Origin of the sequence: Haloarcula amylolytica JCM 13557 (assembly GCF_000336615.1) — an archaeon.
GTDB classification, from domain to species: domain Archaea; phylum Halobacteriota; class Halobacteria; order Halobacteriales; family Haloarculaceae; genus Haloarcula; species Haloarcula amylolytica.
In genome coordinates this window covers 331891-379859 of sequence record NZ_AOLW01000006.1, presented here as the reverse complement: position 1 = coordinate 379859, position 47969 = coordinate 331891, and the positions used below count along the sequence as shown (strand labels likewise).

General features: G+C 64.3%; 54 protein-coding genes, 3 tRNA genes and 1 pseudogene (1 of these 58 running past the window's edge). 29 read left to right on the top strand and 29 right to left on the bottom strand.

Going from position 1 to position 47969, the window contains the following annotated elements; translation table 11 throughout:
• The 3 genes from C442_RS02230 to C442_RS02220 form a co-directional block, all read right to left on the bottom strand.
• Positions 1-690, bottom strand: a 690-nt coding sequence (locus tag C442_RS02230; RefSeq protein WP_008307460.1) for a glycerophosphoryl diester phosphodiesterase membrane domain-containing protein, incomplete at its 3' end; no start/stop codon positions are given.
• A 62-nt stretch (positions 691-752) separates the two neighbouring features.
• Entirely contained in the window at positions 753-1100 is a 348-nt protein-coding gene (locus C442_RS02225) for a thioredoxin family protein (RefSeq protein ID WP_049942774.1), read from the bottom strand.
• A gap of 98 nt (positions 1101-1198) precedes the next feature.
• Positions 1199-1759 carry a sugar O-acetyltransferase gene (locus tag C442_RS02220; protein WP_008307456.1) on the bottom strand — a complete coding sequence of 187 codons (561 nt, stop codon included), beginning with the start codon at positions 1757-1759 and terminating at the stop codon, positions 1199-1201.
• A 244-nt stretch (positions 1760-2003) separates the two neighbouring features.
• On the opposite strand from C442_RS02220, the gene C442_RS02215 reads away from it, so the two are divergent.
• Positions 2004-3980, top strand: coding sequence for a DUF460 domain-containing protein (locus C442_RS02215; protein ID WP_008307455.1), 1977 nt, complete (start codon positions 2004-2006; stop codon positions 3978-3980).
• A 116-nt stretch (positions 3981-4096) separates the two neighbouring features.
• On the top strand, positions 4097-5143 hold the full coding sequence (locus C442_RS02210; RefSeq protein ID WP_008307454.1) for a sensor histidine kinase: 1047 nt from the start codon (positions 4097-4099) through the stop codon (positions 5141-5143).
• Positions 5144-5154: 11 nt separating this feature from the next.
• Here the strand turns inward: C442_RS02210 and C442_RS02205 are convergent, their stop codons facing one another.
• From C442_RS02205 to C442_RS02170, 8 genes are all read right to left on the bottom strand, one after another.
• Positions 5155-5400 carry a DUF7470 family protein gene (locus C442_RS02205; RefSeq protein WP_004590621.1) on the bottom strand — a complete coding sequence of 82 codons (246 nt, stop codon included), beginning with the start codon at positions 5398-5400 and terminating at the stop codon, positions 5155-5157.
• Between the two features lie 38 nt (positions 5401-5438).
• Entirely contained in the window at positions 5439-5849 is a 411-nt protein-coding gene (locus tag C442_RS02200; RefSeq protein WP_008307451.1) for an SCP2 sterol-binding domain-containing protein, read from the bottom strand.
• 46 nt (positions 5850-5895) lie between these two features.
• The gene (locus tag C442_RS02195) at positions 5896-6789 is read right to left on the bottom strand and encodes a DMT family transporter (RefSeq protein WP_008307450.1); all 894 of its coding nucleotides are present in this window, start codon (positions 6787-6789) and stop codon (positions 5896-5898) included.
• A gap of 91 nt (positions 6790-6880) precedes the next feature.
• On the bottom strand, positions 6881-7603 hold the full coding sequence (locus C442_RS02190; RefSeq protein WP_008307449.1) for an ABC transporter ATP-binding protein: 723 nt from the start codon (positions 7601-7603) through the stop codon (positions 6881-6883).
• Positions 7600-8412, bottom strand: a complete 813-nt coding sequence (locus C442_RS02185) for an ABC transporter ATP-binding protein (RefSeq protein ID WP_008307448.1) — start codon at positions 8410-8412, stop codon at positions 7600-7602. The genes C442_RS02190 and C442_RS02185 overlap by 4 nt, the downstream gene beginning before the upstream one ends.
• A complete protein-coding gene (locus C442_RS02180) occupies positions 8405-9514 on the bottom strand; it encodes a branched-chain amino acid ABC transporter permease (RefSeq protein ID WP_008307446.1) in 1110 nt (369 codons plus the stop codon). The genes C442_RS02185 and C442_RS02180 overlap by 8 nt, the downstream gene beginning before the upstream one ends.
• Positions 9511-10428 carry a branched-chain amino acid ABC transporter permease gene (locus tag C442_RS02175; RefSeq protein WP_008307444.1) on the bottom strand — a complete coding sequence of 306 codons (918 nt, stop codon included), beginning with the start codon at positions 10426-10428 and terminating at the stop codon, positions 9511-9513. The genes C442_RS02180 and C442_RS02175 overlap by 4 nt, the downstream gene beginning before the upstream one ends.
• 30 nt (positions 10429-10458) lie before the next feature.
• Positions 10459-11763: an ABC transporter substrate-binding protein gene (locus tag C442_RS02170; protein WP_008307442.1), complete on the bottom strand. Its 1305-nt coding sequence runs from the start codon at positions 11761-11763 to the stop codon at positions 10459-10461.
• A gap of 140 nt (positions 11764-11903) precedes the next feature.
• Here C442_RS02170 and C442_RS02165 point away from each other — a divergent pair, with 140 nt between their 5' ends.
• Positions 11904-12875 (top strand): proline racemase family protein, encoded by a 972-nt coding sequence (locus C442_RS02165; RefSeq protein WP_008307441.1) that lies wholly within the window; start codon positions 11904-11906, stop codon positions 12873-12875.
• A 71-nt stretch (positions 12876-12946) separates the two neighbouring features.
• The gene (locus C442_RS02160; RefSeq protein ID WP_008307440.1) at positions 12947-13783 is read left to right on the top strand and encodes a proline dehydrogenase family protein; all 837 of its coding nucleotides are present in this window, start codon (positions 12947-12949) and stop codon (positions 13781-13783) included.
• On the opposite strand, the gene C442_RS02155 is transcribed toward C442_RS02160, so the two are convergent.
• Positions 13780-14253, bottom strand: a complete 474-nt coding sequence (locus C442_RS02155) for a hypothetical protein (protein ID WP_049942766.1) — start codon at positions 14251-14253, stop codon at positions 13780-13782. The two genes, C442_RS02160 and C442_RS02155, sit on opposite strands and share 4 nt — an antisense overlap.
• 309 nt (positions 14254-14562) lie before the next feature.
• Between C442_RS02155 and C442_RS02150 the strand changes: the two genes are divergently transcribed.
• Positions 14563-15600, top strand: a complete 1038-nt coding sequence (locus tag C442_RS02150; protein ID WP_008307438.1) for an RNA-guided endonuclease InsQ/TnpB family protein — start codon at positions 14563-14565, stop codon at positions 15598-15600.
• Between the two features lie 32 nt (positions 15601-15632).
• Here C442_RS02150 and C442_RS02145 read toward each other — a convergent pair whose 3' ends face one another.
• Positions 15633-16349 (bottom strand): helix-turn-helix domain-containing protein, encoded by a 717-nt coding sequence (locus C442_RS02145; RefSeq protein ID WP_008307437.1) that lies wholly within the window; start codon positions 16347-16349, stop codon positions 15633-15635.
• Positions 16350-16538: 189 nt separating this feature from the next.
• On the opposite strand from C442_RS02145, the gene C442_RS02140 reads away from it, so the two are divergent.
• The 7 genes from C442_RS02140 (at position 16539) to C442_RS02115 (ending at position 22108) form a co-directional block, all read left to right on the top strand.
• A complete protein-coding gene (locus C442_RS02140; RefSeq protein ID WP_008307436.1) occupies positions 16539-18062 on the top strand; it encodes an aldehyde dehydrogenase family protein in 1524 nt (507 codons plus the stop codon).
• Positions 18055-18183, top strand: a complete 129-nt coding sequence (locus tag C442_RS22815; protein WP_275039401.1) for a hypothetical protein — start codon at positions 18055-18057, stop codon at positions 18181-18183. The genes C442_RS02140 and C442_RS22815 overlap by 8 nt, the downstream gene beginning before the upstream one ends.
• Positions 18184-18305: 122 nt before the next feature.
• Entirely contained in the window at positions 18306-18593 is a 288-nt protein-coding gene (gene eif1A / locus C442_RS02135) for a translation initiation factor eIF-1A (protein WP_004516096.1), read from the top strand.
• A gap of 41 nt (positions 18594-18634) precedes the next feature.
• Positions 18635-19570 (top strand): serine/threonine-protein kinase Rio1, encoded by a 936-nt coding sequence (gene rio1, locus C442_RS02130; RefSeq protein ID WP_008307435.1) that lies wholly within the window; start codon positions 18635-18637, stop codon positions 19568-19570.
• A gap of 276 nt (positions 19571-19846) precedes the next feature.
• Positions 19847-20896 carry a two-component system sensor histidine kinase NtrB gene (locus C442_RS02125; RefSeq protein ID WP_049942773.1) on the top strand — a complete coding sequence of 350 codons (1050 nt, stop codon included), beginning with the start codon at positions 19847-19849 and terminating at the stop codon, positions 20894-20896.
• A gap of 95 nt (positions 20897-20991) precedes the next feature.
• Complete coding sequence (locus C442_RS02120) at positions 20992-21540, top strand: KH domain-containing protein (RefSeq protein ID WP_004590591.1); 549 nt, start codon at positions 20992-20994, stop codon at positions 21538-21540.
• Between the two features lie 127 nt (positions 21541-21667).
• Positions 21668-22108 carry an acyl-CoA thioesterase gene (locus tag C442_RS02115; protein WP_008307433.1) on the top strand — a complete coding sequence of 147 codons (441 nt, stop codon included), beginning with the start codon at positions 21668-21670 and terminating at the stop codon, positions 22106-22108.
• A 56-nt stretch (positions 22109-22164) separates the two neighbouring features.
• On the opposite strand, the gene C442_RS02110 is transcribed toward C442_RS02115, so the two are convergent.
• From C442_RS02110 to C442_RS02075, 7 genes are all read right to left on the bottom strand, one after another.
• Entirely contained in the window at positions 22165-22440 is a 276-nt protein-coding gene (locus C442_RS02110; RefSeq protein ID WP_008307432.1) for a hypothetical protein, read from the bottom strand.
• Positions 22437-22676, bottom strand: coding sequence for a hypothetical protein (locus tag C442_RS02105; protein ID WP_008307430.1), 240 nt, complete (start codon positions 22674-22676; stop codon positions 22437-22439). Before C442_RS02105 ends, C442_RS02110 begins: the two co-directional genes overlap by 4 nt.
• 78 nt (positions 22677-22754) lie before the next feature.
• Complete coding sequence (locus C442_RS02100) at positions 22755-22994, bottom strand: hypothetical protein (protein ID WP_008307427.1); 240 nt, start codon at positions 22992-22994, stop codon at positions 22755-22757.
• 889 nt (positions 22995-23883) lie between these two features.
• Positions 23884-24168, bottom strand: coding sequence for a type II toxin-antitoxin system RelE family toxin (locus C442_RS02090; protein ID WP_008307425.1), 285 nt, complete (start codon positions 24166-24168; stop codon positions 23884-23886).
• Positions 24161-24442: a ribbon-helix-helix domain-containing protein gene (locus C442_RS02085; protein WP_008307424.1), complete on the bottom strand. Its 282-nt coding sequence runs from the start codon at positions 24440-24442 to the stop codon at positions 24161-24163. The genes C442_RS02090 and C442_RS02085 overlap by 8 nt, the downstream gene beginning before the upstream one ends.
• Before the next feature lie 357 nt (positions 24443-24799).
• Positions 24800-24871 (bottom strand) — tRNA-Thr (locus C442_RS02080).
• Between the two features lie 67 nt (positions 24872-24938).
• The gene (locus tag C442_RS02075) at positions 24939-25595 is read right to left on the bottom strand and encodes a DUF7114 family protein (protein WP_008307423.1); all 657 of its coding nucleotides are present in this window, start codon (positions 25593-25595) and stop codon (positions 24939-24941) included.
• 60 nt (positions 25596-25655) lie between these two features.
• Here C442_RS02075 and C442_RS02070 point away from each other — a divergent pair, with 60 nt between their 5' ends.
• Both C442_RS02070 and C442_RS02065 read left to right on the top strand, forming a co-directional pair.
• Positions 25656-26330 carry an enoyl-CoA hydratase/isomerase family protein gene (locus C442_RS02070; RefSeq protein WP_008307422.1) on the top strand — a complete coding sequence of 225 codons (675 nt, stop codon included), beginning with the start codon at positions 25656-25658 and terminating at the stop codon, positions 26328-26330.
• Positions 26331-26368: 38 nt separating this feature from the next.
• Positions 26369-27139, top strand: coding sequence for a DUF3105 domain-containing protein (locus C442_RS02065; protein ID WP_008307420.1), 771 nt, complete (start codon positions 26369-26371; stop codon positions 27137-27139).
• A gap of 23 nt (positions 27140-27162) precedes the next feature.
• Here C442_RS02065 and C442_RS02060 read toward each other — a convergent pair whose 3' ends face one another.
• Positions 27163-27996 carry an NAD+ synthase gene (locus tag C442_RS02060; protein ID WP_008307418.1) on the bottom strand — a complete coding sequence of 278 codons (834 nt, stop codon included), beginning with the start codon at positions 27994-27996 and terminating at the stop codon, positions 27163-27165.
• A 219-nt stretch (positions 27997-28215) separates the two neighbouring features.
• On the opposite strand from C442_RS02060, the gene C442_RS02055 reads away from it, so the two are divergent.
• The 10 genes from C442_RS02055 to C442_RS02015 all read left to right on the top strand — a co-directional run bounded on the left by C442_RS02055 (position 28216) and on the right by C442_RS02015 (position 35822).
• Positions 28216-28286: transfer RNA gene (locus C442_RS02055), tRNA-Gly, on the top strand.
• A gap of 257 nt (positions 28287-28543) precedes the next feature.
• Positions 28544-29551, top strand: coding sequence for an AAA family ATPase (locus tag C442_RS02050; protein ID WP_008307416.1), 1008 nt, complete (start codon positions 28544-28546; stop codon positions 29549-29551).
• 195 nt (positions 29552-29746) lie between these two features.
• On the top strand, positions 29747-30055 hold the full coding sequence (locus C442_RS02045) for a 30S ribosomal protein S24e (protein ID WP_004516108.1): 309 nt from the start codon (positions 29747-29749) through the stop codon (positions 30053-30055).
• A complete protein-coding gene (locus C442_RS02040) occupies positions 30056-30190 on the top strand; it encodes a 30S ribosomal protein S27ae (protein WP_004590578.1) in 135 nt (44 codons plus the stop codon).
• A 9-nt stretch (positions 30191-30199) separates the two neighbouring features.
• Positions 30200-31861 carry a bifunctional N(6)-L-threonylcarbamoyladenine synthase/serine/threonine protein kinase gene (locus C442_RS02035; protein WP_008307410.1) on the top strand — a complete coding sequence of 554 codons (1662 nt, stop codon included), beginning with the start codon at positions 30200-30202 and terminating at the stop codon, positions 31859-31861.
• A 214-nt stretch (positions 31862-32075) separates the two neighbouring features.
• Positions 32076-32351, top strand: a complete 276-nt coding sequence (locus C442_RS02030) for a DUF5808 domain-containing protein (protein WP_004590574.1) — start codon at positions 32076-32078, stop codon at positions 32349-32351.
• A 65-nt stretch (positions 32352-32416) separates the two neighbouring features.
• Entirely contained in the window at positions 32417-33088 is a 672-nt protein-coding gene (locus C442_RS02025; RefSeq protein WP_008307408.1) for a non-canonical purine NTP pyrophosphatase, read from the top strand.
• Positions 33078-33200, top strand: coding sequence for a hypothetical protein (locus C442_RS22810; protein WP_275039400.1), 123 nt, complete (start codon positions 33078-33080; stop codon positions 33198-33200). The genes C442_RS02025 and C442_RS22810 overlap by 11 nt, the downstream gene beginning before the upstream one ends.
• Positions 33190-33987: an SDR family NAD(P)-dependent oxidoreductase gene (locus C442_RS02020; RefSeq protein ID WP_008307406.1), complete on the top strand. Its 798-nt coding sequence runs from the start codon at positions 33190-33192 to the stop codon at positions 33985-33987. Before C442_RS22810 ends, C442_RS02020 begins: the two co-directional genes overlap by 11 nt.
• A 131-nt stretch (positions 33988-34118) precedes the next feature.
• Positions 34119-35822, top strand: a complete 1704-nt coding sequence (locus C442_RS02015) for a methyl-accepting chemotaxis protein (protein WP_008307405.1) — start codon at positions 34119-34121, stop codon at positions 35820-35822.
• A gap of 16 nt (positions 35823-35838) precedes the next feature.
• On the opposite strand, the gene C442_RS02010 is transcribed toward C442_RS02015, so the two are convergent.
• From C442_RS02010 to C442_RS02000, 3 genes are all read right to left on the bottom strand, one after another.
• Positions 35839-36315, bottom strand: coding sequence for a PIN domain-containing protein (locus C442_RS02010; RefSeq protein ID WP_008307403.1), 477 nt, complete (start codon positions 36313-36315; stop codon positions 35839-35841).
• Positions 36316-36696: 381 nt separating this feature from the next.
• Positions 36697-37362: a potassium channel family protein gene (locus C442_RS02005; RefSeq protein ID WP_008307399.1), complete on the bottom strand. Its 666-nt coding sequence runs from the start codon at positions 37360-37362 to the stop codon at positions 36697-36699.
• 57 nt (positions 37363-37419) lie between these two features.
• Positions 37420-38622 carry a ribonuclease E domain-containing protein gene (locus tag C442_RS02000; RefSeq protein ID WP_008307397.1) on the bottom strand — a complete coding sequence of 401 codons (1203 nt, stop codon included), beginning with the start codon at positions 38620-38622 and terminating at the stop codon, positions 37420-37422.
• Positions 38623-38991: 369 nt separating this feature from the next.
• Here C442_RS02000 and rnz point away from each other — a divergent pair, with 369 nt between their 5' ends.
• Together rnz and C442_RS01990 are read left to right on the top strand one after the other, a co-directional pair.
• Complete coding sequence (gene rnz / locus C442_RS01995; RefSeq protein ID WP_008307395.1) at positions 38992-39927, top strand: ribonuclease Z; 936 nt, start codon at positions 38992-38994, stop codon at positions 39925-39927.
• A 42-nt stretch (positions 39928-39969) separates the two neighbouring features.
• Positions 39970-41043: a Gfo/Idh/MocA family protein gene (locus C442_RS01990; protein WP_008307393.1), complete on the top strand. Its 1074-nt coding sequence runs from the start codon at positions 39970-39972 to the stop codon at positions 41041-41043.
• A 9-nt stretch (positions 41044-41052) separates the two neighbouring features.
• On the opposite strand, the gene C442_RS01985 is transcribed toward C442_RS01990, so the two are convergent.
• Positions 41053-41781, bottom strand: a complete 729-nt coding sequence (locus C442_RS01985) for a DJ-1/PfpI family protein (RefSeq protein ID WP_008307392.1) — start codon at positions 41779-41781, stop codon at positions 41053-41055.
• On the opposite strand from C442_RS01985, the pseudogene C442_RS01980 reads away from it, so the two are divergent.
• Together C442_RS01980 and C442_RS01975 are read left to right on the top strand one after the other, a co-directional pair.
• A pseudogene (locus C442_RS01980) lies at positions 41773-42661 on the top strand (PhzF family phenazine biosynthesis protein). The gene C442_RS01985 and the pseudogene C442_RS01980 sit on opposite strands and share 9 nt — an antisense overlap.
• 59 nt (positions 42662-42720) lie before the next feature.
• Positions 42721-43092, top strand: a complete 372-nt coding sequence (locus C442_RS01975) for a VOC family protein (protein ID WP_008307390.1) — start codon at positions 42721-42723, stop codon at positions 43090-43092.
• Positions 43093-43122: 30 nt separating this feature from the next.
• On the opposite strand, the gene C442_RS01970 is transcribed toward C442_RS01975, so the two are convergent.
• From C442_RS01970 to ilvA, 4 genes are all read right to left on the bottom strand, one after another.
• On the bottom strand, positions 43123-44601 hold the full coding sequence (locus C442_RS01970) for a polysaccharide biosynthesis protein (protein ID WP_008307389.1): 1479 nt from the start codon (positions 44599-44601) through the stop codon (positions 43123-43125).
• Between the two features lie 344 nt (positions 44602-44945).
• A tRNA-Ser gene (locus C442_RS01965) sits at positions 44946-45027 on the bottom strand.
• 29 nt (positions 45028-45056) lie between these two features.
• Positions 45057-45260: a hypothetical protein gene (locus C442_RS01960; protein ID WP_008307388.1), complete on the bottom strand. Its 204-nt coding sequence runs from the start codon at positions 45258-45260 to the stop codon at positions 45057-45059.
• A gap of 150 nt (positions 45261-45410) precedes the next feature.
• On the bottom strand, positions 45411-46622 hold the full coding sequence (ilvA, locus tag C442_RS01955; protein ID WP_008307386.1) for a threonine ammonia-lyase: 1212 nt from the start codon (positions 46620-46622) through the stop codon (positions 45411-45413).
• A gap of 286 nt (positions 46623-46908) precedes the next feature.
• On the opposite strand from ilvA, the gene C442_RS01950 reads away from it, so the two are divergent.
• A protein-coding gene (locus tag C442_RS01950) for a potassium channel family protein (RefSeq protein ID WP_008307384.1) crosses the window boundary here: on the top strand, positions 46909-47969 show its 5' portion. The gene runs 574 nt beyond the window's last position; the window shows 1061 of its 1635 coding nt (coding positions 1-1061); its start codon is at positions 46909-46911; its stop codon lies off the right edge, out of view.

Genomic DNA, 47969 nt, shown 5'->3' with positions numbered 1-47969 from the left:
ATCAGAGATGTGTATAAGAGACAGGTACAGCGACACCAGGGGTTGGATGACGACGGTCGGCAACTGCGCGGCCGGCTGTGGGAGCGCCAGCGCGCCGACGAGCCCAACGATACCGCCGACGAGCGCCGCGGCGGCAATAACGATGAACAGCAGTCCGAACAGCGTCAGTCGGTCGCCCTCGGTGAGCCGGTAGCTCTCCTTGAGCGCCGCGACGAAGTGCCGGTCTTCGACGATGACGTACGGCATCATGAAGATGAACGCGACGTAGGCGAAGATGCCAGGGATGAGGAGCAGGACCGACCCGACGAACACCAGTAGGCCGTAGACGATCCCGCCAACAAGCACGTTCACCATCGCTAGCGGCACGTTCCGCGTGAACGCTCCCTCGGGGAAACTGTCGCGTGTTCCGGTAGCGAACGTCCGGAAGGACACGATGGTGAGATACAGTGAGACCACAGAGCCAATGGCGATACCGGCACCAGCGACATTGAGCGAGATGTCGAGGGTCAGCGGCAGGGCTGCGGCAATCTCACCGTATCCCATTCTGGCGTAGGTCGTCGCCAGGATTGTGTTGAACAGTGCTTGAAAGCTAGCCATCAGGGCAAAAAACGCTACGAGTAGTATCGCGCCGGTACGACTGAACAGCCGATACCCCGCCTCTTCGAGGACGGAGCCGATTTGGAGGGCCATCAGGGGAGCGCTTCGACAAGCGGGGGCATAAGTGTTGTCTCAGTGTGAGAAAGCCACTCGGTTCACGCGTCCGATTCCGACCCGCTTTCGACGAACTCGATTAGCTCCTCGGCCGGGACGAACCCGTCGGCACGGCGGTCGATAAGCTCCCCGTCGGCAAACAGCAGGAGCGTCGGGACGCTCCGGACGTCGAACGCGTCGACGGCATCGAGGTCGCGTTCGGGATTGAATACGACTACTGTCGCGTCGGTGGCCTTCGCGGCGATGTCGAGTATCGGCTCCATCGACTTGCAGATTGTACAGCCGCTTGTCCGAACCATCGCCAGTACGCGGTCGGCCGTCGCCAGCACGTCGTCGAGTTCGTCCCGCGTTTCGACCGTCCGAACGCCGTGTTCCGTTGTCGTGTCCATATCTTCGGTCGTGGTGTCCATACAGTCAGTACGTGCCACAGCGCGAAGAACCCCGCGACGGGTCACAGCCGCTCAGCCGCGGTTGCTGTGCGTGGCCGTCAGTCCTCGATCTCCCGCACGACCGACGCGGGGTTCCCCTGAACGACGACGCCAGCGGGAACGTCGTCAGTGACGACAGCGCCGGACCCGATGACGGCGTCGTCGCCGACAGTGACGCCCGGATTGATGACTGCCCGGCCGCCGACCCAGACGTTATCACCGATAGACACCGGCTTCCCGTACTCGACGCCGCTACGTCGTTCGGCCGGGGCAAGCGGGTGCGTCGCGGTGTAGATGTGGACGCCCGGCCCGAGCAGGCAGTCGTCGCCGATATCGACCCGGCACACGTCCAGCACGACGCAGTCGAAGTTCGCGTAAAAGCCGTCGCCGACGTGGATGTTGTCGCCGTAGTCACACCGGAACGGCGGTTCGACGTGGCAGTCCGCGCCGACGGAGCCGAACAGGTCCTCGACGAGCGCCTGTCTGGTGTCGGCCGCCGACGGGTCAGTCCGGTTGTACTCCCGGGTGAGTTCGTTCGCCCGCTCGCGGGCGGCGACGAGTTCCGGGTCGCTCGCGTCGTAGCGCTCGCCCGCGAGCATCTTCTCCTTCTCAGAGGACATGGCGACCAGCCTCCGAAGTGTCACTCACTGCGTAGCGAGGGATACTCATAGTGGGCCGTCGGAGCGCCCTGATAAGAGGTGTTGGGGTTGGCAATCCCGAACAATAACCCCCTCCGCAAGCCAGTTGAACAATCCACGCGGGGTGGGGCTTTCTGGCTGTTCGAAGTCTCACTCACGTACCGAAACAGTGCCCATACTGCTAGCCCGGAACGGATTTATAGTCGACCGTCGCCTACCATGGTTCGTGAACCGCACGGCAGCGCTCGACGCAGTCGTCTTCGGTGTCGACATCCAGAGCGGCGACGTGCGCGGTGACGCGCCGTCGTACGCGCTGGTGGTCTTCGACGGGGAATCAGTCGAGCGAGACGTGGTCTCGCGGCGGAAGCTCCGCCGGCGCATCGACGACGAGGAGCCGGCTATCGTCGCGACGGACAACATGTACGAACTCGCCGAGGACAAGGACGCCCTGATCCACGTCCTCGGGTCGCTCCCCGACGAGACGAAACTGGTGCAGGTGACCGGCGACGAGCGGCCGGAACCGCTCTCGCGGGTCGCCAAGCGCCACGGCGTCCCCTACGGCAAGGACCCGATGGAGGAAGCCGAAGCCGCAGCCAGACTGGCCGCTGCCAACGTCGGTCAGGAAGTGTCGGCGTTCACCGACACGACGGAGGTGAAGGTCTCGCGGGGCCGCTCGACCGGGAAAGGCGGGTGGTCCGAGGACCGCTACACGCGGCGCATCCACGGCGCAGTCCGGAAGCGCGCCCGTGAAATCGAGTCCGAACTCGACGCGGCCGGTCTGGAGTACGAACGGGACGTGACCGAGAAGTACGGCGGCTTCTCCAACGCCGTGTTTCAGGTGTCGGCCCGACCGCAGGAGATCCCCGTATCGAGAGCGCGTTCGGGCGATACGCGCGTCGAAATCGAGCGCCAGCGGCGGGACGGCATCGAGTTCAAGCCGCTGGCGAAGCGGCGCGACCACGTCGTCGTCGGCGTCGACCCCGGGACGACGACGGCTGTCGCCATCGTTTCCCTCGACGGCACTGTACTGGACGTGTACTCTTCGCGCACCGACGACGCCGCCGCGACGACGGAGTGGATCATCGAACGCGGGCGCCCCGTGGTCGTCGCCGCCGACGTGACGCCGATGCCCGAAACCGTCGAGAAGCTCCGGCGCTCGTTTAGCGCCGCGGGCTGGGAGCCCGACACGGACCTCCCGGTCGACGAGAAGAAACACCGGACCCGCGAGGAGGCCTACGACAACGACCACGAGCGGGACGCGATGGCCGCCGCGCTCTACGCCTTCGACCACCACGCCGACCAGTTCGAGCGCGTCGCGAGCAAGGTGCCGCCACAGCACGACGTGGGGCCGGTCATCGACCGCGTCGTCGCCGGCGAGGAGAGCGTCGAAACGGTGTTGCGGGACCTCGAAGACGACGACAGCGAGGACGAGGACGGCACGGCCCACGAACCGCGGGAACTCACCGACGACGAGAAGGAAATCAAGCGGCTGAACGCCCGCATCGAACGGCTCGAATCACACGTCGACGACCTCAAAGAGACGATCAAGCGCAAGGACGACCAGCTCGCCGAGAAGGACAAACAGCTGGAGAAGGCCCGCAGCGAGGGCCGGCGCGAAGTCAGGAAAGACCGCGAGGTGACGCGGCTACAGCGACGCAACGAGGCCCTCGAACGGAAAGTCGAGGAAGAGGAGGAAAAACGCGAGGCGCTTTCCGACAAGCTCGACCGGCTGAAGGCGCTGTGGAAGCTCGACCACTCGAACTTCGCCGACGTGTCGGAGAAACAGGAGGGACTGACCCCGGTCAAGGTGGTCGAGCAGTTCACCAGGGACGCCATCGCGGACGCCGACGAGCGGTTCGGCCTCGTCGAGGACGACATCATCATGTTCCGGGACGCCTCGGGCGCGGGCCGGTCGACGGCGCAGCAGTTGGCCGACATCGACCCGGAAATCGTCCTCCGGAACGGCAATCTCTCCGATATCGCCGATCAGGTCCTGTTCGACAACGACATCCCCGTCGCGCCGGCGGAGATGGTCACCGTGCAGGAAGTCGACGAACTGGCCGTCGCCCGCGAGGGCGAAATCGAGGCCGCAATCGAGGACTGGGAGGAACGCGCCGCCGACCGCCGGAAGGAACAGAACGCGGAGATGGTCGACCAGATCATCAGCGAACACCGGGCCGACCGGCCGACAAGCGAGAACTAGGCGCTGTCCGGGCTGTCGGCGGACAGTAGCTGTATGGAACCCGTTCGGCGTGTCACTGACTCGCCGACGAGCCGTCTGTACTGAGTGGTTATATCCTTCGGGTACCTCTCTCTCGCATGGATGACCAGTGTCGTGTTCTGGCGGCCGCACTCGAAACGCTCGGCGATGTCTTCTACGTCTACGACGCGGACGGCCGGCTTGCCTACTGGAACGCCCGACTGAACGAACTGTTTGGCCTGACGGACAGCGAACTGTCGGGAACGGACCCGACCGAGTTCTTCGTCGCTGACGACCGTCCAGCCGTTGAAGCAGCCATCGAGGAGGTGTTCGACTCGGGGCAAGCAACCGTCGAAGCGCGAGCCGAGACGACGGAGGGAGTGGTGACGTTCGAACTCAGCGGTCGGCTTCTCACGGCGGACGACGGCACAGTTCAGGGATTCAGCGGTGTGGGTCGCGATATCACTGACCGGCGTGAACGTGAGTGGCATCTCAAGCGACAGAACGAACGGCTCACCGAGTTCGCCGACCTCCTGGCACACGACCTCCGGACGCCGCTTGCCGTCACCAGCGGCCACCTCGAACTCGCAGCCCGGGAGCTGTCGCCTGATCGTATCGAAGCCGCCAGAGACGGGCTGGGACGGTTAGAAGCGATTATCGACGACATGCGGACCGCGACCAAGGAGGGGACGCTGGCGGCCGACAAGCGGACTATCAATATCGCCGACGTGGCAACGACGGCGTGGGCCCACGTCGAGACCGACAGCGCGGTGCTTGAACCGCCGCCGTCGGTACTGGTCGAGGCCGACGCAAAGCGACTACTTCGGCTGTTCGAGAACGTCTTCGCCAACGCCGTCACACACGGCCCAGAACGCGACGAACGCGCGTCTGGCGAGGAACGCGACGGTGACGCGACCGGCATAACAGTTCGTGTCGTGCCGACGCCCGACGGCTTCGCGGTCGAGGACGACGGTCGGGGCATCGACCCCGACGATCGGGAGTGGGTGTTCGAGCCGGGCGCGTCACGGGCGGCTGACGGGACCGGCTTCGGCCTCTATATCGTCAGGACAATCGCCGAGGCCCACGGCTGGACAGTACGTGCCACAGCGGGAGAACACGACGGCGCGCGGTTCGAGTTCGACGTCGATGCGGACACCGCCTGTTAGTCGCGCTCGCGTCAGGGCATACCGTCGCCGCCCATGCCGCCACCGCCCATGCCGCCGCCACCCATCCCGCCCATCCCGCCGCCGAGTCCGAACGCGCCGAGCAGGCTCGTGACGAGACCGTAGACGACCAGCCCGAGACCACCGACGACTAGGGCGATGCCGACGGCGACGATGGGTGCCTTCCACGCGACCAGACCGATGCCGGCGAGCAACACGACGATGCCGCCGATACCAACCGCACCGAGTTTATCCAACATACCCGTGTAGGCCAAGCGGGCGGACAAAAGCCCGTCGGTCAGTACTCGAACTCGGTGTCGACGTTCTGTGCCGCCGCGACCATCTCGGCAATAGTGTCCTGACGGCGCAGCAGCCGCATCGTGTCGCCCTCGACGTCGAAGGTTCCGTCCATCGCGGCGGCGGAGATGTCGAGGTCGCCCTGCAGCATCGTGACCCACTCGCTGTAGGGGCCACGGAACGCGAAGTCGTACTCGGGGTCTGCGACCGTTCCGGCGGCGGTACAGACACCGTCCTTGATCACAACGACGAACTGTATCGGTTCACCGGTGTAGGCGTTGTCGGCGCGGATTTCGAAACAGAATACAGCGGTGAAGTCGTCGGCGCTGTCGGCGAACTCGGACCGGTCGTTTATCCGGTCGCGCCACGCGGCAGCCCAGTCATCGGCCTCGGTCGGCAGCGTCACAGTCATTGGCAGGCGGTATGCAAGGGGGGCTTTTCTGTGTTGTCCTCCGCCACTACGCCCGCGCCCGGCCGACGACCACGACGGCGGCGAGCAATAGACTGCCCCCGACCAGAAACCATGGGCCGACCCGCTCGCCGAGCAGGGCCGCGCCGAGCGCGGTCCCGACCAGTGGCTGGGCGACAAACAGCACCGAGACGGTGCCGGCGTCGACGTATTCCAGCCCCTTGTACCAGAGGTACCACGCCGCCGCGGTAGCGAACACGCCGAGATATGCGACCGCGCCGAGTACTGCCGGGTCCGTCGGCAGCGAACTGATCGGGCGGCCAAGTAGCCACAGTTCGCCGGCCGACAGGACCGCGAGCATCGGCGTCGCCGTGACGGTGGCGTAGGTAGCGGTCTCCAGGGCCGAGAACCGCGCCACGAGCGGTTTGCCCCAGACGGTGTAGGCGGCCCACGCGACGCCAGCACCGAGCAGCGCGAGGACGCCCGCCGGGTCGAGCGTTCCGTCGAGACCGCTGTCCACGACGACGAGCACCGTGCCCGCGATTGCGAGGCCGACACCGATGGCTTTCGCACGGGTGAGTCGCTCGTCGACGACGACGGCGGCCAGCAAGAGTGCGGCGACCGGCGTTGCGACGGTGAGAAGCGACCCCTGGCTGGCGGTCGTCAGGTCGGTCCCAACGAACTGCGTGACGATGGTCGCGGTCACCAGCGCGCCGAGACCGACGAACCCACGCCAGTCGGCTCGGGTCAGCGAGCGAGTGGCCACCGTGGATTTGACGACGGCGACCAGTAGTACTGCCCCGATAGCGACGCGGAGAAACCCCAGCGTGACGGGCGGAATCGCCCCGAACCCCCACTTGCTGACGACGTACATGCCGCCCCAGAGGACCGCGGCCAGAAGCGGCGCAAGCACGCCAATCGTTCGGTCCAGCCGGCTCATCATATTCGGCCAGTCGCAACTGGGCGACAGGAGAGAGATGGCATCAGATGCATAGGTAGTGTGTCGTTGGTTCGAAACTGGAACGGTGGTGGTATCAGCGGCGCGATTCGCCGCCGAGATACAGCCGGGAGACTTCGGGGTCATCGAGCAGCGAGTCCGCCTCGCCCTCGAACTTGACCGTCCCCTGATCGAGGACGAACCCGCGGTCGGAGATGCCCAGCCCCTCCCGAGCGTTCTGTTCGACCATCAGAATAGACGTGCCCAGTTCGTTGACCGTCTCCACGTCGTCGAACACCTCCTTGGCGGTGTTCGGTGCCAGCCCGGCGCTCGGCTCGTCGATGAGGAGCACATCCGGTTCCATCACGAGCGCGCGGGCGAAGGCCAGCACCTGCCGCTGGCCGCCAGACAGCGTCTTCGCGTTCGCGGTACGCTTGTCGTCGAGGATGGGGAACCGGTCGTACAGTTCGGCCACGACCTCGTCGAGGCCGCCGTCGCGGGCGACCCCGCCCATCCGGAGGTTCTCGTCGATGGTCAGCGAGCCGAACACGTTCTCGGTCTGTGGGACGTAGCCGACGCCGATGCGGACGATGTCTTCGGGAGCCATCCCGCCGATTTCGCGGTCGCCGAGACGGACCGAGCCAGTCCAGGGCTCCAGCATCCCGAACACCGTCTTGAGGACGGTGGACTTGCCGGCTCCGTTCGGGCCGACGAGGCAGGCAATCTCCCCCTCGCCGAGCGTCAGCGAGAGGTCGTCGAGCACCTGGACCTCGCCGTAGCCGCTGTCGACGCCGTCGACGGTGAGGATCGGGTCGGTCATTCCGACGGCCCTCCCAGATAGGCGTCGATGACGCGCTCGTCGCTCCGGACCGCCTCGGGCGGCCCCTCGACGAGGACACTCCCCTGATTGAGGACGATAATCGGGTCGGCCAGCCGCATGATGAAGTTCATGTCGTGTTCGATGATGAGGAAGGTGATGCCCTCCTCGTTGAGTTCCTCGATGAACCCCGCCAGTTTGTCGGCCAGCACGGGGTTGACGCCGGCGACGGGCTCGTCGAGCAGGAGCAGGTCGGGTTCGGCCATCATCCCGCGGGCCAGTTCGACCAGTTTCATCTGCCCGCCCGAGAGGTCCGTCGCGGGCTGGGTGGCCAGGTCACCGATCTCGAACCGTTCGAGCATCTGTTGGGCCTGTTCCAGCGAGCGCCGTTCCTCCTGTTCGACGGTGTCAGGCGAGGTGAACAGCGGAATAATCGACTCCCCGGTCTGGTTGTGCGGTCCCACCAACAGCGCCTCCCGGACGGTCATTCCCTCCGGTTTGCGTGGCGTCTGGAACGTCCGGATCATCCCCTGATCGGCGATCTGGTGAGGCTTCTTTCCGGTCACGTCGACGCCGTTGACCGCGACGGAGCCCGCATCGGGCTCGTAGAAGCCCGACACGAGGTTGAACAGCGTCGATTTGCCGGCACCGTTCGGACCGATGAGGCCCGTTATGGTGCCGCGTTCGACCTCGATGGACGCGTCGTCCGTCGCCACGAGGCCGCCGAAGCGTTTCTCCAGGCCCTCGGCACGGAGGACGGGGTCCTCCTTCCCGAGAATCGGGCCGTCGGAGACGAGTGACTGCTCACTCATTGCGACCACCGCCCAGCGAGTCGGGCCAGATGAGTTCGCGCTCCGGCGGGAGAATCCCCTCCGGGCGGAGCCTGACGATAAAGATGATGAGCAGGCCGACCAGCATGAGCCGGAGCGGTGCCGCGCCGATGGGCAGCGCGCCGGTGTCGGTCATGAATCGGGTCCCCTGCTGGATAGCGACGATAGTGAACCCGCCCAGCATCGCACCGCGGTCGCTGCCGGTGCCGCCGAGGATGACGGCGACCCAGACGTAGAACGTCGTGATCGGCTGGAGGTCCTGCGGGCTGACGAACAACACGAGGTGGGAGTAGAACACGCCCGCGAGCGCCATGATGAGGCTCCCGATAACGAAGGCCTGCATCTTGAACGCGAACGTGTTCTTGCCCAGCGTCTCCGCGAGGTCCTCGTCGGTCCGGATGGTTCGCAGGACGCGGCCCCACGGCGACTGGTGGATGCGCCGGAGGAACAGGTAGACGGCCGCGACGATCACCGTGACCAGCACGACGTTCAGCGCGCTGGTGACGACCGACTGGCTCATGTAGAACAGCGAGGTCCCGCCCACGTTGAACACGTAGGGGTAGGTCAGGTCGCCGAGTACGGGCCAGTCGGAGAAAAACAGCGGGATGCCGGTCAGCCCGGCGCTGCCCGCCGTCCACTGGGATTCGTTGAGGATGAAGATACGGACGACCTCCGCGAGCCCCAGCGACGCGATTGCGAGGTAGTCGTCGCGGAGTTTCAGCGTCGGATAGCCGATGATGACTGCGAGCACCGCGGCGAGACCGAGACCGCCGAACAGCGCGACAATGGGGCTGACACCGCCGGATATCGGCGAGCCGGACGCCGTCAGCAACGCGGTCCCGTACGCGCCGAGGCCGAAGAAGGCCGCGACGCTGAAGTTGATCATGCCACCGTACCCCCACTGGACGTTCAGCCCCATCGAGAGGAGCATATACATCGCCGACAGCCCGACGAGATACAGCAGGTACGCCGGGGCGAGGAAGCCGGTGATGACCGCAAGGAGCAGGAGCGCGGCGAGCGCGCCGAGCAGCCCCGCGACGCCTTTCTCCCGGGGCGAATACCCACCGACATCGAGCGTGCTCATGTCATATCACCCGCGATGCCGCGGGGCCTAACAAGCAGGACTGCGACCATGATGACGAACGCGACAGCCGGCGCGTAGGCGTTGCTGATCGGGAGGCCGATATCACCGAGCAGCGGCGTCAGTTCGTGGAGCATCCCGATGAGCAGCCCGCCGAGCATCGCACCGTACACCGAGCCGATGCCGCCGAGGATGACCGCGGCGAACACGACCAGCAGGATGTTGAACCCGATGCGCGGGTCGAGCTGGCTGTACAGCGCGAGGAAGACGCCACCGGCGGCGGCCAGGGCGCTGCCGACGACCCACATGACGAGGATGACGCGGTCGGTTCGAATGCCGCTCACGCGTGCGAGGTCGGGGTTGTCGGCCGTCGCACGCATCTTCCGGCCCAGCGTCGTCCGCTGGAGCAAGAGGTGCAGAGCGACGACGAGTACCGCCGCGCTGACGATGATTGCGACGTCGCGCTGTGTCACTGCGACGTCGAGCGTGTCCAGCAACACCGGAATCGGCCCGCTGCGGCGGATATCGTACTGCAGGAAGTCCGTCCCGAAAGACGCCTGTAGCACTGCGCGGTAGACGAACGCCACGCCGATGCTCGTGATGAGCAACCCAATCGAATCCGTATCGAGGGGCTTGTACACGAGAATATGGGTGAGGACAGCGACGACGGCCGCTAGCGCCATTCCGACTGCCAGGGCGATGAAGAACCCGATCGGGAGACCGAGAACGGTGCCGCCGAGACCGCCGAACACGCCGAACGCGACGAGTGCCCCGTAGGCACCCAGCGTCATCGTATCGCCGTGTGCGAAGTTCGCGAAGTCGGCGATGCTGTAGACCAGCGAGAGCCCGATACTCCCGAGGATGATGATACTACTGAAAACGAGCCCGTTTGCCAGGTACTGTAATATCTGCGCCATTGGTGAAAATGGGAAAGAGTCGTGGCCGCCTTAGCCCTCGATGAAGCCGGCGGATTCGTACGCGTGGTCAACGACCTCGAACACCTGTAGCAACCCGACAGGGTCGCCGTTCTCGTCGAGGTCGATCGGGCCGCTCACGCCGGTGTAGTCCACGTCCGACGGCGAGCCGCCGTTCGCCAGAATCTCGTGCGCGTCCGCGTACGTGGTCGCCTCCTCGCCCTCGGGACGGGTCACGTCCCGGACGACTTCACTGAGTGCCGCGCCCGTGAACTCGTCGGCGGCTTCGATAGCGAGTGCGCTGACGACCACCGCGTCGTAGGCGTACGCCGACCACGACGTTGGTTCCTCGCCGAAGCGCTCTTCGAACTCCGAGACGAACCCCTGGTAGTTCTCGGCGTCCTGTGGGACGCTCGGAACCACTGCTTTCATTCCATTGAGACTTCCCTCGGGAGCGGATTCGAGGACCTTCGGCCCTTTGACGCTGTCGCCGCCGTACCAGGCGGCCTGGTCGGTGACGCCCAGGTCGAACGCCTCCTGAGACATCGTCGCGAACTCCGGCTGGTAGGTGATGAACACCCACGCGTCGGCGTCGGTGTCAGCCATCGAGGAGATGGTGCTGCTGTAGGAGGACTGCCCCTGGTCGTGGGGTTCGTTGTAGACGATCTCCCCGTCGAAGGCATCGACGAAGGCCTCGCCGACAGACTGCCCGTAATCGTTGTTAATCCAGGCCAGCGCGGCGGACTCGTTGTCGTCCTCGTCGAGGAGCGTCGAGATCGCCTCCGCCTGTGCCTTGCCGGCCGGCGGCATCCGGAGCAGGTCCGGGAAGTTCGTCAGGTTCGGGCTGGTGCTGTTCTGACTGATCTGGACGACGTCCGTGTTCTGGACGACGCTCTCGTGGATGGCCGTGCTGACACCGCTCCCGACGGTCCCGATGAGCAGCGGGACCTCCTCCTGATTGACGAGCGTCTGGGCCGCGCTGACCCCGCCCTGACTCGTGCTCTGGTCGTCCTCCTGTGAGATAGCCAGTTCGCCGCCACCGACGCCGACCGAGTTGATGTCGTCGAGCGCGATCTCCTTGCCGCGCTGGTTCCGCTGGCCGAACGCGGACAGCGACCCGGAGAGGCTGTCGACCATCCCGATGGTGTAGGTTTCGGAACTGGAGTCCGTCGAGGAGTCCGTCGACTCGCCGTCACCGCCGTCACCGCCGTCGCCGTCACCCCCATCACCGTCCTCGGGAGCACCGCCGGAACAACCGGCGAGGCCGACGAGTCCGGCACTGGCAGCGGCTTTGATTACGCTTCGCCTGTCGATCGAGCGCTTGTCATGGTCGTTCATGGTATACTGATATCCTTTTTCGTAAGTCCCTGTATAACCCTGTCACCGTCCATGGTAGGCACCCTGTTCTGGACGGCGTACGGAAAGCCGTCAATTAATACTTCTGGAACGCCTTTCCCGCATAGAGTATCGCTACGGCTATGGAACGAACGGAGTTTATCACGGTAGACACGCATACGGGCGGAGAGCCGACGCGCATCGTACTCGACGGCATCGAGGCCGACACACTCGCCGGAGAGACCGTCCGGGAGAGACGCGACCGGTTCGCAGCCACAGCAGACGGCGTCCGAAAACTCCTCATGCAGGAGCCCCGCGGACACGCGGATATGTTCGGGGCGGTCCCGGTGCCAACCGACCGGGCCGACCTCGGGGTCTTCTTCATGGACACTGACGGCTATCTGGACATGTGTGGCCACGGCCTCATCGGGGTCGTGACCGCACTCGTCGAACGGGGCGAACTCCCCGAAACGCGGGAAATGACCGTCGAAACCCCGGCCGGGCTGGTCGACGTGACGGTCGAGATAGCTGACGGCGTCGTCCGCCGCGTCGCGTTCGAGAACGTCGACAGTTACGTCTGTGAGACGGTCTCCGTCGAACAGGACGGTGTCCCGGTCGAGGCTCGTATCGTCTATTCCGGGAACTACTTCGCCGTCGTCGACGCTGAGAGCCTGGGTGTCACGCTCGACGGCGAGGATGCCACGCAGTGTATCGAGCCCGCACTGGCACTCCGCCGAGCAGTCAACGACGTCGCACCCGAAGACCCGGTCACCGGTTCGTCAGTGACCGTCTCGGCAGTCGAACTCACCGCCGGAGGCGACAGCAGCCGGAGCTGTGTGGTGTTCGCCGACGGGTCTATCGACCGCTCTCCCTGTGGGACGGGGACGTGTGCGCGGTTGACGCTTCACCACGTCGACGGTGACCTCGCTGTTGGCGAGCGTGTCGAAGTGACCGGCCCGGCGGGGTCGGCGTTCGAGGGGTATATCAGCGAGACAAACGTCGACGGCGGTGTCACCGTGACCAGCCCGGTCGTTTCGGGTACAGCGCATATCACGGGCGAGCACACGTTTTACCGGGACGACGACGATACGCTCGGCAGTTTCACACTCACTTAATTTCAGGTCTTGAGATGGGATTTTTTTGGTAGGGGGTGCGTTTAGGCCTATATAGTGGCGTAGTTTCGATAATGATTCCGCCGATAGCGAACAACTTCGTCGCCGGGGAGACAGCCCCGGGGGCGCTCGACCACGTCGCTTCGCTCAACGACGACGGCGTCAAGGGCATCCTAAATCTGTTAGGCGAACACTACGACGAGCGCCAGCCCGCCGACGAGGACGCAGACCAGTACATCGAGTTAGTCAAAGAAATTGACAGGAGCGGCCTCGACTGCGCTATCTCGGTCAAGCCCTCGCAGATCGGCCTCGACGTTGGCGACGACGTGTTCGTCGAGAACCTCGAACGGATCGTTGCGGCGGGCGACGACCACGGCGTCTTCGTCTGGGTCGACATGGAGGACTACACGACGACCGACGTGACCCTCGACGCGTACGAGCGACTCGTCACGGACCATGAGGGCGGCGTCGGCGTCTGTACGCAAGCGAACCTCAAGCGGACGCCCGAGGACCTCGAACGGCTCGCGCCTCTTCCCGGGAAGGTCCGGCTGGTCAAGGGGGCCTACTCCGAGCCGGAGAGTGTTTCCTACAAGAAAAAAGAGCGCGTCAACGAAGCCTACCGCGACTGTCTCGAACTGATGTTCGAGGAGTTCGATGGCGGCATCGGCGTCGGCAGCCACGATCCGGCGATGATAGACTACGCGAAGGACCTCCACGACGAGTACGGCACTGACTACGAGGTGCAGATGCTGATGGGCGTCCGCGACGACGCCCAGCGTGACCTCGCCGCGGAGGGCGTCCCGATGTGGCAGTACATCCCCTACGGCGACAAGTGGTTCTCCTACTTCTACCGGCGCGTCCGCGAGCGCAAGGAGAACGCGCTGTTCGCTGTCCGGGCCGTGCTGAGCTAGAGTAACTTCGACGGTGTACGGCCCTCCCCCTCGAAACAGGCAACCGGGTTCCCGTTCTCCCAGGGGTCGGGGTCCAGCGCGTCGGCCCCATCGAAATCGTTTCGCGTCGTTCTGGCCCGGACAACTCGCGTCGAACTGATATAGTACGTGACGTACTGGGTTATATAGTCGAAGTTCGTACCGGGGTGAATCGTCCCGGAACCGACGTACTGCAGTCGGACGACGGCCGAATTAGCGGGCCCCGAGGCGACCCAGAAATCCTGGACAGAGATGTCGAACTGGGTCAGGTAGCTGTCGGACTGGCCGTCAGTCGTCATGTCCCTGTTCGCTAGCATCTCGGCGTTCTGCCGGTAGGCCAGTTCGAACGCAGTGGCGTACTCCACCGCACCCTCGCCTGCCGGCTCCGATGGCGGCCGCCCGGGATACCCACGGGGAGCAAGCGCCCCCTTCCGGTCGACTGGCTCAGCCATCGGTCTCGAAGCGGCCGAGCAGGACACGTTCGGGGGCGTTTCCGGAATCTGGATCGCCCATCCAGTGGCCGGCGTCGGCGTCGCTGTGGCTGCCGGCGTCTCAGTTGAGTCAGCCCCGTCGAAAGCGAAACAACCAGCTGTGGAAAGCCCCGCCCCGATGCTGGTGAGAGCCTGCACGAAATGACGGCGTGTTATCCCCATGGCACACGTGGCAGTAGCGGCTCCAATGGTAAACGGTTTCAGGACATTCAAGAACGTATTTGAGCCATCCATCTGGTTGATGTGAAGGAGCACAGTTCCCAGTCCACCATGGTCAACTCGAAGGCTCTGCAACGAACCGTCACACGGTTCTACCAGAACCTCGACGGCCTCTCCGAGCAGAAACAGAACGGGAACAAGGTGGGGAAGCTCAAGTGGAAGTCACCTCGGGAGTTCCAGAGTATGACGTATTCGCAGTCCGGCTTCGAACTCAAAAACACGAGTGGCCGACACGCGATACTCTGGCTCTCCAAAATCGGAGACATCAAAATCCGCTACCACCGCAAAATCCCTGACGAAGCGGACATCAAAGAAGTCACGGTCAAAAAAGAGACGACCGGTGACTGGTTCGTCTCCTTCGGTCTCGAAACCGACGACGCTGCCCTGCCCGAGAAACCCGCGCTGGACGAGTTAGATTCAAGCAACAGCGTGGGTATCGACCTCGGAATCTTCAACTACGTCCACACCAGCGACGGCAAGACGGTGGATTGGCTCGACCTCGAAGACGAGTACGAGCGACTCCGCCGCGAGCAACGCAAGCTCTCACGGAAGCAGAAAGGGTCGAACAACTACGAGAAACAGCGTCGGGAAGTGGCGAAGGTCAAGCGTCACATTCGGCAGAAGGTGCTGGACTACCAGCACAAGATTACGACGTGGCTCGTCCGTGAGTACGACGCGGTGTTTGTCGAGGATTTGGACGTGAAGGGAATGTTGGAACAGTCGCACAACGCTCGCAACAAGCAGGACGCGGCGTGGCGACAGTTCATCACTCTCCTTGATTACAAGGCCGACCTGTACGGTTGTCACGTCGTGCAGGTCGAAGCGCGAGGCACCACCAAAGAATGTGCGTCGTGTGGTGTGGAGACAGCGAAGTCCATCTGGGTGCGTGAGCACTCCTGTCCGTCGTGCGGATTCGAGACGGACAGGGACGCGAACGCGGCGATGAACGTCTTGCAGAGAGGCTTTTCTGAACTAGGGCTGGGATGGCCCGAAGAGACGCCCGTGGAGACTGCGCTCCCTACGGACACACCTGACTTTCAGCGTGTGTCTGCAAAGCGCGTCGTGGAAACGGGAAGCCTCGGGGCTTGACCCCGAGGCGATTCACGCCACTCTCGCTGTGGCTACTGGTCCGGGTCGAGCAGTTTCGCTTCTGCTTTCCGGAGGTGTTCGAGCAGCGTCGTCTTCGAAACGCCGAGTTTCGACGCGAGTTCGCGCGTCGAGATGCCCCGCGGCCACGCGTAGTAGTCCTCCTGTCTGGCGAGTTCGAACGCCTCGCGCTGGCTGTCCGAGAGCCGGTCCATCCGCCGGAGTTGCTGCGGATTGCCGCCGCCGGCGGACGTGATTCGCGTGACTTCGATATCGGCCGACTGTTCCTCGCGGATCTCGTCGAGGAGCGACTCGGCCTCGTCGCGGGAGTCCGGGAAAAACACCGGCCAGTGTTCGCGACCGTGACGGACCCGAACCGGGTCGTTGTGGATGAACCCCCGCGAGAGGAGGCTGTCGCTGATGGTGTTGTCCGGGTCGTACTCGACGAACAGCTCGCGGGTCGTGTTCCCCGGCGACGAGCCCGTGCCAGTCGCGCCGTGGCGCTCGCGTAACTCCAGCACGGAGTCGGTCAACGACGAATCACGGGTCGCGTCGATGAGGTCCTCGACGTCGTTAATACTGTCTGCGTACGCCGTAAACAGGCCCTTCACGCTGCCGTTCTGCGTGTTGTACACGCCGTGAGCCAACAGGCCCGCCGCGGTCTGATCGGTGACTTCGAGGGTCCAGCAGTCAGGATGCCAGATGCTCAGGGTGAGCTGGAGTCCCCCGTGTTCTGATTGTGCTTCACTCATACTGGGCGCCCTCCGTATGAAGGGGTGCTAAAGACAGTCACGATATGGACGCAGATAAAGGTGCGGTTCATAAGGGGAACACCGACCATGGGAGATAATGCCGGATTGTAAATGACATATCAGGCTACGACCGGCCCCCTGACCATGGACGGTGGAACATATTGGTGGGGGACGCGTACAGTACCTACCATGAGTACAGACGACTCACGGCGACACTACATCGACGGTGAATGGACGACAGGCACCGGCGACGAAACGTTCACAAGTCAGAACCCGGCCACGGGCGAGGCGCTCGCCTCGTTCCACCGCGGGACCGAAGACGACGTCGACCGCGCGCTAGCTGCGGCAGAGGACGCGTACGACGAGTGGCGCTCGCTCTCGCACATCGACCGCGCGGAGTACCTCTGGGACATCTACCACGAGCTGCGTGACCGCCACGAGGAACTCGGCGAAATCGTCACCATGGAGTGTGGCAAGGAGATCAGCGAAGGGCTGGCCGACGTGACCGAGTCCTGGCACATGGTCGAGTGGGCCGCCGGCAACGCCCGCCATCCACACGGCGACGTGGTACCGTCCGAAATCGCCAGCAAAGACGCCTACATGCGGCGTAAGCCGAAGGGCGTCGTCGGCTGTATCACCCCGTGGAACTTCCCGGTCGCCATCCCGTTCTGGCACCTCGCAGTGACGCTGGTCGAGGGCAACACCGTCGTCTGGAAGCCCGCCGAGCAGACGCCGTGGTGTGCCCACATCATCGCCGAGATGTTCGAGGACTCGGGCATCCCGGACGGCGTGTTCAACCTCGTGCAGGGCTACGGCGACGCCGGCAACGCCATCGTCGAGGACGACCGCGTCGAGACGGTCCTCTTTACCGGGAGCGCGGAAGTCGGCCACAAGATCGCCTCCAAGGTCGGCGGCGAACCCGGCAAGATCGCCGCTTGCGAGATGGGCGGAAAGAACGCCGTCATCGTCACGGAGGAAGCCGACCTCGACATCGCCGTCCACTCGGCCGTGATGTCCAGCTTCAAGACGACCGGCCAGCGCTGTGTCTCCTCGGAGCGGCTCATCGTCCACGAGGACCTCTACGACGAGTTCAAGGAGCGGTTCGTCGACATCGCCGCGGACATCGCCGTCGGCGACCCGCTGGAGGAAGACACCTTCATGGGGCCGCTCATCGAGGACGACCAGGTCGAGAAGTTCAAACGCTACAACGACCTCGCCCGCGAGGAGGGCGCAAATGTGCTCGTCGACCGCGCCGACCTCGGTGCCGAAGAGATTCCCGAGGGTCACGAGGAGGGCCACTGGGTCGGCCCGTTCGTCTACGAGATCGACTACGACGAGGACCTGCGCTGTATCAACGAGGAAGTGTTCGGGCCCCACGTCGCGCTGCTGGAATACTCCGGTGACTTCGACCGCGCACTGGAGATGCACAACAGTGTCGACTACGGCCTCGCCGGCGCCATCATCTCCGAGGACTACCGCCAGATCAACCAGTTCCGCGACGAAGCCGAAATCGGCCTCGCCTACGGCAACCTCCCGTGTATCGGCGCGGAGGTCCACCTGCCCTTCGGCGGCGTCAAGAAGTCCGGCAACGGCCTCCCGAGCGGCCGCGAGGTCATCGAGGCCGTCACCGAGCGCACCGCCTGGACGCTGAACAACTCCAAGGACATCGAGATGGCACAGGGGCTGTCGGCGGACATCATCACGGATGAGTAAGTCTGTCCAGCCGCCGGAGGTCGGCTCCGTCTGCCCGCGCTGTCGCGGGGAGACGACGACGGCGACCGGCATCGAGAGTTGCACCGACTGCTCGTGGGTCGGCTGTCTCGGCGCTGACTGACGCGACGACATCGCTTTTCCGTACGGCCCCAGCGTCTGTCCCACACCGTCACGGGGGCCACGGACCGGGTTCTCGGTCCAACTTTTCCAAACCTTAAACCTCTCCCCGTCGAAGTACCGTCTATGAGCGACAACGACAGCAGAAAGAACCTGCGGATGCCGGAAGAGGACGAGGTGTTCGCCGTCGTCATGGACATGCTTGGCGCGAACCGCGTCAAGGTACGCTGTATGGACGGCGTCGAGCGCACAGCCCGGATTCCGGGCAAGATGCAAAAGCGGATCTGGATACGCGAAGACGACGTAGTCCTCGTCGAACCCTGGGACTGGCAAGACGAGAAAGCCGACATCACATGGCGCTATGAGAAACAGGACGCCGACCAACTGCGCGAGGAGGGGCACATCCAGGAGTAGCCTGACATGTATCTGGCCGCGGGCTCGACGGAGGCAAAAGCGTGACCGAGGGGCAGTTCGGCCTGCTCGATACGGACGACGTTGACTCACCGGGTGACGAATGGGAAGAGGTCGACGTCTCCGACACGGAAGCCGACCGCATCGCCCGCAAGCGGGACCGCGAGTTCAGCGAGTTCCGCGAGCGCATCAAGGACGCCGACCAGTTCAAGGTCGAGGCCAGCGTCTTCGACGACGCCACCTACGGCGCGCTGTACAAGCTCGTGCAGGACGGCCACATCGACGCCTTCGGTGGCCCAATCTCGACCGGAAAAGAGGCCAACGTCTACACCGCACTCTCTGGCGACAAGGAGGTCGCCGTCAAAGTGTACCGCATCAACGCCTCCGATTTCAAGGACATGCGGAGCTATCTCGACGGCGACCCCCGGTTCGAGGGCATCGGCTCGGACAAGAAGAAGGTCGTCACCGCGTGGGTCCGCAAGGAGTCCTCGAATCTCAAGCGCGCCCGACGAGCGGGCGTCCGCACGCCGGAGCCCATCGCCGTCGAGCGGAACGTCCTCGTGATGGAGTACCTCGGAACCGAAGAAGGCCGCAGCAAACGTCTCAGCGAGGTCCACATCGAGAACCCGGAGACGGCCTACGAGGTCGTCAAGGAGTACACCCGCCGACTGTACGACGCCGGCCTCGTCCACGGCGACCTCTCGGAGTACAACATCGTCTTCCACGAGGGCCAACTGTACATCATCGACCTGGGCCAGGCGGTGACCATCCACCACCCCAACGCCGACGATTTCCTCGAACGGGACTGCCGCAACGTCGCGAACTTCTTCGCCAGACAGGGCGTCGACGCTGCGCCCGAGGACCTGCTCGCGTACGTCCGGGAGTACGCGACACCGAAGGACAAGGACGACACCGCCCCGGGGAGCGACGACGACGCCGTCCCGCAGGGGACGCCAGCCGACCGTCGTGACGACGAGTAACCACCAGCGTTCTGTTCGCGTGATGTTTTTTGGGGGGGTAGAATCTTATCGCAGCGGCGATATGTGAATTGTAGCCATTATCACCCATGGCACTGAGTTCCGGCAGACAAACCGCAGCACACTGCCGTTGTTACCCGCTTCCTCACAACCCGGTTTGACTGTGAAAACCACGGTACGTAAAATGTTAGAGGGCGTATATATACACATGGATGACCTGTCACAGTGCTACCCATGCTGTGTGAGTCGGCGCTGGCCTGTTCCAAGCAGGTGCGGCTGATGGACACCACCCCATCAGACAGCAGTTCGGATCAGCAGACCGCGAACAGCGACGCCTCGGTGTCTGAGCGCCTCATCGAGGGACTGTCCTCGCATGCGGTGTTCATGCTCGACGCTGATGGCACCATCACGACCTGGCCCGACCCGGCAGCGACGCTGTACGGCTACGACCGGGACGCGGCGGTCGGCCACCACGTCGACATGCTGTTTGCCGACCCCGAGGAGATGGAGACGACCGTCGAATCACTTCTGGCGGAGGCGGTGGACGAGCCCATCGAGACACAGCACTGGCACCGACAGGCTGACGGGTCGGTGTTCTGGGCGACACTCTCGCTCTCACCGCTCGAAGATGGGGAATCCGAAGGGTTCGTCGCAGTCAGCCAGGACACGACCGAGAAACACCAGTACGACAAGATGCTCGAACGCCAGAACGACCGGCTCAAGGAGTTCACGGATATCCTCGCCCACGACCTGCGGAGCCCACTCAGCGTCATCTCCTCACGGGTGCATCTGGCCCGCGAAACCGGTGACGAGGAACACCTCGACGCGCTCGAAGAGACGAGCGACAGGATGGCCCGCCTCGTCGATGACCTGCTCTCTGTCGCCAAGCAGGGCAACGTCGTCACCGATCCGGAAACGACGAACGTCAAGGACGTCGTCGACACCGCCTGGGAGGGGGCCGGCGGAACCACCGAGCGAGCCACGCTCCACTACGACCACGTCGGCCCGGTGAGCGCCGACGCCGACCGCCTCATCGAACTGTTCGAGAACCTCTTTCAGAACAGCATCCGACACGGCGACGGAGCCGTTATCGTCCGCGTCGGCCCGCTGGACCACGGCTTCTACGTCGAGGACGACGGCCCCGGCATCCCGGCCGACAATCAGGACGACGTGTTCGACCACGGCTTCACGACTGCCGAAGACGGCAGCGGCTACGGGCTCTCGATTGTCCGGACCATCGCGGGCGCACACGGCTGGGACATCCTCGTCACCGACAGCGACACGGGCGGCGCGCGGTTCGAAATTACCGGCGTCGAGTTCCTGGACTGAAATGGCTTCTGCCGGCGGACGGGCGCCCGGCATCTTACAGTCACGCGACTGCCGAAGTTTTAAACAGGCAGACCCTCCTACAGAGAGGTATACTTATGCAACACGTGAAGATTCCGCAGGACCGTATCGGTGTGTTGATCGGCGAGGGAGGTGAGACCATGCGCGAGATCGAGGAGCGCGCAGAGGTCCGGCTGGATATCGATTCCGAGGACGGCACGGTGAAAGTCGAGTCCGTCGGCGACCCCGTGACGGCGCTGAAAGGCCCCGACATCGTGAAGGCCATCGGCCGCGGGTTCGCGCCCGACGACGCGCTGGCGCTGCTCGAGGACGATATGATGATGTTCGAACTCATCGACATCGAGGCCGCCTCCCGAAACAAGAACGACTTCCGCCGCCAGAAGGGCCGGCTCATCGGTGAGGGCGGCCGGACGCGGGAACTCATGCAGGAACTCTCCGGCGCGGCCGTCGTCATCTACGGCTCGACGCTGGGCATCATCGGCGGCCCGGAGCAGGTCGACGCCGTGCGAGAGGCCGCCGAGATGATTCTGGACGGGGCTCCCCACGGCTCCGTCTACTCGTTCCTCGAACGCAAGCACAACGAGATGAAGCACAAAGGCCTCGAATATCACCAGTTCACCGGGTAAGTCCGGTAAATCAGCTGTCTGGCTGGCGATTGCGAGCCACGGCGACAGTATGAGTGCGTACGGTCACTGCTGAATCCCGTCAGCGGCGCACCACACCGTTTTCCCGAAACACGCTCTACGAGACGGTATGCCGACCATCGCCGATACCCATATCGTCAACCGGGAGCGCGTCCAGCCGACCCACGCGAACAACTACAACAGCGCCCACGGGGGAATCGTGATGAAGTGGATGGACGAGATCGGGGCGATGTCTGCCATGCGGGCCGCCAGGGAGTCCTGCGTGACCGCACAGATGTCTCGCGTCGACTTCGAGCGCCCGATACCCATCGGTGACACCGCGCTCATCGAGTCATACGCCTACGCGACCGGCCGGACCAGCGTCCGGGTTCGAATCGAAGTCGCCCGCGAGGCCCCACACACGGGCGAAACGGAGGAAACGACGAGCGCCTACGCCACCTTCGTCGCTGTCGACGACGGCAAACCGACGCCTGTCCCCGAGCTGACGGCCGAAAGCGAGGCGTGCAAGCAGTTGCGCGAGACGGCGCTCGCAGAAGAGCCAGAGCGGTAGCCAGAACGAGCCATAGCAGAGCATCGCTGGGGACCGGGTACGTTCGCGCTCTGGACTCAGCGTTCGAGATTCCGCGGCGTGTCGAAGTAATTGAGCATATCCAGCACCGCGCCCATGATGAAGCTGATGACGGCGATGACCAGGACGAGCCCCGTAAGCAGTGTCGATATCGGAGGGTTCAGCGTGAACTGGAACGCGGCAATGAAGACGCAGGTGACCATCCCGACGACCAGCAGGAACGAACCGGCGCTGGGGTCGTCTCCGGTGAGGAATTCGAGTCCGGCGAGGAAGCCAGAGGTCTGTGGGGGGTCCTCGGCAACGTCTTCGGTCATTGCTCGGCCTCGGACTGTGCCGTTGCCGCGGCCCGTTGAATGATCTGCACGAGGTGAGACACCCAGAGTCCGCCGGTGAAGCCGAACAGGGCGGAGACGATTACGGCTTTCGTGAGGGTGGCAAGCGGGGCAACCGCCGCTAGCAGGCAGAGTCCTCCGAAGAGGAGCATCAGTCCGTACTGGATTCTGGTATCGAGGTCGAGGCGTGTGATGGTCTGGGCGAGGGTTGAGCGCATGTGTCGATAGTGGTGGCTGGTCGGACGGCCGGCTAGTTGTGACTCGATACCACGGCGGAATCCGGCGTCAGTTCCTGTTCAGTCAGCGCCCTCTTCGAGAAGCCGTTTGATTTCGCCGAGTTTGAGGTATGCAGCGAGACTGAGAATAGTCGCGGGCCAGAGACCGATGAACTGGCCCCGCTGTTTGTCACCCCGGACGTAGTAGAAGTACAGCGCCAGGGCAACGGACGCGACGGACGCCAGCGCGGCGGGCCCCATGGCGCGGCCGTTCTCGGCTTGCGATACCGCATCTGCCGCCTCGTCGTGTGTGGTACTCACATGCACTGTTAGGCCTACAGCGGTATATCCCTTTGCAAGCAGTCAGCAGAACTGAAGGTTTCGGGGATTCCACGCTTCGGTGCAATTTCGGGCTTGCAACTGCCGCTATTGCCTCACCAGATCACGGAGTCCCGTCGCTCTGTACAGTTAATTCGTTGTAGAAAGCCTAGGCCGGAATTTGAATCCGGGGTCTCGTCCTTACCAAGGACTTGCTTTACCGAGGAGGCCTTCGGCCCTGAAAGCGGCTACCTTTGCCGCAAACGCCCACTTTGCGTGCTTCTTATCTCTCTATTAGCAACGCTACTTATAAAAGAATTGGGTATTCAGCCCCGTATGCCGTCTGTGGACACCGGAAAACGACAAACGTGTTCGGGTGAGCGTTGCCCTACTCGACACACCATATTTGTGAGGGGTGCTGTGCGGTTCATACGTGTGGCCCCACGACATCGAGCGTGGATGATAGTATGTACGTTTCAGATATGCTGTGGTGAATCAGTTAGAAAGTAGAGCGTGCGAATTGACCGATTACTCGTTTACCACTCGTTTTTTATAAATAAGATATGCTAACGGACTCATTAGAAGATAAATGAGAGCAGTCATTCCCAAAAATAGCTCGCTGGAATCTATCGCTAAACTATAGAATAGACCGAGTCCAACAAGAACGTATGCCGCAGCGAGTGCCCAAATAATTCTCATCGTACATAATGAGTTGATGCCTGATGAGATAATGATTGTGGAGCATTTCCTCCGAACTTACCGAAGCTACTCACCACATTGAGGGGCAGAAAGAACAGTTCCCTCGATGACGTGGCTCACGACTGACGACTACCGGGGCCAAATCCACCGAATCCTTCACCCGTATCTCGCCGTATCGAGGGCCTTTCGTCACTTAGTCGTCGTCAGCGGTGTACGCGCCGCCCCGACGCTTGATACGTGCGACGACGAGCCGTCGGTCGTCCTGCCGGAAGCTCACGGAGAGCCGGAACTCCCCGACGCGTATCTTCTTGTACGGGCTGTTCTGGAGCGGCTCACCGTAGTCCGGCGGGTCGCGCCACGGCGAGGAGACGATTTCATCGAGCTTGTCGAGTATCCGGTCTTGGTCGGTAGGGGACAGTCCGTCGAGGTCGTCTTCGGCCGTCGAGGAGAGTTCCCACGTCCACCCGTCGTCACTCATCGCTCGTGCCGAACCGCTCGCGGGCTTCCTCGGCGCTCGTCGTTCGTCCCTCGCGGATGTCTTCCTCGGCTTCGAGCAGGGCGACGAGTTCGTCGCGGTCGAACGTCGGGAACTCAACGGCGTCTCGAAGCGTGTACCGGATGAACTCGCTCCGACTGTTGAACCCACGTCCCTGCCACGTATCGTCTATCTGTTCGAGGAACGACTCGGTGAGCTTGAAATTCACCGTGGCGATGTCGTCCCCGCCGTCATCATTCGTAGCTGCTTCAGACATATAGACGTAATACGCTAGTCTTACCAATAGTCGTTTCGGCGGAGGCTCACTCACCGCGTAACCGACGTGGATAGCCGCATCAAGGAGCAGTTCTATCACATTCCTGACTACGGTTCATCGTCCGTCCTGTGAGTGTGGATTAGCGAAATCCGGGATGTCGCTTGAGGGGACGCGCCCCCGGTCTATTTCGGGTCTAATCCGCCGCTGTCTGCGAATTAGTTTATGTGTCCTGATAGTTTGACGAATCGCATTACGGCGAGGGATGCCCTGTTTAGCGAGAGAAGCGAATCTTGAACGGGTTTCGTTCAGGAGTGTGTAGCCAGAAAAGTGCGCGTACAAGGAGTGTACGGAGGAAAAAGCCTAGGCCGGAATTTGAATCCGGGGTCTCGTCCTTACCAAGGACGCGCTTTACCGCTAAGCTACCCAGGCACGCATCAATGTGTATCCGGCAATTGTCTAAAGTCGTTTCGATTCGGGGCCGGTGTGTCGATTAGTATCAGTGGTCGGCCGCGGCCTCGGTCCCGTCGCCGGATGGCTGTTCGGCCCCCGCGCGGGCCCGGAGCGCGTCGGCGACGTCCTCACGGAGCAACTCGGCGTTGGGCGGGAGGCCGTCGACGGCCAGTTCAGTCGCGTACTCGCGGAGTGTCGGGGTGGGACGGATGCCGGCGGCGGTGACGCCGGCGACCACGGCGAGTTCCAGAATGTCAGTTTCGAGCGCGGTGTCGAGACTGTCGTCGTTGGTCGTCTGACGGACTGTCTGGTCGTGACCGAACGAACGGACGACGGAGACGGCGGCGTCGGCGGCCTCGGTCCTGGCGAGCAGGTAGAAGCCACGCGAGACGAGGATGTCCGCGATGAGGATATCCAGGTCGGCCGTGTCGCGGTCGCCGTTGACCCAAGGGTCGTCGCGGGCCAGTTGGCGAGTGAGCGAGAGTCCCTCGTAGATGAGTTGAACGCCGGCGGCTCGGTCGGCGACGCCGTCAGCCAGGTCGACCGGTGGGTCGCTGGTCGCGCCCGCGCTGACGAGCGTCAGGACGCCGGGCGCAAGCGACGCGTCGTCCAGGCGAGCGGCGATCCGCTCGTGAAGCCGGTCAGGCTCGACATCGTCGACTGCCGCCAACGCCGCTCGGCGAACTGCCGCCACTTCCTCCATTATGAGGGTCTAGCGACGGGAAGGGCAAAGACCTTTGGAAACCGCAGAGTCACAGCAGGCATGGTACAGACCACGAGCGGCGATGGTATCCGGACCCTGACGCTCGACCGGCCCGACCAGCGCAATGCGCTCACCAGCACGGCGCTACGTGACCTCGAAGCAGCAGTCGAGTCAGCGACCGAGCCAGTGCTGTACCTCCACGGCGCTGGCGAGGCGTTCTGCGCCGGCGCGGACCTCGACGAGGTCAAGGCCCTCGATTCGGAGCGCGCCGAGGCGTTCGCGGCGCTGGGCCAGCGGGTCGCTCGGACGCTCGAATCCTACGACGGGGCCGTCGTCGCCGGTATCGACGGCGCGGCGCGGGGCGGCGGCGTCGAACTGGCGCTGGCCTGCGATATCCGGGTGGCGACGCCCGGCGCAACGCTGGCCGAAACCGGGGTCAAACTCGGCCTGTTCGGGGCCTGGGGCGGGACGGCGCGGCTCCCCGACATCGTCGGGACCGGCGACGCGCTGGATATCGCGCTCTCTGGCCGAACGCTTGATGCCGAGACGGCCCTGCAGATGGGGCTTGTCTCGCGGGTCACTGCGGAGCCTCGGGCCGTCGCCGAGGAAGTGGCGGCCGTCGACACGGACGCGCTACGAGTGCTGAAAGCACGGATGCGGGACGACGCCGACAGGGAGACCCAGGAGCGCCGTGAACAGCAGGCCTTCGCCGACCTCAGCGCGAAGACGGAGTAGGGAAGGGTACAAGACGACGCCTCGCATACGGGCCGCCAATGGTCGACTGTGAGTACTGCGCGGAATCGTTCGACGGTGACGACGCCTATCTCGACCACCTCGCCGACGCCCACGACGGCGAACTGGGGGCTATCGACCGTCGGCGCGTCGAGGAACACACCGGAGGCGAGGACGACGGGACCCTTCCGATGGGTCCAATCATCATCGGCATCGTCGTGGTGTTTGCGATCGGACTCACAGCATACGCGACTCAGCTAAGTGGGGGGGACGGCGGCAGCGACACGGACCTCGTCGGGACGGCGGGCGCACAGCCGCTTTCGGCAGTCGAGGCCTCCGGGGTCGAAGCGTCGCCATTGGACGACACCGGCGACAGCGACCGACTGGCCGGCGTCGAGCAGTTCCCTGACAGAGGGACCACCCACGTCGAAGAAGGCAGTGCTATCGACTACCAGCGGGTCCCGCCACTCTCCGGGACGCACTACGCTTCGACAGTCGATGCAGGCTTCTACGAGGCGACGCCGCTGCTCGGTTCGCTCGTCCACACGCTCGAACACGGCGCGGTCATCGTCTACTACGACCCCGATGCAATTTCCCCAGAAGCCAGAGAGAGCCTTCGGGAGTTCTCCAGCACCCACACCGGCACCTGGCGGAGCGTCGTCGCCGTCCCGAACCCCAACGACGACCCGCGGGCGACCTACGTCGTGACGGCGTGGCGGCACGAGCTAACGCTGGACAGTTACGACGCCGACACCGTCCACGCGTTCCTCTCGGAGTATCTGGGCCGCGGGCCGGAGAACCCGGTCCGCTGACGGCTAACTCGAAGGAACAGGCCTCAGTACAGCGGGTCCGCACCCGGCGGCATCGCTCGCTTGTGGGCGCTCGATTCGTACATTTCTCGGACAGTCTCGACAACATCCAGCGGGACACCGAGCCGGTCGGCCGTCGCAGCCGCCGGGACGCCGCCGTCGATATGCAGGGCGAGGATAGAGTCGAGCGTGTCGTAGTCCATCCCCATCTCGTCGGCGTCGGTCTGGCCGGCCCACATCTCGGCGCTGGCGGTCTTCTCCGCGAGGTCGTCGGGGACGCCGACGTGTTTCGCCAGCTGCCGGACCTGCTGTTTGTACAGCGCCGCGATGGGATGGCAGTCGACCGCGCCGTCGCCGTACTTCGTGTAGTAGCCGACCAGCGCCTCGCTCCGGTTACCGGTGCCCAGTACCAGCGCGTTCTCGTGGTTCCCGACGAGATAGTTCAGCACCGCCCGGCAGCGAACCCGGAGATTGCCGACGGCGAGCTGGTCACCCTCGGCGTCGGGATAGGCGTCGAGGAACGCGTCGACGAGCGGGTTAATTTCGATGACGTCGTACTCGATGCCGAGCAGGTCGTTGGCCACGCGCTCGGCGTCGCTCATGTTGTCCGCGCGGTTGACCTCGCTGGGCATCACGAGGCCGTGGACAGCGTCGCGGCCGAGCGCCTCGACAGCCAGGTGTGAGACGAGTGTGCTGTCGATGCCGCCCGAGAGCCCCAGCACCACGGTGTCGACACCGGCGGCGTCGACCTGCTCCTCGATGAACGACGTGATATGGTCGCGGTGGGCGTCCAGTTCAGCCTCGGAGAACGTCAGGTCGATCGGGTCGTTGGCCCGTACGACGGAGTCCGCTGTTGCCATATCTACTAGTTGGCCGGGCGGAACTAATACCCATCCATCGGCGCGATATTTTCGGACGACCGTCCAGTCGAAACGCTACGTTCAAGTGCGGTCGCTGTTGACAGTTCGATACGGGGTTCGCAGGTCCGACCGACCTGCAGTCTACCACAGCGCGCCGGTGGTGAGCAAATCCGACGGATTTGCGAGCCTCGGCGCGCGAGTGAACGTAGTGAACGATGCGCGCCGGTGGTCCAGTGGTAGGACATTGCCTTCCCAAGGCAATAGCCCGGGTTCAATTCCCGGCCGGCGCATTTTGATGCGAGCAAGTCGCGAGCAGCAAATGCAGTCCACGGGAATTGAATCACGCGAGGCGAACAGAGTGAGTCTCGCCATCGGGTTCAATTCCCGGCCGGCGCATTCCCTGCGGTCGTTTACTGTCCGATGTTCGCGAACGGACTGGTTCGCTCACTCCCGGCCGAGGCATTCTTCCCGTCGTTTCCCAGTGTGAGCGACACAGCCCGCGGACCGCGGGATACTTGTCGGGGCCGGGCATACCCAGTGCCAACAGATGGACGCGCCGCTGTGGACGGAGACACACGCCCCGGAGTTGTCGGACATCCGCCAGCCGAAGGCCCGCGAGCACCTGCAAGGAGCCATCGAGGAGCCGATGAACCTCCTGGTCCACGGACCGAAAGGGAGCGGGAAGACGGCCGCTGTCCGAGCCTTTGCCCGGGAAGTCCACGAGAACCCCGACGCGGACTTCACGGAACTCAACATGGCCGACGTGTTCGGCATGACGAAAAAGGAGGTCTCGAACGACCCGCGGTTCGCGTCGTTCATCGACAGCAAGCGCCGCCGCGAATCCTCGAAGGCAGACCTCATCAACCACGTCCTCAAGGAGTCCGCCAGCTACTCGCCGGTGTCGGGCAGCTACAAGACCATCCTGCTGGACAATGCCGAGGGGATGCGCGAGGACTTCCAGCAGGCACTGCGCCGGGTGATGGAGCAGTACTACGAGGCGACGCAGTTCGTTATCGCGACGCGCCAGCCCTCGGCCGTTATCCCGCCGATCCGCTCGCGGTGTTTCCCGGTCGTGATGCGCGAACCGACTCACGAGGAGACGGCGTCCGTACTGGAGGACATCGTCACCGCGGAGGGTGTCGACCATGACGACGACGGCATCGAGTACGTCGCCGGCTACGCGGAGGGTGACCTCCGGACCGCAGTGCTGGCCGCCCAGACGACTGCCGAAGCCGAGGGCGAGGTGACGATGGACGCCGCCTTCGAGACGCTGAACGCCGTCGAGGCCGACGACCAGGTCGAGCAGATGATCGACGCGGCCGAGGACGGGCGCTTTACCGACGCGCGGTCGACGCTGGACGACCTGCTCGTCGACGAGGGATACGGCGCGTCCGATATCCTCGACGATATGCTGGAAGTGGCTCGGTCACGCTACTCCGGGGACCGACTGGCCGAGATTCACGAGATGGCCGGAGAGACGGATATGGCGCTCGTGGACGCGGCCAACGAGCGAATCCATCTCTCACACTTCCTCGCACAACTGGGCGAGCGGTAGGGAACGGCTGCCGGCCGATAATGCTCTGGGGCGCTGTACGGGACACAGCCGGCCGCTACTGTACGTTCCCGCGCCTCTTGCCGAACCGCGATACGGCGCGGTGACATGGAATCGCGGACGCTCAGCCGCCGAGGCGGCGTCAACCGCTTCGAAATCCTTTTACGCGCTTCGGCGGGTAGATACGGACAACGAACCATGGATATCGACATCATCGAAGAAGACGAGAATCCCATGTTGCACCGTACGGACGTCCGGTTCGAGGTCGTCCACGACGAAGCCACCCCCTCCCGTCTCTCTGTCCGCGACTCTCTTGCGGCCACGCTGAACAAGGACGCGGAAGAAGTCGTCATCCACAAGCTCGACACCAAGTTCGGCATGCGGAAGACGGTCGGCTACGCGAAGGTCTACGACAACCCTGAGTACGCCCGCGACGTCGAGCAGGACCACATGCTCGAACGCAACAAGATCGTCGCCGACGGCGAAGAGGAAGCGGAGGAAGCATAGATGCCACACAACGAGTACTACAGCGACGACGGCGAACTCGACCGCGAGACCTGTCCCCGGTGCGGTGACACCGTCCTCGCCGAGCACGAGGACCGCCAGCACTGCGGCAAGTGCGGCTACACCGAGTGGAAGTAAGGCCGCCCGATGCGTATTCTGGGTATCGAAGGTACCGCCTGGGCAGCCAGTGCTTCGGTGTTCGAGACGCCGGACCCAGCCCGGGTAACCGACGACGACTACGTTTTTATCGAAACTGACGCGTACGCCCCAGACAGCGGCGGCATCCACCCGCGCGAGGCCGCCGAGCACATGGGCGAGGCCATCCCGACCGTCGTCGAGACGGCCATCGGACATGCACACGAGCGGGCGGCCGCTGGCGGTACGAACGGGGACGGAGACGACAGCGCGCCGATTGACGCCGTCGCCTTCGCTCGTGGTCCGGGACTCGGCCCCTGTCTTCGCATCGTCGCCACAGCCGCTCGGGCGGTCGCCCAACGGTTCGACGTGCCGCTGGTCGGCGTGAACCACATGGTCGCTCACCTCGAAGTGGGTCGCCATCGCTCGGGCTTCGATTCGCCGGTGTGTCTGAACGCCTCCGGCGCGAATGCCCACATTCTGGGCTACCGGAACGGTCGCTACCGCGTGCTGGGCGAGACGATGGACACCGGCGTCGGTAACGCTATCGACAAGTTCACTCGCCACATCGGCTGGTCCCATCCCGGCGGACCGAAGGTCGAACAGCACGCTCGCGACGGCGAGTACCACGAACTGCCCTACGTCGTCAAGGGGATGGACTTCTCCTTTTCGGGCATCATGAGCGCTGCCAAGCAGGCCGTTGACGAGGGCGTCCCGGTCGACGACGTCTGTCGCGGGATGGAGGAGACCATCTTCGCGATGCTGACGGAAGTCTCCGAGCGGGCGCTGTCGCTGACCGGTGCTGACGAACTGGTGCTGGGCGGCGGTGTCGGCCAGAACGACCGCCTCCAGCGGATGCTCGGCGAGATGTGCGAGCAACGCGGCGCGGCGTTCTACGCCCCCGAGGACCGCTTCCTGCGGGACAACGCCGGGATGATCGCGATGCTCGGCGCGAAGATGTACGCGGCCGGCGACACAATCGCCATCGAAGACTCACAGATCGACTCGAACTTCCGGCCCGACGAAGTGACCGTCACCTGGCGCGGGGCCGAGGAGTCAGTCGACAGCTATCGAGCGGCGGACGACGAAGTCCAGGGCGCGGAGGCGACCGTCCGCTTCGAGGAGGACCGAGTCATCAAGGAGCGCGTGCCACGGAGCTACCGCCATCCGACGCTCGACGAGCGCCTCCGAACTGAGCGGACCCGACAGGAAGCCCGCCTCACCAGCGAGGCGCGCCGACACGGCGTCCCGACGCCGCTCGTGCGGGACGTGGACCCGCAGGAATCCCGCATCGTCTTCCAGCGCGTGGGCGAGGCGGACCTCCGTGAGGGGCTGTCGGAGGCGCGCGTCGCGGACGTGGGGCGCTGGCTCGCCCGCATCCACGACGCCGGATTCGTCCACGGTGACCCGACGACACGGAACGTCCGAGTCGGTAGCCACGACGACCAGACGGACCGGACCTTCCTCATCGACTTCGGCCTCGGCTACTACACGCAGGAGGCCGAGGACCACGCGATGGACCTCCACGTCCTCGCCCAGTCGCTCGCCGGGACCGCGGACGACCCCGAGACGCTACTGTCGGCCGCCGAAGACGCCTACCGGACCGAGAGCGACCACGCCGACGCGGTGTTCGCCAGCCTCGACGACATCGAGGGGCGGGGCCGGTATCAGTAGAATAGGAACCAAGGGAGGTGCTGAGTCGCGGTCGGCGGAGAAAGCATACCGCGAGCGTAGCGAGCGGTTTCACGCGAATCGCTCCGCGATTCGCGCTTTTTTCGCCCACGTTTTTCGAGGAGCCGTCCCCGCAGCGAGCGAAGCGAGCGAGGAACGGTGACGATGAAAAAGGTGGTGGACAAATGGTTTAACCTCGGCCCGAATAGGAATCGGTATGGCAGAAAAACCCCAGTCGGGAACGTTGTTCGGCGTGCCGTACAACTTCGAACGACCGAGCCTCAAGCGGTTGGTGTCGGCCTATTGGAAGCCGGGCGATGACATGCTGGTGGAGAAGCCGTTCGGCATCGGCTACACGCTGAACCTGGCGAACTGGCGCTCGTGGGTCGTGCTGGCGGTCGCCGGCGTGATGCTGTATCTCGAACGCGGCGGCAGCAGCGAGGAGTTCGAGTCCGAGAGCGAGGACGAACCGGTCGAAGTCGTCGTCGACTGAGACGGATTGGTTGAGCGGTTGCGGAGTTTCGACGGCTCTTTTATCGCCGGTCGCTGTGTGCCGGTATGCTCAATTTTGTCACGACCAATCCCGGAAAGGTACGGGAAGCGACCGAGTATCTCGACGACGAGGTCGAACAGTTCGACTTCGACTACCCGGAAGTCCAGGCCGATGACCTGAAAACGGTCGCGGCCGAGGGGGCGCGGGCGGCCTACCGAGCGGCTGACGGGCCAGTCATCGTCGACGACGCAGGGCTGTTCATCGACGCCTTCGACGGGTTCCCCGGGCCGTACTCCTCCTACGTCGAGGACACCGTCGGCGTGGAGCGCGTCTGGCGCATGACCGAGCCGGAGGACGACCGCGGCGCGGCGTTCAAGACGGTCATCGCCTACTGCGACGGCGAAGGGTTCGAGGCGACGCCTGATCCGGGCGGGATCGACCGCGAGGACCGGCGCGGACAGGACCTGGCGGCCGAAGACCGCGGCGCGGCGACGACGGACGAACAGGTCCACGACGGGAGCGCGGGGAGGAGCAGCGAGACAGTCCCGGTAAAGCTGTTCGAGGGGCGCGTGAACGGCGAGATTGTCGCCCCGCGCGGCGAGGGCGGGTTCGGCTTCGACCCGATCTTCGAGCACGACGGAACGACGTTCGCGGAGATGAGCACCGAGCAGAAAAACGCGATCTCCCACCGCGGGCGGGCGTTGTCGAAGTTCGCGGAGTGGTACGGTGAGCGGTAGCGAACCGTCCGTCGAGGGATGTGCCGCATCCCTCGGAAGTTCCAGCGGCGAGGGGCCGACGGCGCTGGAACCCGAAGCGACACCGGTCGCGGAGTGGTACGGTGAGCGGTAGCGACGTGCCGGTCGTCGGGACCGGCGGCACCGCCCTGATAACCGGTGCGTCGGCGGGCATCGGCAAATCGCTGGCACAGGAGTTCGCCGCACGCGGGCACGACGTGGTGCTGGTCGCCCGGAGCGAGGAGAAACTGGAGCGGTTGGCCGAGGATCTCGAAACGAGGGGCATCACGGCGACACCAATCACGATGGACCTCGACCACGCGGCGGCCGCCGAAGCCCTGTACGAGGAGGTGCTGGACCGCGGGCTGGACATCGGTGTCCTCGTCAACAACGTCGGCGTGGGGACCTACGGCCCGTTCGCCGAAAGCGATCTCGACGCCGAGCGGACGCAGTTGCGGCTGAACGTCATGCTCCCGGTCGAACTGACGCGGCTATTCCTCGACGAGTTCGACGACGGCGGCGCGGTTATCAACGTGGGTTCAGTCGCCGGGTTCCAGCCGGGACCGAATCTCGCTGGCTACTACGCGAGCAAAGCGTACATCAACAGCTTCAGCGAGGCGCTGGCCGAGGAACTCCGTGAGACTCCGGTCGATGTGACGGTCGTCTGTCCCGGCCCGGTCGACACAGAGTTTCAGGAACGAGCCGGGATGGCGGACTCGATGGTTGGATCTGTCGCCTCGAATACGCCCGAAGCAGTCGCATCGGCGGCCTACGAAGGGGCCGCCACTGGCGAGACTGTCGTGATTCCGCGGCGGTCGATGCGGCTTATCGACCGGCTGGTCAGGGTGACGCCGCGCTGGGTCGTCCGGCGCGTCGCAGCGCTGGTCAATCGAGGCCGGTAGAGAATCAAGAGCGAGAATGCCATCTGAACGAGGCTCGTATCGCCATGTTCTGAGTCTTCGTCTACTGATTCCTTTTCAATATCCGAGAATTAGACTGGAACATTATTAAACACTGTAAGAAAAGGGTTCGTATGCTCACAGATCTGGTCGGACAGTACAAAGCGGTGATACGCGAATCACTGGACTTCTTCGGCGTCTCCGGCTCCGTCGAGCGGAAGGTGCTCGCGGCCGTCGGTCTACAGTTTGCCGCCTCGGTCGCGCTGGCAGTCGTCTCTCTCGTCGCCAGCGGGACCGTCCGGTTCGTCGTCACCGGTGTATTGCTCGCTGGCGCTATCGTCGCGTTCGCCAACACGGTGTTCATCACCCGCGAGGACTTCGTCGAGCCAATCACAGCCATGGCCGCGGGTGCGGACCACATCGCGTCCGGCGAACTCGACGTGGAACTGCCAGAGAGCGAGCGCGACGACGAGGTCGCCGAACTGCTCTCGTCGTTCAGGTCGATGCAATCCTATCTGCTAACGGTGTCCCGGCAAGCCGACGCGCTCTCCCGGCAGGAGTTCGACGCCGATGTGCTTGATGAGGATGTCCCCGGAGCTTTCGGAGAGTCGCTGGAGAAGATGGCCGCCAGTATGGACGACTACACCACCGAACTCAAGACGATGACCAGCGACCTCGAACGGCGCTCCCAGGCGCTGAACGACCTCGTCGTCGCCTTCGGTGACGCCGCCGAACGGGCGAAAGACGGGGACCTGACGGCCACTATCGACGAGGACTTCGAGGCCGACGACGAGCAGTTCGACGCCGTTGTCCAGAACTACAACGACCTCGTGACGACGCTGGGGGAGACAGTTGCCACCGTCGCCGCGTTCGCAGAGGACGTCGACGAGACGAGCGATCACGTCACCCGGAGCGTCGAAGAGATCGACGATGCGAGCGACGAGATTTCCCGGTCGGTTCAGGAGATCTCGGCCGGAGCCAGTCAGCAGGCGTCGCGTCACGACGACGTCGCCTCGGAGATGAACAGGCTGTCTGCCACCGTCGAAGAGATCACCGCGACCGCCGAAAGCGCCGCCGGGACCGCCGAGCAGGCGACACAGCGAGGCCGAGAGGGGCGCGCGGACGCCGAGCAGGCGATCGACGAACTCGACGAGATGGAGGCTCGTATCGACGACATCGCCGTTGCGGTCGAGAGTCTGGTCGACCAGATCAGCGAAATCGACGACATCGTCGAGGTCATCACGGACATCGCCGAGCAGACGAATATGCTCGCGTTGAACGCTTCCATCGAGGCGGCCCGGGCGGACGGAAGCGGTGACGGGTTCGCCGTCGTCGCCGACGAGGTGAAGACGCTCGCCGAGGAGACCCGCGACGCCGCGACAGACGTGTCGGACCGCATCGAATCGGTCCAGCACGAGGCCAGCGAGACCGTCAGCGACGTAGAGGCGACGAACCAGCAGGTGACCGACAGCGCCGCGACCATCGAGTCGGCGCTCCGGGACTTCGAGGACATCGTCGACGTGCTCGGCGAAGTCAACGATTCGATTCAGGAGATATCGGGAGCTACCTCCGAACAGGCGGAGACCACGCAGGAGGTCGTCGATATGGTCGACGAAGTCGCGACTGTGAGCGAGCAGACCAACGAGGAGTCCGAGGCCGTCGCCGCCGCGACCGAGGAACAGACCGCGACGATTACCGAAGTGACCACCGAAGTACAGGAGATGGCAGCCCAGACCGACGAGTTGCGTGAGGTGCTTGCGGAATTCGACGTTGCCGAGGACGCAGCCGGGCCGTCGGGAGAAGGCGCCACAACCACCGTAACGACGGCTGACGACTGAGCAGCAAGACCACTCGCTACGCGCGTGGGTCACGGTCCGGACCGGGATACTCGCCGTCCTCGACGACTGGGTACAGTGACTCCGGGTCGAACAGGCGCGCGAAGGCGTCCGGTGGTCTGACACTCAGAGACATATGACGGTTGAGCGACGCGCTGGTCCGGGCGCTGCGCAGGGTATCATCGTAGGAGAGGAGGTGCTGTGCGCCGCCCCGATAGGCCGATGCCAGCGCGGGCTGGTCGCCGGCCGGGTGGTCGACGATGTCACAGTCGGGTTCGATCCGCGCCCGCCAATCGGCTGCCAGGTCGTCGTCAGCGAGGTCGGCGATGACGGCAGTAGCATCGGCTAACAGGTGGTCACTCGCGACGAGCGTGACCCACGAATGCCGGCGGATGTGGTCGATAGCGGCACGGGCATCGCTGTCTGGTCCACACAGCAGATCGGCGGCGAGGACGTCGGCGTCTGCGACGACACGCGCCGGCGACGGCTCACGCATCGTCGTCCTCCGCCCGGTGCTCGTCGAGGGCCACACGGACAGCGTCGACCGTGGTCTGGTGGTCCGCCGCGCGTTCGAACAACGTCGCCCAGGTCATAGCAGGAAGCAGTAGCTGAACGGGCAAAAAGCCGTGCCGTCTGTCGTCCGTCGGCCGCCTGTCTGACGGGTATTTATGTCTACCGGTAGCATTCCACCCGGTACGGGCGCGTTTCCACGGCTCCAGTGGACGTCGGTGCCACTGCGTGCCATCCTATCCTCCCCAGACGCGCCCGGACACCGCGATCCTCCCTTTCATATTCTACTCCCCCCGGCTTTCGCCGCAGACAGCAAGCGCTATCGTCCTGAAAAAGAGACGACAACGCGGGATGCGGTCCCGGAATCTCAGGCTGACGCGTCGCCACGAAGCGTCGCCCGAATGTCGTCCAGCCCGCCGGGGTCAGCCATGATCGCAACGCTGTCGCCCGGTTCGATTTCGGTCTGTGGGAGCGGAATCGTCATCGGTTCGTGGTCTTTGCCGTGTGCGTAGATGTGTGCGTCACCGGGCAGTTCCACCTCGACGACTCGTTTCCCGACGAACGGCGAGTCGTCGGGGATTCGGATACTCGCGACCGAGAGCTGTTCGGTCAGGTCGGCGAGAACGTTGAAGTCACCGCCCAGCAGTGCCGTCTTCGCGCCGGCCGCGCCCAGCCGCTCGGGGTAGATGATCTCGTCCACGTCGGCGGCGTACTTCTCGTAGATCTCCTCGCGGTAGTCGGCGTCGATCCGCAGGACGGTTCGACAGCCGAACTCCTTGCCGATCATACAGGCGGTGAAGTTCGTGTTCAGGTCGCCCGTGAGGCCGCCGATAGCGTCCGCGGTTTCGATGCCGGCATCGATGAGGACGCTCTCCTCATTGCCGTCACCCTGAACAGTCTCGAACCCGGTCTCCGTGGCCCGTTCGACCTTTACGGGGTCGTTGTCGACGATAACAACCTCGTGACCCTCGCTCTGCAGAATCCGTGCGGTCCGAATGCCGACGCGGCCATAGCCAACGATAACGAACTTCATGGACGACGGTACGACGGCCACCATTAAAAATGTGAACGGGTGACAGGGTGGCGCGCGTTAGCCTTCTGTCGTCGCGGCTTCTTCAGTCGCGTTGTCCGTTTCGTCAGTCTCCTCGCTTTCGTCAGTCTCCTCGGTTCCGTCTTCGGTCTCGTCTGCTGGCGGCTCTTCAGTTTCGCCTTCGGTCGGCTCCTCAGTCTCGTTCGCCGGCGGCTCTTCGGTTTCATTCGTTGGCGGCTCCTCAGTCTCGTTCGCCGGCGGCTCTTCGGTCTCGTTAGCTGGCGGCTCTTCGGTCTCGTCTGCTGGCGGCTCTTCGGTCTCGTCTGCTGGCGGCTCTTCAGTCTCGTCTGCTGGCGGCTCTTCAGTTTCGCCTTCGGTCGGCTCCTCAGTCTCGTTCGCCGGCGGCTCTTCGGTCTCGTTCGCGGGCGGCTCCTCAGTCTCGTTCGCGGGCGGCTCTTCGGTCTCGTTTGCGGGCGGCTCCTCGGTCTCGTTAGCTGGCGGCTCTTCGGTCTCGTTTGCGGGCGGCTCTTCGGTCTCGTTTGCGGGCGGCTCTTCGGGCACATCGACGGCCGACTCGATGGTTATCTCGGCGAACGCGCCGTCGTCGCGCGTGAAGACGCTATGAGTGTACGTATCCGGCTCGACGCCGGTCGTGTCAACGGTGAACGTCACGTCAGTGGATTCGTTCGCGTCGAGGGTCACAGACTCGGAGGCCAGCGGCTGGCCACCCAGTCGGAACTCGACGGTCTGTGTCGTGTTGAAGTCGTTCGGGTTGGCGACGGACGCGTCGACAGTGATGTTGTCACCGGCGGTAGCGGTCGTCGGTGCGTCGAGGCTCTCCAGGGTGAACGATTCAGAGACGGTAACTGGAGCGACCTGCCCGTCGTCGCTGGTGAAGACACCGTGGCGGTAGTCACCGGGCGCGACGCCGGTTGTGTCCGCGGAGAACTGGACTGTGGTGGTCTCGTTGGGCTCAAGCGTGACGAGCGTCCGGTCGACGACAGCCCCGTCGAACCGGAACGCCACGGATTCAGTCACTGTAGTGTTCTCGTTGTTCGTGACCGTCGCGGCCACGTCAGCAGTCGAGTTCGGTGCGACGCTCTCCGGGGCAGTCAGGGAATCGACTGCGACGCCTGTGTTCCCGGCTTGTTCTGACGGCGATGCCTGTTGCGCTGTCACGCCCGGTACAGCCCCGACCTGTGCGGTGAGGCCGCCGACGACGAGTAGCGCAGCGAAAACGGCGAGTGTGCGTGTGCGTATCATGATGTAGTTCTGCGGTGATCGGAAGGCAATGCGAACGATGCAACGGGTGGCCAACACATAAACTGACGAGACAGTTCAATAGAATATAATAACCTGCTAAGCCGTCATCTGTTACTGCTGGCTCGGGAAAGTGAGACTGGGTGACACTTACCCAGTATTAAATTGTTTTGCTGGTGGTTAAGGTCTCGACGGAGAAGCGCGCGAGACAGTGTGTGACGCCGGAAAGCAGCCGCTATTACCGGTCAGTAGAAACAGTCATGTCACATCCCGACACACAAACGAGCGTCGCAGTGACAAGACGAAGAGTGCTACCGCACCTGTGACGACACCCTTTCGACACCGGTTTACCCGTCGACAGTAGAGGATTCGATGACTATGCGCGTGACGTTTCTCGGGACGAGTGGGGCCGTGCCGACGACCCAGCGCAACACGAGCAGCATCTTCGTCAACCGCGACGGCGACTACCTCCTCTTCGACTGCGGCGAGGGCACACAGCGGCAGATGATGCGCTACGGCACCGGCTTCGCTATCGACCACCTGTTCGTCACGCATCTCCACGGCGACCACGTCCTCGGGATTCCAGGGCTGCTCCAGACGTGGGACTTCAACGAACGCGAGCGGCCGATTGCCGTCCACACGCCGGCGGGCACGCGCGGGAACATCAAACAGCTCATCCAGGCCAACGGGACGACACCCTCGTTTCCCGTCCGCATCAACGAGGTGTCGGCCGGAGACGTAGTCCTCGACCGGCCGGAGTACGAGATTCGAGCCATCGAGACGGCCCATCGCTGTGCCAGCGTCGGCTACGTCCTCGACGAGGACGACCGGAAGGGGAAGTTCGACCGGGAGAAAGCCGAGGAGAAGTTCGGCATTCCGCCGGGGCCGAAATACTCCAAGCTCCACCGTGGCGAACCCGTCGAACACGAGGGCGAGACCATCCAGCCGGAGGCCGTCGTCGGGCCGCCCCGTCCCGGCCGACGGTTCGTCTACACCGGCGACACGCTCCCGAAAGAGAGCGTCATCGAGGCGAGCGAGGGCGCGGACCTGCTCGTCCACGACGCCACCTTCGCGGAGGACCGGAAGGAACGAGCGAAGGCGACGGCCCACTCCACTGCTCGGGAAGCCGCCGACGTGGCGCGACAGGCTGGGGCGTCGACGCTGGCGCTGACGCACATCTCGACGCGCTACGCCGCGAGCGCCGACCAGTTAGTCGACGAAGCCCGCGACGCGTTCGACGGTGAGGTCGTGCTCGCGGAAGACGGGATGGAGCGACGTGTCGAGTTCCCGGACGCGGACGAGTACTGATGAGATAGTGCAGCATTTATTCGTTGAAGCAATAACGGAGCCATGACACACCGATTAGTCCACGTCGGTCTGGGCGGCCAGGGCTCTACCTGGGCGACAGACGCGATTCCGCCGAACGTTCACGACGACCGAATCGAGGTCGTCGCCGCGGTCGATACCGACCCGGAACGGCACGAAGTAGCCGAACGGGAACTCGGGCTGTCGCCCGAGGAGTGTTACACCGACCTCGAAACCGCGCTCTCGGAGCGGCCGGCCGACATCTGTTCTATCGTGACGCCGCCGTCGACCCACGAGGCCGTGGTGGAGACGGCGCTCGCCCACGACCTGCACATCATCTCCGAAAAACCGATCGCCCACACGCTAGAGGCGTCGGTTCGGGTCGCCGAGAAGGTCGATAAGGCCGGCAAGAAGATGGGGGTCACGATGAGCCACCGGTTCGACCGGGACAAGACGACGTTCCGGCGCGCTGTCGAGGAGGCCGGCGACATCGACTATCTGACGGCTCGGTACACGGGTAACGTCCGCGAGCGAGGGTTCTACGCCGACTACGTCTACGAGATGGAGAACATGCTCCTGCTCGACGGCGCAATCCACCACCTCGACATCCTCGCGTCGCTGGCCGATTCGCCCTGCGAGCGGGTGTACGCCGAGACGTGGACGCCCGAGGAGGCCGACTACGACGGTGACTGCAGCGGCCTCGTGACGCTGCATTTCGCTGATGGCACCCGCGCCCAGTACGAGGGCAGTTACGCCAACGCAACGACACTGAACGGCTGGGGCCACGAGCAGTTCCGAGCCGAGTGTTCGGACCAGACGGTCCTCCTCGACCGACGCGACGTCGAGCGGTTCCACGCCGACGCATACGACACCGGGAACTTCGAGAGCATCGGCAAGGGCGACGGCAAGACGGTGCCGCTGGCAGAGCGGCCCCACTGGAAAAACGCCTGGCTCATCGAGCAGTTCTGCGACTGGATCGACGGCGGCGACCCGATGCCGACGAACGTCGACAGCGTCCTCGAATCGATGGCCATCGTCTTCGCCGCCATCGAGAGTAGCGAAACCGGCGAGGCCGTCGACGTGCAGGCGCTGCTCGACGACGCCCGCGCGAACGCCTGATTCCGCGTTTTACGCCAATTCACCGCGGAAGACATCGCCGCGGGGCTCGTACTCCATCTCCTCACAGACAGCGGTAGCCACGTCCGCGCTCCACTCGCGCTCGACGAGATGCACCGCGAGGTCCAGCCCCGACGTGACGCCGCCACAGGTCAAGACGTCGCCGTCGTCGACGACCCGGGCATCGACCACTGTCGCGTCGGTCGCCCGCAGGTCCTCGATTGCCCCGCCGTGTGTCACCGCGGGCCGGCCGTCGAGCAGACCGGCCCGGGAGAGGACCATCCCGCCGGTACAGACGCCGGCAACAGTCGTCCCGCGGTCGTGTGCCGCCGCGACGGCCTCGGGCAGGTCCCCGCGTTCGGCCTCTGTCCAGACGCCGGCCTCGTTTCGGTCGTTCCATCCGCCGCCGGCCACGACGAGCAAGTCCGGCACAACGTCGGCGAGCGGGCCGTCAGGCTCGACCCGAAGCCCATGGCTCGCGGTGACTATATCCGATTCGCGTACCGAGCGAAGCGTCACGTCCCACGACGCGCCAAAGCGCGCCGCGTTCTCGAACACCTCGTAGGGGCCGATGGCGTCCAGTTCGTCGAACCCGTCGAAGCAGGCGATGGCGACAGTGTCCATGCCCACGACACGGCTGACAGCGGCAAATAGCCCGGTGATTGTGCGGGTCTCGGTACCGTCCGACAGTTGTCCGGAGCGCTCTTTGCCGACGCCGCCGAGCGGACAGGTATGTCCCACCCGTTTCACATCGTCGACGTGTTCGCGCAGGAGCGATACACCGGCAACCAGCTCGCCGTCGTGACGGACGCCGATGACCTGCACGAGGACGAGATGCAGGCTATCGCCGCGGAGATGGATTACTCGGAGACGACGTTCGTCACCGGGGAGCCGAGCGACGGCGCGTGGCCGGTCCGCATCTTCACGCCCGCGGCCGAGGTTCCCTTCGCTGGCCATCCGACCCTCGGGACGGTACAGGTCATCCGGGACCATCTGGCTGAGGGGCATCCCGAAACGGTGACACTTGACCTGCCCGTCGGTGAGGTTCCGGTCGAAGTGCGAGAGCGCGACGGGCGGGAAACCCTGTGGATGACACAGCAATCGCCGGAGTTCGGCGAACAGTTGGCCCACGAGGACCTCGCTGCTGTACTCGGCCTGCCCGCTGACCGATTGGACCACGATTGGCCAGTGGAAATCGTCTCGACGGGACTGGCGACAATCGTCGTGCCGGTGGCCGACCGCGACGCGCTAGAAGCCATCGAACTGGACCGCGACGCCTACGACGCCGTGACCGGCGACCGCGACGCGAAGAACGTCCTGGCGGTCTGTCGAGAGCCGCGAAGCGAGGACAACGACCTCGCCGTCCGCGTGTTCGCGCCGTTCTACAACGTGCCGGAGGACCCCGCGACCGGCTCCTCGAACGGCTGCCTGGCCGCGTATCTCGCCCGCCACGAGATGCTCGGCAGTCCTNGGCAGTCCTGCCGTCGAGGCCCGCGTCGAGCAGGGCTACGAGATGGGGCGGCCGTCGCTGTTGCACCTCTCGACTGACGGCAGCGGCGAGGACATCAGCGTCCGGGTCGGCGGCAGCGTCGTCCCCGTCGCTCGCGGCGATCTGCTGTAAGCGACCGCGACAGCCGCGTTACCGGCACACTCATTTCGCCCCGTCCACAACGCCGCGGCATGGACCTCGCACACACCGCGATCTGCGTCTCGGACCTCGACCGCGCAATGGAGTTCTACGACGCGCTGGGCTTCGAGGAGACGAATCGGTTCACGTTAGACGGCGTCGAGAACGTCTATCTCGGCCGGGACGGTGACGGCGACCTGCAACTGCGCTACGACCCCGGCCGTACCACCCCAATCGCGCCGAATCGCGCCGACGTGGACCACATCGCGTTCACCGTCGACGATGTCGAGGCGACCTTCGAGACAGCTATCGACGCCGGCGCTGCGCCGGTGCTCGAACCGACGGAAATCGACGCCGCCGACGCGTTCGCCGCCTTCGTCGAGGACCCCGAAGGGTACACGCTGGAGTTCTACCGCTGGCTCTGAGCGGCGGGACCGACGGCGAACGAGCAGTGCTCACCCAAGCAGGGAGCGCACCCGGCTGCGCCACAACGCTGCCGTCCGGGTGGCGACGAGTCGGGCCGGTGCGGACACCGCAGCGAGGAAGCCGCCGAAGCCGACGAGACACGTCACGGCGGCCACGCTGGCAACGACAATCGGGGAGAGGCCGGCACGCGTGAGGCCGGCGACTGCACCCGTCGTGAGTGCAAACGAGACGCCGAGGCCGATAGTGAGATACGCCGCAATCCCGGGTTCGAGCGGAATCCGCCCGAAGACGCCCCGAGCGTAGTAGATGACGTACCCGAAGACGACCAGATTCATGACGCCGTACCCGGCGGCCCCGGCGACCGCCCCGAACTCCGCCCCGAAGATCGCGGGCACTGGAACGCTGAACGCCAGTCCGTAGAGCTTCGTGCGGAAGGTCACGCTCGGTTTCCCGACACCCTCCATGGCGTGTGACGTGAGCGTCCAGAAGCCGCGGAGGATGTTCACGCCGCCGACGAGCAAGACAGTCGTCGAGAAGACACCCTCCGAGCCGGCGAAAGCGATCCGCGCAACCACGTCGTGTGCGGCCAACAGGTAGCCGAAAACGACGAAGGTGACGCCCGTCCCGCCGGTAACAGCCCCGTCGAGGTACGCGAGTTGCGTGTCGCCGGCGGAGGAGTCCCCGCTGACCTTCGTGAGCAGCGGGGAGGAGAGCCGCCAGGAGATCGTCGCCCCGAAGTCGGCGAACCGGTCGGCGGCCTCGTAGATACCGACGGCCGCCGGGGTCGCGACCACGCCTAACACGTACACCGGCATGTTGTACGACAGACGGTCCAGGACCTGGTCCGGGACGCTCCACTTGGCGAAGTTCCAGGCGCGCTCGACGGCGTGTCGATCCGGCAGCGCCGGGACGACACCCAGCGCGACGGTCACGGGAACGAGCACCGCCAGGCGAACCCCGGCTACGACGAACAGCAAGTCGCTGGCGGTCGTCAGTGTCGGGGCCAGCGCCAGCAGGATAATGAGCTGGATAGCGCTCTGGACGCCGTTAAGCCACGTCTGTACGCTCGGGTAGCCGATGGCACCGACCAGACTCGTCGCGATCATCGACAGTGCAACCGCAAGGGCGTACAGACCGACAGGCGCGAGCAGTCCCGGGGACACCACGGTATTGCGGACGATGACGCCGGCCAGCGCGGCCACAGCCCCACCGGCGACGACGAGATAGCCGAGGGCAAAGAGTATCGCCAGGCCGAAATACGGGCCGACAGCTTCGCCCCGTTCGCTGCCGACCTTCTGCAGCGTCTGGCTGATACCCCGGATCGGACGGAGGACGAGCGAGACCGAGATGCTGATGAAGAAATACGTGCCAGTCGCCCCAGGCGACGTGACGAACGCGTAGACGATGCCGCTGAGCACGAACAGCGTCGTCGAGAACAGCGCCCCGCTGCTCGTCCGAATAGAGGAGTCCAGCAGGTCTATCTCGTCGCCATCACGCTGTTCGACCATCGACCGAGTATCAGTGCTGGGGCCGGGAAAACGGTGCGGTGGTTGCACTGGCAGGCGGAACAGCAATGTGACAGGCGCTGTCGCTCCTCACTCGCAGTCAGTCACAGAAAACATCCGCTCACGGCTCACTCCGTTCGCCGTTTGCGTTTCCGGAGGTTCTCACTTCGTTCGAACTTCCCTACGCCAGGACTGGGATTTGAACCGATGGCGAGACGTTCCGGGGTGCTCGCTTCGCTGTGCTCCCGGGGCTGCGACTCGCGTGCTCAAATCCCAGTCAATGTACGTTTCGTGACTGCTGGCTCGCTCGTCGCTGTCGCTCCTCACTCGCAGTCAGTCACAGAAAACGCCAGGACTGGGATTTGAACCCAGAATCCCGAAAGGGAACACGCTTTCCAGGCGTGCGCCTTACCGTTCGGCCATCCTGGCACGTATTTCGAGAGTGCGAGGGCGGGCGATTAAGGGCTTTCGTTTCCGAACAGCCGGGGCTGCATGCGGTAAGAGGCCAGCGTCGCCCCGATGCCGACGGCTACGGCGACGCCAGCTTTGGCCGATATCGACACCGGCGTCCCGGCCAGCAGTTCGTAACCCTGAACGAGAACCAGAAACGCGAGGCTCCCGACGACGCCCCACAGGATGCTGCCCTTCGTTCGTGGGTCCATCAGCGCCCTCCGCTCCGTGCTGTTGTATCGGCAGGTACTGTCCGTGCGAGCCGTCGCATACACGAAGCGGTGGCCGCCACGGCTAAAGCCTCGCCGGAATCAGTCGAGAACAGTTCGCTCGGCGCGCTCTGGCTCGGGGGAGAGACCCAGTCAGACGAGCACGTCGACCTCGTACCCCTCGTCGGTGAGCGCGTCGATGAGTTCGTCGACGTGGTCGTGGCCGCGGGTCTCCAGATCCAGTTCGACCTCGGCCGAACTCATCGCCACGTCGCGACTGGTCCGGTCGTGCTCGATGCCGTAGATGTTGACCTGCTCGCGCGAGAGGACCTCGACGAGTTCCTCCAGCGCGCCGGGGCGGTCCTGGAGGACGGTCCGGATCTTGAGATAGCGGCCGGTCTCGACGAGGCCGCGCATGATGACGTTGGTCAACATGTTCAGGTCGATGTTCCCGCCACACAGCGCGGGGACAATCGTCTCGTCGTCCTCGAAATCGAACTTCTCCTCCATGACGGCGGCCAGCGCGACGGCACCCGCGCCCTCGGCGAGTGTTTTCGAGCGCTCTAACAGCGTCGTCAGGGCGACAGCGATCTCGGAGTCCGACACCGTCACGACCTCGTCGACGCGTTCGCTGATGACCTCGAACGTCTGTTCGCCGGTGGTACGAGTGGCGATGCCGTCGGCGATGGTCTCGACGCTGTCACGTTCGATTCGGTGGCCCTTCTCCAGGGATTCGGCCACGCTGGACGCTCCCTCGGCCTGGACACCGACGACGCGGATACTTTCGTCCTTGCCTTTGAGCGCCGTGGCGATGCCGCTGATGAGCCCGCCGCCGCCGATTGGAACGACGACCGTGTCCACACCGGGGAGGTCCTCGTAGATTTCCAGTCCGATGGTCCCCTGACCCGCCATCACTTTCTCGTCGTCGAAAGCGTGGACGTAGGTCCGGCCCTCTTCGCGCTCGAGTTCGTGGGCGTGTTCGGCGGCCGCGTCGTAGTCCCTGCCGTAGAGGACCACGTTGCCGCCGTAGCTCCGGGTCGCCTTCACTTTCGAGACCGGGGCTCGTTCCGGCATCACGATTTTCGAATCGACGCCGATTCGCGTGGCGGCCAGTGCAACTCCCTGGGCGTGGTTGCCGGCGCTCGCCGTGACGACACCGGCTTCCCGTTCAGCGTCCGAGAGCGACGCGATGCGGTTGGTCGCACCGCGTATCTTGAACGACCCCGTGCGCTGGAACAGTTCGAGCTTGAGATGGACATCCGCGCCGGTCATCGCCGAAAACGTGTGCGAGTAATCGAGCGGTGTGTGCCTGGCCGTTTCAGAGACGGTGTCCTGTGCCGCGAGGACGTCCTCAAATGAGAGCATGGGAGTGGCTATTCACCGGACCATGTTATACTGTCGGCCGACCATGCGGCATCGACGGTCGCCATAGCCGCGACTGCTCGGGTAATGTCCTGAAACGGAAAGGGGGGAGCGTGTGACTGCATGCGGGAGAACGAACGCGATTGACTTAAATCCCGTCGTAGCGCGGTGAAAGTGAAAGTGCATGACAGCGTTCGGGTGGAGCTGCCCACCTGTCGTTCATCACATGAAGTGAACGTTGGCTAGCCGGACAGAACTGTTTTACACTCGGTATCCCAGAACGTAGTAGATGGATACCTGGCTGCGACGGACGCTGGTGTATATCGTCGCACTTGGCGGCATCATCCTGGGGTACGCGTTCGCGTACGACTACGGAATGGCGACGTTCGAAAACGACCCGCAACCGTTCCTGCGGTCGCTTCGCGTCGTGGTCGAAACGTTCACCACGACCGGGTACGGCTCGGACGCGCCGTGGAGCACTACGGAGATGCGGCTACTCGTCATCGTGATGGACATCACCGGCGTCGTGCTCATCTTCCTCGCACTGCCGGTGTTGCTGTTTCCGCTGTTCGAAGAGGCGATGGAGACGAAAGCCCCGAATACGGTCGAAAACGGTCTCAGCGACCACGTCGTCATCTGTCAGTTCTCCCCCCGCGGCGAGACGCTCGTCACCGAACTCGACACCTGGGACGTCGACTACGTCGTCGTCGAACCGGACCGGAACCGGGCCAACGACCTCTACGAAGACGGGTACTACGTCATCCACGCCGACCCGCAGTCCGTCGACGGGCTCGAACGGGCCCATCTGTCGTCCGCCCGCGCGCTCGTGGCCGACGCGTCCGACCAGGTGAACACCAGTATCATCCTCACCGCCCGCGAAGTCGACGAGTCCGTCCAGACCGTCAGCGTCGTCAAGGAACCCGACCGCGCGAAGTATCACGACCTCGCCGGGGCCGACGCTGTCCTGTCGCCGCGAGGCCTGCTCGGCGAGAGCCTCGCAAGCAAGGTAACGACCGGCGTCTCGACGACGCTCGGGGACTCGATCGAGATCGGCGAGGACTTCGACATCGCCGAACTGCCGATCCACCGCGGGAGCGACCTCGTCGGAACAACGCTGGCCGACAGCGGCATCCGCGAGGGGACCGGCGTCAACGTCATCGGTGCGTGGTTCCGCGGCCAGTTCGTGAGTCCGCCCGACCCCAGCGCCGAACTCGACGGCAGTACCGTCCTGCTGGTCTCGGGGACCGAGCGCCAACTGGAAAAGCTCAAGGAAATGACGCTTTCCAGCGTGCGCGGCTTCCGCCGCGGGGAGACGGTCATCATCGGTGCCGGCGAGGTCGGCCAGACTAT

What these genes read in the sequence shown, in the direction of transcription:
- C442_RS02225 (WP_049942774.1), bottom strand. Translation starts at nt 1,100, where the DNA reads ATGGACACGACAACGGAACACGGCGTTCGGACGGTCGAAACGCGGGAC.
- C442_RS02220 (WP_008307456.1), bottom strand. Translation starts at nt 1,759, where the DNA reads ATGTCCTCTGAGAAGGAGAAGATGCTCGCGGGCGAGCGCTACGACGCG.
- C442_RS02210 (WP_008307454.1), top strand. Translation starts at nt 4,097, where the DNA reads ATGGATGACCAGTGTCGTGTTCTGGCGGCCGCACTCGAAACGCTCGGC.
- C442_RS02205 (WP_004590621.1), bottom strand. Translation starts at nt 5,400, where the DNA reads ATGTTGGATAAACTCGGTGCGGTTGGTATCGGCGGCATCGTCGTGTTG.
- C442_RS02200 (WP_008307451.1), bottom strand. Translation starts at nt 5,849, where the DNA reads ATGACTGTGACGCTGCCGACCGAGGCCGATGACTGGGCTGCCGCGTGG.
- C442_RS02195 (WP_008307450.1), bottom strand. Translation starts at nt 6,789, where the DNA reads ATGATGAGCCGGCTGGACCGAACGATTGGCGTGCTTGCGCCGCTTCTG.
- C442_RS02190 (WP_008307449.1), bottom strand. Translation starts at nt 7,603, where the DNA reads ATGACCGACCCGATCCTCACCGTCGACGGCGTCGACAGCGGCTACGGC.
- C442_RS02185 (WP_008307448.1), bottom strand. Translation starts at nt 8,412, where the DNA reads ATGAGTGAGCAGTCACTCGTCTCCGACGGCCCGATTCTCGGGAAGGAG.
- C442_RS02180 (WP_008307446.1), bottom strand. Translation starts at nt 9,514, where the DNA reads ATGAGCACGCTCGATGTCGGTGGGTATTCGCCCCGGGAGAAAGGCGTC.
- C442_RS02175 (WP_008307444.1), bottom strand. Translation starts at nt 10,428, where the DNA reads ATGGCGCAGATATTACAGTACCTGGCAAACGGGCTCGTTTTCAGTAGT.
- C442_RS02170 (WP_008307442.1), bottom strand. Translation starts at nt 11,763, where the DNA reads ATGAACGACCATGACAAGCGCTCGATCGACAGGCGAAGCGTAATCAAA.
- C442_RS02165 (WP_008307441.1), top strand. Translation starts at nt 11,904, where the DNA reads ATGGAACGAACGGAGTTTATCACGGTAGACACGCATACGGGCGGAGAG.
- C442_RS02160 (WP_008307440.1), top strand. Translation starts at nt 12,947, where the DNA reads ATGATTCCGCCGATAGCGAACAACTTCGTCGCCGGGGAGACAGCCCCG.
- C442_RS02155 (WP_049942766.1), bottom strand. Translation starts at nt 14,253, where the DNA reads ATGGCTGAGCCAGTCGACCGGAAGGGGGCGCTTGCTCCCCGTGGGTAT.
- C442_RS02150 (WP_008307438.1), top strand. Translation starts at nt 14,563, where the DNA reads ATGGTCAACTCGAAGGCTCTGCAACGAACCGTCACACGGTTCTACCAG.
- C442_RS02145 (WP_008307437.1), bottom strand. Translation starts at nt 16,349, where the DNA reads ATGAGTGAAGCACAATCAGAACACGGGGGACTCCAGCTCACCCTGAGC.
- C442_RS02140 (WP_008307436.1), top strand. Translation starts at nt 16,539, where the DNA reads ATGAGTACAGACGACTCACGGCGACACTACATCGACGGTGAATGGACG.
- C442_RS22815 (WP_275039401.1), top strand. Translation starts at nt 18,055, where the DNA reads ATGAGTAAGTCTGTCCAGCCGCCGGAGGTCGGCTCCGTCTGCCCGCGC.
- eif1A (WP_004516096.1), top strand. Translation starts at nt 18,306, where the DNA reads ATGAGCGACAACGACAGCAGAAAGAACCTGCGGATGCCGGAAGAGGAC.
- C442_RS02125 (WP_049942773.1), top strand. Translation starts at nt 19,847, where the DNA reads ATGGACACCACCCCATCAGACAGCAGTTCGGATCAGCAGACCGCGAAC.
- C442_RS02120 (WP_004590591.1), top strand. Translation starts at nt 20,992, where the DNA reads ATGCAACACGTGAAGATTCCGCAGGACCGTATCGGTGTGTTGATCGGC.
- C442_RS02115 (WP_008307433.1), top strand. Translation starts at nt 21,668, where the DNA reads ATGCCGACCATCGCCGATACCCATATCGTCAACCGGGAGCGCGTCCAG.
- C442_RS02110 (WP_008307432.1), bottom strand. Translation starts at nt 22,440, where the DNA reads ATGACCGAAGACGTTGCCGAGGACCCCCCACAGACCTCTGGCTTCCTC.
- C442_RS02105 (WP_008307430.1), bottom strand. Translation starts at nt 22,676, where the DNA reads ATGCGCTCAACCCTCGCCCAGACCATCACACGCCTCGACCTCGATACC.
- C442_RS02090 (WP_008307425.1), bottom strand. Translation starts at nt 24,168, where the DNA reads ATGAGTGACGACGGGTGGACGTGGGAACTCTCCTCGACGGCCGAAGAC.
- C442_RS02085 (WP_008307424.1), bottom strand. Translation starts at nt 24,442, where the DNA reads ATGTCTGAAGCAGCTACGAATGATGACGGCGGGGACGACATCGCCACG.
- C442_RS02075 (WP_008307423.1), bottom strand. Translation starts at nt 25,595, where the DNA reads ATGGAGGAAGTGGCGGCAGTTCGCCGAGCGGCGTTGGCGGCAGTCGAC.
- C442_RS02070 (WP_008307422.1), top strand. Translation starts at nt 25,656, where the DNA reads ATGGTACAGACCACGAGCGGCGATGGTATCCGGACCCTGACGCTCGAC.
- C442_RS02065 (WP_008307420.1), top strand. Translation starts at nt 26,369, where the DNA reads ATGGTCGACTGTGAGTACTGCGCGGAATCGTTCGACGGTGACGACGCC.
- C442_RS02060 (WP_008307418.1), bottom strand. Translation starts at nt 27,996, where the DNA reads ATGGCAACAGCGGACTCCGTCGTACGGGCCAACGACCCGATCGACCTG.
- C442_RS02050 (WP_008307416.1), top strand. Translation starts at nt 28,544, where the DNA reads ATGGACGCGCCGCTGTGGACGGAGACACACGCCCCGGAGTTGTCGGAC.
- C442_RS02045 (WP_004516108.1), top strand. Translation starts at nt 29,747, where the DNA reads ATGGATATCGACATCATCGAAGAAGACGAGAATCCCATGTTGCACCGT.
- C442_RS02040 (WP_004590578.1), top strand. Translation starts at nt 30,056, where the DNA reads ATGCCACACAACGAGTACTACAGCGACGACGGCGAACTCGACCGCGAG.
- C442_RS02035 (WP_008307410.1), top strand. Translation starts at nt 30,200, where the DNA reads ATGCGTATTCTGGGTATCGAAGGTACCGCCTGGGCAGCCAGTGCTTCG.
- C442_RS02030 (WP_004590574.1), top strand. Translation starts at nt 32,076, where the DNA reads ATGGCAGAAAAACCCCAGTCGGGAACGTTGTTCGGCGTGCCGTACAAC.
- C442_RS02025 (WP_008307408.1), top strand. Translation starts at nt 32,417, where the DNA reads ATGCTCAATTTTGTCACGACCAATCCCGGAAAGGTACGGGAAGCGACC.
- C442_RS02015 (WP_008307405.1), top strand. Translation starts at nt 34,119, where the DNA reads ATGCTCACAGATCTGGTCGGACAGTACAAAGCGGTGATACGCGAATCA.
- C442_RS02010 (WP_008307403.1), bottom strand. Translation starts at nt 36,315, where the DNA reads ATGCGTGAGCCGTCGCCGGCGCGTGTCGTCGCAGACGCCGACGTCCTC.
- C442_RS02005 (WP_008307399.1), bottom strand. Translation starts at nt 37,362, where the DNA reads ATGAAGTTCGTTATCGTTGGCTATGGCCGCGTCGGCATTCGGACCGCA.
- C442_RS02000 (WP_008307397.1), bottom strand. Translation starts at nt 38,622, where the DNA reads ATGATACGCACACGCACACTCGCCGTTTTCGCTGCGCTACTCGTCGTC.
- rnz (WP_008307395.1), top strand. Translation starts at nt 38,992, where the DNA reads ATGACTATGCGCGTGACGTTTCTCGGGACGAGTGGGGCCGTGCCGACG.
- C442_RS01990 (WP_008307393.1), top strand. Translation starts at nt 39,970, where the DNA reads ATGACACACCGATTAGTCCACGTCGGTCTGGGCGGCCAGGGCTCTACC.
- C442_RS01975 (WP_008307390.1), top strand. Translation starts at nt 42,721, where the DNA reads ATGGACCTCGCACACACCGCGATCTGCGTCTCGGACCTCGACCGCGCA.
- C442_RS01970 (WP_008307389.1), bottom strand. Translation starts at nt 44,601, where the DNA reads ATGGTCGAACAGCGTGATGGCGACGAGATAGACCTGCTGGACTCCTCT.
- C442_RS01960 (WP_008307388.1), bottom strand. Translation starts at nt 45,260, where the DNA reads ATGGACCCACGAACGAAGGGCAGCATCCTGTGGGGCGTCGTCGGGAGC.
- ilvA (WP_008307386.1), bottom strand. Translation starts at nt 46,622, where the DNA reads ATGCTCTCATTTGAGGACGTCCTCGCGGCACAGGACACCGTCTCTGAA.